Annotated in this window: 52 protein-coding genes, 1 tRNA gene and 1 pseudogene (1 of these 54 running past the window's edge); 25 read left to right on the top strand and 29 right to left on the bottom strand. The window is 68.6% G+C overall.

The annotated features are described in order from the left end of the window. The 6 genes from ABFT43_RS20345 to ABFT43_RS20320 form a co-directional block, all read right to left on the bottom strand. Positions 1-1,051, bottom strand: partial view of a protein kinase domain-containing protein gene (locus tag ABFT43_RS20345; RefSeq protein WP_347962093.1) — the 5' portion only. 320 nt of this gene lie to the left of the window's left edge; the window shows 1,051 of its 1,371 coding nt (coding positions 1-1,051); the start codon lies at positions 1,049-1,051; the stop codon falls past the left edge of the window. Beyond that, positions 1,048-2,547, bottom strand: coding sequence for a peptidoglycan D,D-transpeptidase FtsI family protein (locus ABFT43_RS20340; RefSeq protein WP_347962092.1), 1,500 nt, complete (start codon positions 2,545-2,547; stop codon positions 1,048-1,050). Before ABFT43_RS20340 ends, ABFT43_RS20345 begins: the two co-directional genes overlap by 4 nt. Beyond that, positions 2,544-3,974, bottom strand: a complete 1,431-nt coding sequence (locus tag ABFT43_RS20335; RefSeq protein ID WP_347962091.1) for an FtsW/RodA/SpoVE family cell cycle protein — start codon at positions 3,972-3,974, stop codon at positions 2,544-2,546. The genes ABFT43_RS20340 and ABFT43_RS20335 overlap by 4 nt, the downstream gene beginning before the upstream one ends. Further along, positions 3,971-5,464, bottom strand: a complete 1,494-nt coding sequence (locus ABFT43_RS20330; RefSeq protein WP_347962090.1) for a PP2C family protein-serine/threonine phosphatase — start codon at positions 5,462-5,464, stop codon at positions 3,971-3,973. Before ABFT43_RS20330 ends, ABFT43_RS20335 begins: the two co-directional genes overlap by 4 nt. Next, the gene (locus ABFT43_RS20325) at positions 5,461-5,922 is read right to left on the bottom strand and encodes an FHA domain-containing protein FhaB/FipA (RefSeq protein WP_347962089.1); all 462 of its coding nucleotides are present in this window, start codon (positions 5,920-5,922) and stop codon (positions 5,461-5,463) included. The genes ABFT43_RS20330 and ABFT43_RS20325 overlap by 4 nt, the downstream gene beginning before the upstream one ends. A gap of 265 nt (positions 5,923-6,187) precedes the next feature. Further along, on the bottom strand, positions 6,188-7,453 hold the full coding sequence (locus ABFT43_RS20320; RefSeq protein WP_347962088.1) for a DUF3662 and FHA domain-containing protein: 1,266 nt from the start codon (positions 7,451-7,453) through the stop codon (positions 6,188-6,190). Between the two features lie 284 nt (positions 7,454-7,737). Here ABFT43_RS20320 and ABFT43_RS20315 point away from each other — a divergent pair. Next, positions 7,738-7,820, top strand: a tRNA-Leu gene (locus ABFT43_RS20315). A 182-nt stretch (positions 7,821-8,002) separates the two neighbouring features. On the opposite strand, the gene ABFT43_RS20310 is transcribed toward ABFT43_RS20315, so the two are convergent. After that, a complete protein-coding gene (locus tag ABFT43_RS20310) occupies positions 8,003-8,491 on the bottom strand; it encodes an FBP domain-containing protein (RefSeq protein ID WP_347962087.1) in 489 nt (162 codons plus the stop codon). A gap of 230 nt (positions 8,492-8,721) precedes the next feature. Between ABFT43_RS20310 and ABFT43_RS20305 the strand changes: the two are divergent. From ABFT43_RS20305 to ABFT43_RS20290, 4 genes and pseudogenes are all read left to right on the top strand, one after another. Continuing rightward, positions 8,722-9,475: pseudogene (locus ABFT43_RS20305) on the top strand (DUF72 domain-containing protein). Positions 9,476-9,513: 38 nt separating this feature from the next. Beyond that, positions 9,514-10,017, top strand: a complete 504-nt coding sequence (locus tag ABFT43_RS20300) for an RrF2 family transcriptional regulator (protein WP_347962125.1) — start codon at positions 9,514-9,516, stop codon at positions 10,015-10,017. Positions 10,018-10,080: 63 nt separating this feature from the next. Next, a complete protein-coding gene (locus ABFT43_RS20295; RefSeq protein WP_347962086.1) occupies positions 10,081-11,262 on the top strand; it encodes an FAD-binding oxidoreductase in 1,182 nt (393 codons plus the stop codon). After that, positions 11,259-11,693 (top strand): hypothetical protein, encoded by a 435-nt coding sequence (locus ABFT43_RS20290; RefSeq protein WP_347962085.1) that lies wholly within the window; start codon positions 11,259-11,261, stop codon positions 11,691-11,693. Before ABFT43_RS20295 ends, ABFT43_RS20290 begins: the two co-directional genes overlap by 4 nt. Before the next feature lie 33 nt (positions 11,694-11,726). Here ABFT43_RS20290 and ABFT43_RS20285 read toward each other — a convergent pair whose 3' ends face one another. Next, positions 11,727-13,100 carry an FAD/NAD(P)-binding protein gene (locus ABFT43_RS20285; protein ID WP_347962084.1) on the bottom strand — a complete coding sequence of 458 codons (1,374 nt, stop codon included), beginning with the start codon at positions 13,098-13,100 and terminating at the stop codon, positions 11,727-11,729. Between the two features lie 253 nt (positions 13,101-13,353). Between ABFT43_RS20285 and ABFT43_RS20280 the strand changes: the two genes are divergently transcribed. The 4 genes from ABFT43_RS20280 to ABFT43_RS20265 all read left to right on the top strand — a co-directional run bounded on the left by ABFT43_RS20280 (position 13,354) and on the right by ABFT43_RS20265 (position 18,143). After that, positions 13,354-14,925 carry a hypothetical protein gene (locus ABFT43_RS20280; RefSeq protein ID WP_347962083.1) on the top strand — a complete coding sequence of 524 codons (1,572 nt, stop codon included), beginning with the start codon at positions 13,354-13,356 and terminating at the stop codon, positions 14,923-14,925. 29 nt (positions 14,926-14,954) lie between these two features. After that, on the top strand, positions 14,955-15,953 hold the full coding sequence (locus tag ABFT43_RS20275; protein WP_457590197.1) for an alpha/beta hydrolase family protein: 999 nt from the start codon (positions 14,955-14,957) through the stop codon (positions 15,951-15,953). Between the two features lie 148 nt (positions 15,954-16,101). Continuing rightward, complete coding sequence (locus ABFT43_RS20270) at positions 16,102-16,794, top strand: response regulator transcription factor (RefSeq protein ID WP_347962082.1); 693 nt, start codon at positions 16,102-16,104, stop codon at positions 16,792-16,794. After that, complete coding sequence (locus tag ABFT43_RS20265) at positions 16,791-18,143, top strand: sensor histidine kinase (protein ID WP_347962081.1); 1,353 nt, start codon at positions 16,791-16,793, stop codon at positions 18,141-18,143. Before ABFT43_RS20270 ends, ABFT43_RS20265 begins: the two co-directional genes overlap by 4 nt. Positions 18,144-18,198: 55 nt before the next feature. Here the strand turns inward: ABFT43_RS20265 and ABFT43_RS20260 are convergent, their stop codons facing one another. After that, entirely contained in the window at positions 18,199-18,525 is a 327-nt protein-coding gene (locus ABFT43_RS20260; RefSeq protein ID WP_347962080.1) for a hypothetical protein, read from the bottom strand. Positions 18,526-18,725: 200 nt separating this feature from the next. After that, a complete protein-coding gene (locus ABFT43_RS20255; protein ID WP_347962079.1) occupies positions 18,726-19,760 on the bottom strand; it encodes a cupin domain-containing protein in 1,035 nt (344 codons plus the stop codon). 274 nt (positions 19,761-20,034) lie between these two features. Between ABFT43_RS20255 and ABFT43_RS20250 the strand changes: the two genes are divergently transcribed. Beyond that, a complete protein-coding gene (locus ABFT43_RS20250) occupies positions 20,035-21,489 on the top strand; it encodes a purine-cytosine permease family protein (RefSeq protein ID WP_347962078.1) in 1,455 nt (484 codons plus the stop codon). Between the two features lie 81 nt (positions 21,490-21,570). Then, positions 21,571-22,371, top strand: coding sequence for an SDR family oxidoreductase (locus ABFT43_RS20245; RefSeq protein WP_347962077.1), 801 nt, complete (start codon positions 21,571-21,573; stop codon positions 22,369-22,371). Positions 22,372-22,384: 13 nt separating this feature from the next. Here the strand turns inward: ABFT43_RS20245 and ABFT43_RS20240 are convergent, their stop codons facing one another. Further along, entirely contained in the window at positions 22,385-23,344 is a 960-nt protein-coding gene (locus tag ABFT43_RS20240) for a phosphotriesterase family protein (RefSeq protein ID WP_347962076.1), read from the bottom strand. Between the two features lie 177 nt (positions 23,345-23,521). On the opposite strand from ABFT43_RS20240, the gene ABFT43_RS20235 reads away from it, so the two are divergent. Beyond that, entirely contained in the window at positions 23,522-24,064 is a 543-nt protein-coding gene (locus ABFT43_RS20235) for a dihydrofolate reductase family protein (RefSeq protein ID WP_347962075.1), read from the top strand. Between the two features lie 21 nt (positions 24,065-24,085). On the opposite strand, the gene ABFT43_RS20230 is transcribed toward ABFT43_RS20235, so the two are convergent. From ABFT43_RS20230 to ABFT43_RS20195, 8 genes are all read right to left on the bottom strand, one after another. Further along, the gene (locus tag ABFT43_RS20230; RefSeq protein WP_347962074.1) at positions 24,086-25,378 is read right to left on the bottom strand and encodes a TY-Chap domain-containing protein; all 1,293 of its coding nucleotides are present in this window, start codon (positions 25,376-25,378) and stop codon (positions 24,086-24,088) included. Between the two features lie 141 nt (positions 25,379-25,519). Beyond that, the gene (locus ABFT43_RS20225; RefSeq protein WP_347962073.1) at positions 25,520-26,317 is read right to left on the bottom strand and encodes a hypothetical protein; all 798 of its coding nucleotides are present in this window, start codon (positions 26,315-26,317) and stop codon (positions 25,520-25,522) included. Between the two features lie 125 nt (positions 26,318-26,442). Next, positions 26,443-27,612 (bottom strand): TY-Chap domain-containing protein, encoded by a 1,170-nt coding sequence (locus ABFT43_RS20220; RefSeq protein ID WP_347962072.1) that lies wholly within the window; start codon positions 27,610-27,612, stop codon positions 26,443-26,445. 744 nt (positions 27,613-28,356) lie between these two features. After that, positions 28,357-28,524, bottom strand: a complete 168-nt coding sequence (locus tag ABFT43_RS20215; protein ID WP_347962071.1) for a DUF6777 domain-containing protein — start codon at positions 28,522-28,524, stop codon at positions 28,357-28,359. After that, entirely contained in the window at positions 28,521-28,643 is a 123-nt protein-coding gene (locus ABFT43_RS20210) for a hypothetical protein (protein WP_347962070.1), read from the bottom strand. The genes ABFT43_RS20215 and ABFT43_RS20210 overlap by 4 nt, the downstream gene beginning before the upstream one ends. Further along, complete coding sequence (locus tag ABFT43_RS20205; RefSeq protein ID WP_457590196.1) at positions 28,643-30,166, bottom strand: flavin-containing monooxygenase; 1,524 nt, start codon at positions 30,164-30,166, stop codon at positions 28,643-28,645. Before ABFT43_RS20205 ends, ABFT43_RS20210 begins: the two co-directional genes overlap by 1 nt. Before the next feature lie 314 nt (positions 30,167-30,480). Further along, the gene (locus tag ABFT43_RS20200; protein WP_347962069.1) at positions 30,481-31,134 is read right to left on the bottom strand and encodes a fasciclin domain-containing protein; all 654 of its coding nucleotides are present in this window, start codon (positions 31,132-31,134) and stop codon (positions 30,481-30,483) included. A gap of 107 nt (positions 31,135-31,241) precedes the next feature. Further along, positions 31,242-31,817 (bottom strand): DinB family protein, encoded by a 576-nt coding sequence (locus tag ABFT43_RS20195; RefSeq protein ID WP_347962068.1) that lies wholly within the window; start codon positions 31,815-31,817, stop codon positions 31,242-31,244. Between the two features lie 388 nt (positions 31,818-32,205). Here ABFT43_RS20195 and ABFT43_RS20190 point away from each other — a divergent pair, with 388 nt between their 5' ends. Continuing rightward, a complete protein-coding gene (locus ABFT43_RS20190; RefSeq protein WP_347962067.1) occupies positions 32,206-32,835 on the top strand; it encodes a pyridoxamine 5'-phosphate oxidase family protein in 630 nt (209 codons plus the stop codon). A gap of 260 nt (positions 32,836-33,095) precedes the next feature. Here the strand turns inward: ABFT43_RS20190 and ABFT43_RS20185 are convergent, their stop codons facing one another. Then, positions 33,096-34,709, bottom strand: a complete 1,614-nt coding sequence (locus ABFT43_RS20185) for an AMP-binding protein (protein ID WP_347962066.1) — start codon at positions 34,707-34,709, stop codon at positions 33,096-33,098. Between the two features lie 96 nt (positions 34,710-34,805). Between ABFT43_RS20185 and ABFT43_RS20180 the strand changes: the two genes are divergently transcribed. Beyond that, a complete protein-coding gene (locus tag ABFT43_RS20180) occupies positions 34,806-35,609 on the top strand; it encodes a helix-turn-helix transcriptional regulator (RefSeq protein WP_347962065.1) in 804 nt (267 codons plus the stop codon). Positions 35,610-35,909: 300 nt separating this feature from the next. On the opposite strand, the gene ABFT43_RS20175 is transcribed toward ABFT43_RS20180, so the two are convergent. Further along, a complete protein-coding gene (locus tag ABFT43_RS20175) occupies positions 35,910-36,185 on the bottom strand; it encodes a DUF7218 family protein (RefSeq protein WP_347962064.1) in 276 nt (91 codons plus the stop codon). 322 nt (positions 36,186-36,507) lie between these two features. On the opposite strand from ABFT43_RS20175, the gene ABFT43_RS20170 reads away from it, so the two are divergent. The 4 genes from ABFT43_RS20170 to ABFT43_RS20155 all read left to right on the top strand — a co-directional run bounded on the left by ABFT43_RS20170 (position 36,508) and on the right by ABFT43_RS20155 (position 41,464). Continuing rightward, a complete protein-coding gene (locus tag ABFT43_RS20170) occupies positions 36,508-37,596 on the top strand; it encodes an S-(hydroxymethyl)mycothiol dehydrogenase (protein ID WP_347962063.1) in 1,089 nt (362 codons plus the stop codon). Continuing rightward, entirely contained in the window at positions 37,596-38,222 is a 627-nt protein-coding gene (locus tag ABFT43_RS20165; protein WP_347962062.1) for an MBL fold metallo-hydrolase, read from the top strand. Before ABFT43_RS20170 ends, ABFT43_RS20165 begins: the two co-directional genes overlap by 1 nt. A gap of 263 nt (positions 38,223-38,485) precedes the next feature. After that, positions 38,486-39,853 carry an MFS transporter gene (locus ABFT43_RS20160; RefSeq protein WP_347962061.1) on the top strand — a complete coding sequence of 456 codons (1,368 nt, stop codon included), beginning with the start codon at positions 38,486-38,488 and terminating at the stop codon, positions 39,851-39,853. 93 nt (positions 39,854-39,946) lie between these two features. After that, positions 39,947-41,464, top strand: a complete 1,518-nt coding sequence (locus tag ABFT43_RS20155) for an ATP-dependent DNA ligase (RefSeq protein ID WP_347962060.1) — start codon at positions 39,947-39,949, stop codon at positions 41,462-41,464. Here the strand turns inward: ABFT43_RS20155 and ABFT43_RS20150 are convergent. After that, complete coding sequence (locus ABFT43_RS20150; RefSeq protein ID WP_347962059.1) at positions 41,453-42,148, bottom strand: response regulator transcription factor; 696 nt, start codon at positions 42,146-42,148, stop codon at positions 41,453-41,455. The genes ABFT43_RS20155 and ABFT43_RS20150 overlap by 12 nt on opposite strands. A gap of 418 nt (positions 42,149-42,566) precedes the next feature. Between ABFT43_RS20150 and ABFT43_RS20145 the strand changes: the two genes are divergently transcribed. Continuing rightward, positions 42,567-43,181, top strand: coding sequence for an MspA family porin (locus tag ABFT43_RS20145; RefSeq protein ID WP_347962058.1), 615 nt, complete (start codon positions 42,567-42,569; stop codon positions 43,179-43,181). A gap of 192 nt (positions 43,182-43,373) precedes the next feature. Here the strand turns inward: ABFT43_RS20145 and ABFT43_RS20140 are convergent, their stop codons facing one another. Together ABFT43_RS20140 and ABFT43_RS20135 are read right to left on the bottom strand one after the other, a co-directional pair. Continuing rightward, a complete protein-coding gene (locus ABFT43_RS20140) occupies positions 43,374-44,240 on the bottom strand; it encodes an anti-sigma factor (RefSeq protein WP_347962057.1) in 867 nt (288 codons plus the stop codon). 172 nt (positions 44,241-44,412) lie between these two features. Next, positions 44,413-44,820 carry a YccF domain-containing protein gene (locus tag ABFT43_RS20135; protein WP_347962056.1) on the bottom strand — a complete coding sequence of 136 codons (408 nt, stop codon included), beginning with the start codon at positions 44,818-44,820 and terminating at the stop codon, positions 44,413-44,415. A 118-nt stretch (positions 44,821-44,938) separates the two neighbouring features. Between ABFT43_RS20135 and ABFT43_RS20130 the strand changes: the two genes are divergently transcribed. Beyond that, on the top strand, positions 44,939-45,193 hold the full coding sequence (locus tag ABFT43_RS20130) for a hypothetical protein (RefSeq protein WP_347962055.1): 255 nt from the start codon (positions 44,939-44,941) through the stop codon (positions 45,191-45,193). 7 nt (positions 45,194-45,200) lie between these two features. Here the strand turns inward: ABFT43_RS20130 and ABFT43_RS20125 are convergent, their stop codons facing one another. Then, entirely contained in the window at positions 45,201-45,761 is a 561-nt protein-coding gene (locus ABFT43_RS20125; RefSeq protein WP_347962054.1) for a maleylpyruvate isomerase family mycothiol-dependent enzyme, read from the bottom strand. Between the two features lie 38 nt (positions 45,762-45,799). Here ABFT43_RS20125 and ABFT43_RS20120 point away from each other — a divergent pair, with 38 nt between their 5' ends. The 5 genes from ABFT43_RS20120 to ABFT43_RS20100 all read left to right on the top strand — a co-directional run bounded on the left by ABFT43_RS20120 (position 45,800) and on the right by ABFT43_RS20100 (position 50,927). Beyond that, positions 45,800-46,633: a helix-turn-helix domain-containing protein gene (locus ABFT43_RS20120; protein ID WP_347962053.1), complete on the top strand. Its 834-nt coding sequence runs from the start codon at positions 45,800-45,802 to the stop codon at positions 46,631-46,633. A 102-nt stretch (positions 46,634-46,735) separates the two neighbouring features. Further along, a complete protein-coding gene (locus tag ABFT43_RS20115; RefSeq protein WP_347962052.1) occupies positions 46,736-48,043 on the top strand; it encodes a GAF domain-containing protein in 1,308 nt (435 codons plus the stop codon). A gap of 145 nt (positions 48,044-48,188) precedes the next feature. After that, positions 48,189-49,712 carry an aldehyde dehydrogenase gene (gene adh, locus ABFT43_RS20110; RefSeq protein ID WP_347962051.1) on the top strand — a complete coding sequence of 508 codons (1,524 nt, stop codon included), beginning with the start codon at positions 48,189-48,191 and terminating at the stop codon, positions 49,710-49,712. A gap of 32 nt (positions 49,713-49,744) precedes the next feature. Continuing rightward, positions 49,745-50,167 (top strand): DUF779 domain-containing protein, encoded by a 423-nt coding sequence (locus ABFT43_RS20105; RefSeq protein WP_006901906.1) that lies wholly within the window; start codon positions 49,745-49,747, stop codon positions 50,165-50,167. 187 nt (positions 50,168-50,354) lie between these two features. Next, positions 50,355-50,927 carry a hypothetical protein gene (locus ABFT43_RS20100; protein ID WP_347962050.1) on the top strand — a complete coding sequence of 191 codons (573 nt, stop codon included), beginning with the start codon at positions 50,355-50,357 and terminating at the stop codon, positions 50,925-50,927. Here the strand turns inward: ABFT43_RS20100 and ABFT43_RS20095 are convergent. The 4 genes from ABFT43_RS20095 to ABFT43_RS20080 form a co-directional block, all read right to left on the bottom strand. Then, the gene (locus tag ABFT43_RS20095) at positions 50,890-51,243 is read right to left on the bottom strand and encodes a hypothetical protein (protein ID WP_347962049.1); all 354 of its coding nucleotides are present in this window, start codon (positions 51,241-51,243) and stop codon (positions 50,890-50,892) included. The genes ABFT43_RS20100 and ABFT43_RS20095 overlap by 38 nt on opposite strands. 569 nt (positions 51,244-51,812) lie before the next feature. Then, positions 51,813-52,172 (bottom strand): hypothetical protein, encoded by a 360-nt coding sequence (locus ABFT43_RS20090; protein ID WP_347962048.1) that lies wholly within the window; start codon positions 52,170-52,172, stop codon positions 51,813-51,815. A gap of 81 nt (positions 52,173-52,253) precedes the next feature. Further along, positions 52,254-53,846: a ParB/Srx family N-terminal domain-containing protein gene (locus tag ABFT43_RS20085; RefSeq protein WP_347962047.1), complete on the bottom strand. Its 1,593-nt coding sequence runs from the start codon at positions 53,844-53,846 to the stop codon at positions 52,254-52,256. 1,679 nt (positions 53,847-55,525) lie between these two features. Further along, complete coding sequence (locus tag ABFT43_RS20080) at positions 55,526-55,801, bottom strand: hypothetical protein (RefSeq protein ID WP_347962046.1); 276 nt, start codon at positions 55,799-55,801, stop codon at positions 55,526-55,528. Positions 55,802-55,934: the final 133 nt, after the last annotated feature.

Here is a 55,934-nt window from a genome sequence, read left to right as displayed (position 1 = left end):
GTGCGGCGGCGACACCGGCGAGCACCTTCTGACCCGTCGTCCAGCTGTCGTCGGGCGGTGGCGGGAGCGGGGTGCGGCCGGTCGGGCGCGGGGTGACCGGCCGGGAGGCGCTCGCGGGCGCGGTCGCCGGACGTGTGGCGACACCCGCGCCGAGCGCAGCCCCGCCCGCGGCGCCCGCGACGGCGGCACCGGCCGCGCCGGGACGCGGCGGACGGCGTCCGGCACGGACCGCGGCCACGGCGTCGGCGAACTCGCCGCCGTTGGCGTACCGGTGCCGCGGGTCCTTTGCCATCGTGATCTCGATGAGCTCACGCACGTTGGCCGGCAGATTCGACGGCAGCGGCGGCGGGGCCTCGCGGATGTGTTTCATCGCCACGGTGATCGCGCCGTCGCCGAGGAACGGGCGGCGCCCGGTGAGCGCCTCGTAGCCGACGACGCCGAGCGAGTACACGTCCGACGCGGCGGTCGCCTCGTCGCCGGTGGCCTGCTCGGGCGAGATGTACTGGGCGGTGCCCATCACCATGCCGGTCTTGGTGACCGGTGCCGAGTCGACCGCCTTGGCGATGCCGAAGTCGGTGATCTTCACCTGGCCGGTCGGTGTGATCAGGATGTTGCCCGGCTTGACGTCGCGGTGGACCAGGCCCTGGCTGTGGGCGGCCTGCAGCGCGCGACCGGTCTGCTCGAGCATGTCGAGCGTGTTGGTCAGCGAGAGGCGGCCGAGGCGGGCGATCACCGAGTTCAGCGGCTCGCCGTCGACCAACTCCATCACCAGGTAGGCGAGCGGGTCGCCGCCGTTGTAGTCCGGGGTCTCGCCGTAGTCGAAGACATTGGCGATGCCGGGGTTGTTCAGCTTCGCGGTGGTCTGCGCCTCGGCGCGGAACCGCGCGATGAACTCCGGGTCGTTGGTGTATTCGGCCTTGAGCACCTTGACCGCGACCCGGCGGTTCAGCCGGGTGTCGAGCGCCTCCCACACCTGACCCATGCCGCCGGTCGCGATCAGGCGGATGAGCCGGTACCGATCACCGATGGTGGTGCCGTTCTGCAGGGTCATCGACTGCCACCTCCCACCAGTGAGTTGATCACTTCACGCCCGATCGGGGCGGCCACGGTGCCGCCGACGGAATCCGCACCGAACTGCCCATTCTCCACCACCACGGCGACCGCGATCTGCGCGTTCGACGACGGACCGAACGCGATGTACCAGGCGTACGGGGTATCCGTGCTCGAACCGCTCTCGGCGGTGCCGGTCTTCGACGCGATGGACACGGGTCCGCCGGCGCCGGCGGTGGCGCGTTCGGACTCGATCATCATCTGGGTCAGCTCGGCCGCCTGTTCCGGGGTGATCGGTTTGTTGGCCGTGGTCGGCGGGGTGGTCTGCAACGTGCGCAGATCCGCCGACTGAAGCTTATCCACCAGGTACGGCTGCATACGCACACCTCCGTTGGCGACCGTCGCCGCGATCATCGCGTTCTGCAACGGGGTGACGCGCACGTCACGCTGTCCGATCGACGCCTGCGCCAGGACATCGAGCGACGGGATGGGACCCACGGTCGAGTCGGCGACGGGTATCGGGATGTCGGGACCGGGCTGGTCGAGTCCGAACAGGCTCGCGGTCTCGGTGAACTTGGCGATCGAGTCGGACATCTTCTCGGTCACCAGCTCGGCGAAGGCGGTGTTGCACGAGTACTTGAACGCGGTCTCGAGCGACACGGTTCCGCCGGACGATCCAGGGCAGGTCTCGCCGCCGTAGTTCGGCAGCGACACGTTGGTGCCGGGAAGCGGGAACGACGGCGCGGCGGTGAGCCGGATGCCGGGGGTGATGTTGTCGCGCAGCGCCGCCGCCGAGGTGACCACCTTGAACGTCGATCCCGGGGGGTACAGCTGGTTGATGGCGCGGTTGAGCATCGGCTGGGCGGTGTCACCCGGTCGGTTCCACGCCTCCCAGGCGTTCTCCCGGACCTCCTGGTCGTGGCTGGCCAGCTTGTTCGGGTCGTAGCTCGGCGTCGACACCATTGCCAGGATCTTGCCGGTGTTGGGCTGCAGGGCGACGACGGCGCCACGGCAGGGTCCGTCGCACGGACCGTTCATCATCGCCCGGTAGGCGGCCATCTGCACCTTCGGGTTGATCGTGGTGACGACGTTGCCGCCGCGCGGGTCGCGGCCGGAGAACATGTCCATGAACCGCTGACCGAACAGCCGGTCGTCGGATCCGTTGAGGATGGCGTTCTCGTAGTGCTCGAGCTGGCTCGCCAGGTACTGGAACGAGTAGAAGCCGGTCACCGGCGCGAAGGCCTCGGCACCCTCGGCCGGGTACTGCCGCAGGAATTTCAGCCGGGTGTCGGTCGGCACCGACAGCGCGATCACCGTGCCGTCGGAGGTGGTGATCAGGCCGCGCTGGCGCGAGTACTCGTCGAGCAGCACCCTGTTGTTGCGCGGGTCGGTCTTGAGTGCGTCGGCCTTGAAGACCTGCACGTAGGTGGCGTTGGCCAGCAGCGCGACGATCATGATGATCACCGCCACCGACACGTTGCGGATCGGCTTGTTCATCGGCGCCTCACCACCTGGGTGGGCATCGCGTCGACCGGTTTGGCGGCCGGACGCTTCTTCACCGCATCGGGCTCGCGCGCGGCGTTGGAGATCCGGATCAGCAGTGCGACGAGGATGTAGTTCGCCAGCAGGGACGAACCGCCGTACGACAGGAACGGCGTGGTCAGGCCGGTCAGCGGGATCAGCTTGGTGACACCGCCGACGACGACGAAGACCTGCATCGCGATGGTGAACGCCAGCCCGGTGGCCAGCAGCTTGCCGAAGCTGTCACGGACCGCGATGCCGGTGCGCAGGCCGCGGTGGATGAACACCAGGTAGAGCAGCAGGATCGCGGTCAGCCCGGCGAGGCCGAGCTCCTCACCGATGGTCGAGATGATGAAGTCGGTGTTGGCGAACGGCACGATGTTGGGCCGGCCCGAACCGAGTCCGGTGCCGAACAGGCCGCCCGTGGCCAGCCCGAACAGGCTCTGCCCGATCTGGTAGCCCGAGCCGTCGAAGTCCTTGAACGGGTCGACCCACACCGACACGCGGGTCTGCAGGTGGGAGAAGATCGACCACGCGAGGACCGCGCCGATCGCGAACAGGCCGATGCCGAGCACCAGCCACTCCACGCGCGAGGTCGCGACGTACAGCATCGTCAGGATGGTCGCGAAGATCAGCAGCGAGGTGCCGAGGTCCTTCTGCACGATCATCACCAGGATCGCGATGCCCCACGCGGCCAGCAGCGGGCCGAGGTCGCGGGCGCGCGGCAGGTCGACACCCAGTACGTGCGGACCGGCGGTGATGAACAGGTCGCGCTTCGACACCAGGATCGCCGCGGCGAAGATGATGATCAGGATCTTCGAGAACTCGCTCGGCTGGATCGAGAAGATCGGCGTGATGATCCAGTTCTTCGAGCCGTTGATCTCCGAGAACCGGCCCGGCAGGATCGCCGGGATCGCGAGGAAGACCAGGCCGCCCAGGCCGAGGGTGTAGGCGTAGCGCGACAGGGTGCGGTGGTCGCGGATGAGGATCAGCACCGCAGAGAACGCGAAGATTCCGAGCGCCGCCCACAGCAGTTGCTGGTCGGCGTTGCGCGTGGCGTCGGTGGGCGTGATCGACTCACCGGTGTTGCCCGAGCCGAGGTCGAGGCGGTGGATCAGCACCAGGCCGAGTCCGTTGAGGACCGCCACGACGGGGAGCAGGATCGGGTCGGCGTGCGGCGCGTAGCGGCGGACCACCACATGGGCGACGCCGAACAGCGCGGAGTACGCGACCACGTACTTGAGGATGTCCCAGGACACGCTCTGATCCTGGGCGGCCTGCACGACGAGTAGCGCGACGGTGACCAGCCCGATGGCGAAACCCAGCAGGAGCAGCTCGGCGTTGCGGCCGGTACTCGTGGGCTGGCGTGGCTGGGCGTGTGGGGTGGGCGCTGCTTGGGTCATCTCACCTGCTGCCGGCAGCTGGTGCCGGAGTCCTCTGGCGGAGCGGGCTTGGCGGTGGGTCCGGCGCCAGGCGGGGCCACCGACTCGGAAGCGCCGCGCTGCGGGATGCCGGACGGGGAGGCGGGTGCCCGCGGGGCGGGCGTGGGGCTCGGGGCCGGGGGCGTCGGGCTCGCGGTGGCCGTCGGGGCGGGCGGTGTCGACGACGGGGAGTTGTCGCACTTGAAGGTGAGCTCCCGGGTGACGACACCCTCGATCTCCTCCGCGCTGCGGTCGCGGATCATCACGTCCTTCACCGACTGCGCCGGACCCGACACCAGGTCGTCGAGGTTGAGCGGGAACTCGCATTCCTCGCCGTATGGGATGAACGTGTAGGTCGGCTTCTCCTTGTCGAGATTCTCGACGCAGACCCGGGTGACGGGTTCGGACAGCGACAGCGAGAGCACCTCGGCCGGGGAGCCGCGGTAGATCAGGACGTCCCCGCCGGAGTCGGCGGCGACGTAGTAGTTGCTGCGCACGATCGCGCGCACCACGAACACGCCCGCGACGAGCGCGGCGATGACGGCCACGACCACGCCGGCGATCAGCCAGGGGCGCACCGGCGAACGGTGCTGCGGCACCGCCTCGGCGTCGCCGAGCACGGTCGGGTGTTGCGGCTCGACCGGTGGCGGACGCAGGGCGGCGGCCCGGCCGGCCGCGGTCGCGGGATCGGGGGTGTAGTGCTCCTCGTTGCCCCCGGCGGCTCCGCCGACGATCGGACGGGAGTCGCCGAACTCGGTGTCGACGACGTCGGCGAGCACGACGGTCACGTTGTCGGGGCCGCCGCCGCGGAGCGCGAGTTCGATGAGGCGGTCGGCGCATTCCTTCGGATCCGCGATCGATCCGAGGGTCTCGGCGATGGTCTCCTCGCTCACCACGTCGGACAGGCCGTCGCTGCACAGCAGGTATCGGTCGCCGGCGCGGGCCTCGCGCATGGTGAGGGTCGGCTCGACCTCGGTGCCGGTCAGGGCCCGCATGATCAACGACCGCTGTGGGTGCGTGTGTGCCTGTTCGGGGGTGATGCGTCCCTCGTCGACGAGGGTCTGGACGAAGGTGTCGTCGCGGGTGATCTGCGTGAGGACGCCGTCGCGGTACAGATATCCGCGTGAATCGCCGATGTGGCACAAGCCGATTCGGCTGCCGGCGAAGAGGATGGCGGTGAGCGTCGTGCCCATGCCGTCGAGCTCCGGCGATTCGGCCACCTGCGCGGCGATGGCCTCGTTGCCCGCGCGGGTGGCGCGGTCGAGTTGGCTGAGCAGGTCGCCACCCGGCTCGTCCTCGTCGAGTTCGGAGAGCGCGCGGATGACGAGCTGACTGGCGACCTCGCCCGCGGCGTGGCCACCCATCCCGTCGGCGAGCGCGAGCAGGCGCGGACCGGCGTAGAAGGAGTCCTCGTTGTTGGACCGGACGAGACCGCGGTCGCTGCGCGCGATATAGCGCAACACAAGTGTCACGGGCGCAACTCGATCACGGTCTTGCCGATTCGGATCGGCGTGTTCAACGGGACCTTGACCGCGGTCGTCACCTTGGACCTGTCGAGGTAGGTGCCGTTGGTGGAACCGAGGTCTTCGACGTACCAATCGTCACCGCGGCGCGACAGCCGCGCGTGCCGTTCGGAGGCGTAGTCGTCGGTGAGGACCAGGGTCGAGTCGTCGGCGCGCCCGATGAGGACGGGCTGTTGTCCGAGACTGATCCGGGTGTTGGCCAGTGCGCCGTGCGTGACCACCAGATACCGGGCCGTGCCGCGACCGGAGCCGCGGCGACGCTTGTCCGAACCTCCCGGGTACCGCGGTATGCGCAGCCCGCCGGCTGTCGCGATGTCGGCGCGCAACGTCCGGATGACGGCGAAGACGAACAGCCACAGCAACAGCAGGAACCCGATGCGGGTCAGTTGCAGAACCAAGCCCTGCATGTCGTGCGTTCACCTCCAGCTCCGTCACATCTCGGTCCGGTCCTCGGCCATCCGCCGGGCACCACGGCCGGTGCCGATCGAACCGGCGGACCCGAGTGCATCTTATGGGCAGTTCCGCCGAAGCCGGTCATTCACATATGACAGTTCAGTATCAACCGTCCGCCGACCCGACATCCGGACCAAGCGGACGGCGACCCGGCATCCGGGATGTTCTCGGCCACCGCCCGCGCCGGGGGAGCGGGCGTCACCTCGGTGGGGGTGGAGCCTACGAGAACCGGACGGTGATGTCCGAGTGACCGATGCGGATCCGGTCGCCGTCGGCGAGCTCCCAGGTGTTGACCTGGAGGTCGTTGACGGTGGTGCCGTTGGTCGAGTTCAGGTCGGTGAGCAGGGCGGTGGTGCCGTCCCAGCGGATCTCGACGTGGCGGCGCGAGACACCGGTGTCGGGCAGGCGGAACTGCGCGTCCTGGCCGCGGCCGATCACGTTCGACCCCTCGTGCAGCTGGAATGTGCGGTTGCTGCCGTCCTCGAGGTACAGGGTGATGGTCGTCGGCGCGTAGCCGGCGGCCGGGCGTCCGGCGCCGTAGCCCTGGTCGTAGCCGCCCTGGTAGTCGTAGCCGGCCGGCTGCTGACCGTAGCCCTGCTGGCCGTAGCCCTGGTCGTACCCGGGCTGGGGTGCGTAACCCTGGTCATAGCCCTGCTGGCCGTAACCCTGCTGGTAGTCGTAGCCCTGGTCGTAGCCGGGCTGCTGGCCGTAGCCCTGCTGCTCGTAGCCGGGCTGGGGTGCGTATCCCTGGCCGTAGCCCTGCTGGCCGTAGCCGGGCTGCTGGCCGTAGCCCTGGTCGTAGCCGCCCTGGTCGTAGCCGGGCTGCTGACCGTACTGGTCGTACCCCTGCTGGCCATAGCCCTGACCGTACTGGTCATATCCCTGCTGGTCATAGGCCTGCTGGTCGTAAGCCTGCTGATCGTAAGCCTGCTGATCGTAAGCGGGATCGGCGCCCCTGCGCTGGTCGTATCCGGGGTTCTGAGTCATGTTCGGGGCTCCTTGGTCTGGGTTGGCCTGGAGAGGTCTCGGGGCCGGTGGTCCGGCTGGATGGTGCGGGGCCTTCGGAGGCGGCGCGCCGTGTCCCGACGGCGCCGGCACCGGTCGGGGCCGCGCATCGGGGTTGACCGCGCCGCGGACGCGGAAGATCCCGGTGTGCAGGGATGGCGATTGTTCGAACTCTACGACCACCTGGCCGTAGGTCTGCCACCCGTTGTCCTTGATGAAGTGTTCCAGATGCTTGGAAAAGGTCTTGCGGTTCAGTTCGTATTCCGCGGCGATGTGCTCGTGATCGGTCGGACTCAACAGCAGGGTGTAGCTGTTGGCCGCGAGGATCGCGCCGTCGCCGAGGTTCTCCAGCGACTCCTCCGCCTCACGCTGCAGTCCTTGTTCGATCTCCTGTGGGGCGACCTGACCACCGAAGACTCGCGCGAAACCGTCGTCGACGGCTCCTTCGAGCTTGCGTTCGATCCGTTGCAGTATCCCCACCGAGACCTCCTTTCGCGGGCTGTTCGAGCGTGTCGCCGTGCATCTGGCCTTGTTTGATGATAGCGACAAGAACGGACAACTGTGCCACCGCGACAACTGGTTCACCGTGTGTAACACCTGCCCCAGGGTCGTGGCCAGTCACCGGCCGATCGACGGCACGGTTCGCGGTGGCCGAACCCCAGGTGGGGACCCTGGTTTTGAAGTCGTGGGGGAGTGCTGTTATCGTCGTCCAGGCGTTGGAGGAAAGCCTCCGACGAGATGCCCGCCGGGCGACCGGTGGCCACGGGCGAGTGGCGGAATGGCAGACGCGCTGGCTTCAGGTGCCAGTGTCCTTCGGGACGTGGGGGTTCAAGTCCCCCTTCGCCCACAGTCGAGCGCAAGCTCACAGAAGACCGGATCGCAGTCGCGATCCGGTTTTCTGCGTTCGATCCGGTCTGCGCTCGGCCGGTTCCGGCCGGGTGTGCGCTGTCATGGCATTCGGACACCAGCACGGGACCCGGTTGCTCGCACGCCCGCTCCCGGGCGCAAGCAACCGGATCGCGGCCGTCGCTACCGATCCAGCACCCGCCGCGCGAACCCGTCGAGGTGCAGTTGCAGTGACCGGATCCGTTGCTGCCGAACGGCCTCGGGGTCCGATCCGGCCATCTGGGCGGGCGGCTTCATCCGCACATTCGCCGAGCACGCGAAGTCCGAGCACACGAGGGTGCCCACGGTGTCGCCCTTGCGTCCGGCGGGCCCGGCGAGCTTGGCGCTGAAGAACGCGACGTCACTCGGCAGGAGCACGTCCTCGCAGAAGGAACACAGCTGGCGGTTGCGCGGCTGGCGACCGCCGAGCCGCAGCATGATGCCGACGAGGTCGTCGTCGACGGGGATCACCAGGTGGCCCGTCCGGGGCTGCTTGGGGTCGCGCCATCCGAGGAAATCGAGACGCTCCCAGTTCAATTCGTCGAAACCGACGGGGAGGGTCAGCGACTTGCGTTCGCGGAGTGTGGCGTTGACGAAGGACGCACGGATCTGCGCATCGGTCAGGGCATGCATGGGTGAGTACACCTCTGGTGTCGTAGGGGAGGAAGAGAGGGTGCGCGTCGACCGGCGCGGTCCGCGATGCGGTCACCCGCGCCTGTCGGGGCAGGGCACTCAAGCGTCGGCGCGCACGGCGCCGGCGACCTCCTCACGCCCGGTGGGCGACGACATATCCAGCGGCACGTCGACGATGGTCACCGAAGGCGTTGCGTCTGTCAACGACATATCTGCGTAGCATCGGCGAGGTGCTCCATATCGGCACCTCCGGCTGGCAGTACAAGGACTGGCGCGGCGCGTTCTATCCCGAGAAGCTGCCGCAGAAACAGTGGCTGCCCTTCTACGCCCGCCACTTCACCACGGCCGAGGTGAACAGCACCTTCTACCGCCTGCCCGACAAGTCGGTGTTCGAGACCTGGGCGGAGACCGTGCCGGCCGGCTTCCGGATGGCGGTGAAGATGAGCCGCCACCTCACCCACGTCAAGCGCCTGCGCGACCCGGCGGAACCGGTCGAGCGATTCCTGACCCGCGCCACCGGCCTGGGTGATCGTCTCGGCCCGGTCCTGATCCAGCTCCCGCCCGATCTGCCTGCGCGGACCGAGGACCTCGACGCGACACTCGGACTCTTCCCACCCCACGTTCGCGTCGCCGTCGAGCCCCGTCACGAGTCCTGGTGGACCGACGAGGTTCGGGAGGTCATGGCCCGGCACGACGCCGCGCTGTGCTGGGCCGACCGCCGCAGCCGCATCCTCACCCCGCTGTGGCGGACCGCCGACTTCGGCTACCTCCGCCTCCACGAGGGCACCGCGCGGCGACCGATGAGCTATGGCGCGCGCCCTCGAAACCTGGCTCGAACGGCTCACGGAGACCTTCGACGAGGACGCCGACGTCTACGTCTACTTCAACAACGATCCCGGGTGCGCCGCGGTCGACAACGCGACGACGATGATCGCCCGTGCCCGGGCCACCGGTATCACAGTGAGCCAGAACACGTCTCATTAATTGGTATCAGCGGTACCAATTTGTGTTTTACTTGCGGCATGCAGCTGACGCGCTTCACCGACATCGGCCTCCGCGTCGTGATGCGGCTCGCCGTGGCTGCCGAACAGACCTCTGCCCCGGTCGCTCTCACCACCAAGGACCTCGCGGCCGAACTGTCCGTCCCGTACACGCATGTCGCCAAGGTCGTCGGCAGGCTGTCGGAGATGGGCGTCGTGCACGCGCGTCGAGGACGGGCGGGCGGGCTCACGATCACCGACCTCGGACGCGAGGCGCGCGTGGGCTGGCTCGCCCGTTCCCTCGAAGGTGACGGCGAGGTCGTCGACTGTGAGGGACCACAACCGTGTCCGCTCCGGGCCGGGTGCCGGCTGCGCAGAGCGCTCGCCCGCGCGGTCCGGGCGTTCTACGACAGTCTCGACGGCCTCACGGTGGCCGAACTGGCGAAGGAGCCGACCTCGGCGGTGTTGCTGTCGCTGTCACCGAGGGTTCCCGACCCGTCGGCCGGGGGCCCCGTGGCCGACGTGGTGCCGGCAGCCGACTCGTAGCCACCCAAAGACCACCGGCAACCGCCGGTTCATCACCCATGAGCAGTGAACAAAGGAGTTCTCATGCTGTCCGACACCCAACGCGCCACCATCGCGGCCACCCTGCCCGCCGTCGAGGGCGCACTCGGCGAGATCACGCCCCGCTTCTACCGGGGGCTGTTCACCGCGCATCCGGACCTGCTCGACAACCTCTTCAACCGTAGCCACCAGAAGTCGGGTGAGCAGCCGCAGGCCCTGGCCGGATCGATCGCCGCATTCGCCCGCCTGCAGCTCGAACCCGACGTGAGGCGGCAGCGGTTCATCCTCGACCGCATCGCCCACAAGCACGCCTCCCTGGGCGTCACCGCGGCCCAGTACGACGTCGTGCACGAGCACCTGTTCGCCGCCATCGTCGACGTCCTCGGTGAGGCCGTCACCCCGGAGGTCGCCGATGCCTGGGACCAGTTGTACTGGGACATGGCCGATCTGCTGATCACGAAGGAATCCCGGCTCTACGACGACGCGGGTGTCCCGGGCGGGAACGTCTGGCGGCGGGCGCGGGTCGTCGAGCGCACCCAGGTCTCGCCGGACACCATCGCCCTCACCCTCGCCGCGGTCGACGGCGAGCTACCGGGTTTCCGTCCCGGACAGTACATCTCGGTCCAGGTCCCGCTGTCCGACGGCGCCCGCCAGATCCGGCAGTACAGCCTCACCGGTTCGCCGGCCGAACCCACCTGGCGCTTCAGCGTGAAGCTCGCCGGCGAGGTGTCGGAGCACTTGCACGAGCACGTCTTCGAGGGTGATGTACTCGACGTCAGCACCCCGTTCGGCGACCTGGTCCTGCCCGACGACGACGCGCCGCTGCTGCTGGCCTCGGCCGGGATCGGCTGCACCCCGGTCATCGGCCTGCTGACCGCGCTGTCGGAGAAGCGCGACGACCGCCCGGTCACCGTGCTGCACGCCGACCGGTCGCGCAACCGGCAGCCGCACCGCGGAATGCTTGCCGCACTGGTGGACTCGCTGCCCTCGGGCACGTTGATCCAGTGGTACGAGAACACCTCGCCCCATGTCGTGTCGGACACCGTCCGCGTCGGCCAGATGTCGCTCGACAACGTGGAGATCCATCCCGACTCCCACGTCATGCTCTGCGGCCCCGGCGGATTCCTGTCGTCGATGCGGGACGCCTTCCTCGACCGTGACATCGACGAGAGCCGCATCCATTACGAGACCTTCGGTCCCGAACTGCTGCGGACGGGTGCGCGATGAGCACCGCCGGAGCGGTCGTCACCGCGGCCACGTTCGTCTGGCTCGGTATGGTTCTCGCCATCTCGTTCCTGGAGGCGCCGCTGAAGTTCCGGGCTCCCGGCATCACCTTGCCGCTCGGCCTGGGCATCGGCCGGATCGTCTTCCGCGCGCTGAACGCGGCCGAATCCGTATGGGCAGTGGTCATCCTGGTCGCGGTCATCCTCGGAAGCCGGGCCGGGGTGGCCGTGCCCATCGCCGCCGGGATCGCCATCGGGACGCTCGTCGTCCAGCTCGTCGCGGTCCGGCCCGTGCTCACCAAACGGTCCGACGCGGTGCTCGCCGGTCACGACGGCCCGCGCAGCTCGGCACATCTCGTCTACGTGGCGATCGAGGTGATCAAGGTGGCCGTCCTGATCTGGCTCGGCGTCGCGGTGCTGGTCAGCGCGACCTGACCCGGACCCGAGCACGCGACGGAGCGGAGTCCCTCACCGGCGCACGGCGTCGAGGAGGGACTTCGCCACGTCGCGCGCCTGCTCCCGGATCTCCGGGATCGCGGTGGTCTCCCACAGCTCGCCGCGCCGGAGCGAGCCCAACGCCCAGATCGGACCCGGCCGACCGTCGGCGTCGAGCACGCGGCCGTCGTCGGTGAGCAGTCCGAGCCCGAGCGAGTCGGTGCGGGCCAGCCCGCCGGCGAAGAGCGAGTCCAGCACGGGATTGCCCAAGCGCCGCAGATCCGTCCGGGGCCCGGTGCAATTGACGACGTAGGCGTAAGTGCGTTCGTAGGTGCGTTCGTCGTCTCCGATGCGCACGGTGATCGCGTCGGTCGTGGCGTCGACGTCGGTGACCCGTCCGGACCGCACCGCCAGGCGCCCGGCCGCGCGGGCCTCGTCGACGAACACACCGCTCGACGGCGGCATCCGGTGCCGGTGAACACCCCAGTGTCCGGCCAGTTCCCGCGCGAACGTCGCGCGGTCGTCGTCGTTCAGACGGCGCCACAGCTCGGCCACCCGATAGCGCACACCGTCGACGCCGGGCCGCCAGTTGCCGAGGAGCCGTTCGGCTCTCGCGACATGCGTGGCGACCGCGGCCCGGATCTCGTCGAGACTGTCACCCCAGGTCGAGATGTCCGGGACGACCTCACCGAGGTAGCGGTCCGCGTGGCGACGCGGGAGCCGGCCGCCCCGCGAGATCGCCTCGACCCGACGATCCGCGCCGGAGCCCAGCAGGCTGATCGCCACGTCGATCATGGTCAGCCCGGTGCCGACGACCAACACGTCACCGTCGTCGGCGAGGACCTCATCCAGTGCGCCCGGCTGCCACGGATCCCCGATGTAGCGGCGGACGCCGGTCAGGTCGCAGGGCGCCCAGTCGTCCCCGACGCCGGACAGCCCGGTCGCCAGCACCAACCGATCCGCGTCGACCGCGGATCCGTCCGCGGTGTCCACCCGCACTCCGTCGCGGGCCGCCTCGACGCCGGTCGCGGTGGACCGTATCCGCGAAAGCCGGAGGCGGTCACCGGCGTCGGCGAGTGCCGCGTCGAGCCGGGCCCGCAGGTACCGCGCCCACTGCATGCGCGGCGCGAAGAAGTAGGTGGCGCCGTCGCGCGGCGTCAGGCCCTCGGCGACGCACCATTCCACGAAGTCGAACCGCTCCTCCGGGACCACCGACATCCCCGACGCCGGCACGTTCAGCAGGTGCGCCTCGTCCGTCGTCCCGAACGCCGGACCGGTCACCGCGTCGAGCGGATCCACCACGACGATGTCGAGCGGCTCCGAGGCAGGTCGGTCCGCGGCGAGTCGAGCGAGGTGTAAGACAACGAGCGAGCCGGCAGCGCCCGCCCCGATCACGGCGACGCGCATCAGATCCACCCCCGGACAACGTGGCGAGGTGCGTCGGCGGCGATTCGTTCGGACACCGGTACTTCATATCGGAAACACCGGCCCGGTCCGCGGATCAGGGAGCCACCGATGTGGCAGCGGCGACACCCCACTCGGACGACCGGCACGACCGTCGCGCAGCCCCACCGCCAATTCCGGGCCGTCGACCCCAAGGCGCATGCCATGTCCCCACCGGACGGCGGGGATTGCACCTTTTGTCGGTTAATGTTTTGCAATGCGAATCGGGAAGCGGTGTACTCGCAGGTCAGCACGTCTTTCTGCGATCGGTCTCGCACTGGCCGCGACGGCAACGCTCACCGTCGGCGGAACGGAGCGGGCCGCGGCGGTCCCCCTCGTCGACCCGACCGACGGCAAGGTCGTCGCACATTCCGCGTTCGACGTGAAGCGCGACGGCTTCTCCTTCGAGAACTGGGGTCCGGATGACGGTCTCCACCGTCGCGGCGTCACCGTCGAAGGTCTTCGCGCGGTCTTCGGAGACGAGGTGTGCGCCCGCATCGTGGCCGGCATCTGCTCGCCGACGACCGTTGCCGAACTCATGCAGGAGGAGTTCAACGCCTCGATGAGCGGCGGGCACTGCTTCGGCATGGCGGCCCTGGCCGGTCTGTACTCCACCCGCCGACTCGAGAAGTTCCCGCTGGCCATGCCGTGGCAGACCGTCTACGACATGCAACCGTCGGGTCCGCTGGACGAGCTGATCTCCCGCCTCTTCATCACGCAGGCCTTCGCGCCTACGACCGCGGCCATGTCGGAATCCTCGGTGGCCGAGACGGTGTCGAGATTGCGTGCGGCGTGGGCGCGCGGGGACAACCACATTCTCGCGATCTTCACCGACGACGCGCAGGAGGAGGGCCACGCGGTCACCCCGATCGCGCTCCGCGACCTCGGTGACGGCAAGTACGGCATCGTCATCTACGACAACAACTTCCCGGGTGTGGAGAAGATGATCGTCGCCGACGCCGAGGCCGACACCTGGTACTACTCGACGGCCACCAAGCCGTCCGACCCGATCATGCTGTTCCAGGGATCTCCGAAGAACAGGATGGTCCTGGTACCGCTGTCGACGATCCTGAAGCGTCACGTCGACCCCGATCTCGGGTCCGAGGACACCTTCGTCGTCGTCTCCGACACCAACGGCGGCGCGCGGGGCCGCGGCGACGTCGACTGGAAGGTCCGCGTCACCGACCTGTCCGGCAACCCCATCCCCGGCGTCGACCGGGACGTCCTGTTCAACAACGACAACACCGCACGATTCGCCGTCCCCGCCGGCAAGCGTTTCCGCATCGTGATCGACGGTGTCTCCGCCGGGCAGACCGCCGACATCCGCGCTGCGGCGTTCAGCGCCGGCGGCGCCGTGGGCGTCAACGATCTCGAGGTCCCGTCCGGGGCCGCCGCAACGATCGACGTCGACCCCGTGCGCCACGCGATGGGCGTGACCTCGTCGGCGCCGACGACCACCGGTTTCCAGATCGTGACCGAGGATTCGCTGCGGTCGGTGAGCGTCGAGACGTCCCAGCTTGCGGTCGGTCCCGACTCATCCGCGTCGGTCGGCGCGACCTCGGCGGCGGGGGTGTCCGTGCAGACCACCGGCCGCGCGCAGAAGGTCCGGCTCGCGGTCGAGCGCAGCGACACCTTCGCCGACCGCTACGCGGCCACCGGCACGCCGGTCACCCTTCGGCCGGGTGCGAGCGTCGATGTGCCGGTTAACATCTGGACCGGATGGACGCCGCTCGAAGCGACCGTCCACGCGGGTGCGGCCACCACGCGCGTACCGCTGACCGTCAAGTGAGGGGGCACAGGGTGATTGCGTCATCGACGGTGAATCGACCCCGACGATCGGGTGCGGTCGTCGGGCTGCGGCTGCTCGGCGTCGTGTCCGTGGCGGTCCTCGGGCTGACCGCGTGCGGCGGATCGGGTTCCGACCCGGCGTCACAGGGTGGTGCGAATCAGGCTGCTGCACAACAGCCGACGCCGTCGGAACCGGTCGAGGTCCTCGACGAGATCACGGTCCACCGCCTGCAGTACCCGACCGAGAACGCCGACCCGAAGCAGAATTGGGCCGAGCTCTACCTGCCGGCCGGCGAGCAGCGCGTCGACTCGATCCCGCTCGTGGTCCTGATCCACGGCGGCGCGTGGCAGAGCCGGCTCGGCGCCGACGTGTTCGAGCCGCTCGCCCGGGATCTCGCCGAACGCGGCATGGCCGTCTACAACATCGAGTACCGCCGCGTCGGTTCCGGCGGAGGGTGGCCGACGACCTTCCGTGACGTCGCCAACGCCCTCGACCACGTCACCGTGGTCGACCGGCGGTTCCCGCAGCTGACCACCGACGACGAGCTCGTGGTCGGGCACAGCGCGGGCGCCCAGCTCGCGGTGTGGGGCGGTACCCGCCACAAGCTCGACGACGACGAGGTCGGCTCGCGGCCCGAGTTCCGGCCGACCCGCGTGGTGTCCCTCGCCGGTCCGCTCGACATGGTCTACGCCGCCACCCACGGCGACGACCGCATCGTCAAGGTCCTCGGCGGCAGCCCGAGCCAGGTGCCCGACCGCTACACGTCGGTGGATCCGATCCAGAACATCGACCCGGACACCCCGGTCGTCGCGATCCACGGCACCGCCGACCGGATGGTGTCGCCGGAGAACTCACGACGCTACGTCGACGCCGTGTTGAAGCAGGGCGGTGAGGCGAAGGCCGTGCTCATCCCGAACGGCAACCACGGGTCGATCGTCACGGCCACCGCCCCCGAGTACCCGAAGGTCCTCGACATCATCACCGACGCGTCGGCGGCGGACATCGACGACGTCGACGACGTGAAGTAGTAGAACCCGCCGGGAGTTCCCTCGTCGGCCGGATCTGCGACCGAATTGCGACACGGTTGGTTCGCGATCGGTGACAAGATCGTGCCGTGGTGGTGATCGGCCCGCCTAGCGTGGCGGCGGCTCATGATCTGCGAACGGAGGGAACCCGGTGGCCACTCTACTGCTCATCGAGGACGACGAGAGGATCGTGGAGGGGTTGTCCCTCGCGCTCGAACTGCTCGGCCACTCGGTGTCGCACCTCCCCGGTGCCTGCGCCGATCTCGAGGATCGCGTCGCGGCAGCCGATGCGGTGCTGCTCGACCTGGGCCTCCCCGGCGACGACGGCTTCGCGATCTGCCGCCGGATCCGCACCACGAGTCCGGTGCCCGTCATCATCCTCACGGCCCGTTCCGACGACGTGGACACGGTCGCGGGCCTCGAGGCGGGCGCCGACGACTACGTGGTCAAGCCGGTGAGTCCCCGGGTACTCGATGCCCGCATCAAGGCCGCGATGCGGCGCGTGGTCCACGCCGAGACGCCGGGAGCGACCGTCGTCGAGGCGCCCTCGCGTGACACCGGCATCGTCGTCGACCCGGTCGTCGCGGAGGTCTTCCGGGACGGGGAGCCCCTGCCGCTCACCCCGATCGAGAAGCGACTGATGTTCGCCTTCGACGATCACGTCGGCCAGGTCCTCAGTCGTGAGCAGCTGCTGGCCATGGTGTGGAACCAGGACTTCCTCGGTGATTCACGTCTGGTGGACAACGCCATCCTCCGGCTGCGCGGAAAGCTCGACCGTCCCGGCGAGGAGACCCGCATCGAGACCGTCCGGGGGTTCGGCTACCGGTACCGGGGAGATCGGTGAGCCTCCGCCTGCGGGTCATCCTCGGGACGATTCTGAGTGTCTGCGCGGCGGTGCTGGTCACCGGTGGTGCATCGGCACTCCTGGTGCGGGACTGGGTGTATCAGGATGCGCAGGAGTCGGCGCTGGCGGTGTTCCGGCAGGAGATGTCGGCCTTCGACGACGATCGGCCCCTGAACGAACTGAACCCCGACTGGGCGCTGCTCGTCGACGGCCGGGTGGTCCGGTCCGGCGACGGGGTGGCCGCCGCGGTGTCGGCCGAGATGGACGAATCGCTGCGGGACGTGCACATCGGCTACCGGTTCACCAGGCTCCCCGGGCGCAGGGTGCTGATCGGTCACTCGTTGCCGGCGAGGGTGCTGCCCGAGGGCGTCGACGCGGCCACGGTGTACACGATCTCGCCACTCGCCGACGTCTCGGACCGGTTGCAGAAACTGGGACTGCTCATCGCGCTGTTCTCGGTGGGCGGCATCGTCTTCGGCGGCATCGTCGGTCTCGTCCTCGCACGTCTGCTCACGCGGCCGCTGGCGCGATTGCGGGAGTCCGCCGCCGCGGTCGTCGCCGGCGCCGACGACGCGCGTCTGCCCTCGACGTCGGTGTCCGAGCTGCGGGACGTGACCGACACGTTCAACGCGATGCTCGACCGCAAGGCCGAGGTGATCGCCATGTTGAGCCGCGAGGAGGAGCGGTCCCGCCGGTTCGTCAGCGACGTCTCCCACGAACTGCGCAGCCCGCTCGCGGCGCTCGTCCCGGCGGCGGAGGTACTGCGCGAGCACGGTCCGCACGACGGCGCGACCGGGCGCGCTGCCCGCCTGGTGGGCCAGGAGATCGACGCACTGGCCGCGCTCGTCGAGGATCTCCTCGAGATGACGCGCCGCGACGCCGGGATCGCCGAGATCCGGCCCGAGACGGTCGACCTGACCGCGCTGGTCCGCCAGGCGCTCGATCGTCGCGGGTGGTCGTCGGTCGTCGTCGACGGCCCGCAGGTGTCGCTCCGGACCGATCCACGACGTGTGGTCGCGGTGGTGACGAACCTCGTGGGAAATGCGTTGCGCCACGGCGAGGGACCGGTCACGGTGTCGGTCGGGACGGTGTCGGCCGGGACCCCCGGGCGCGGCGCCGAGGTGCGGGTGACCGATCACGGCCCGGGGGTTCCGCCCGGCCACGAGGAGCCGATCTTCCGGCGGCTCCACAAGGTTGCCGAGGCGCGTACCCGCAGTGGCGGCGTGGGTCTCGGGCTGGCGATCGCGCGGGAGAACGCCCAGCTGCTCGGCGGGGACGTGCGGTACTCCCGCGAGGGCGATCTGACGGTCTTCACCGCGCACTTCGCCGAACTCCCCGAGGAGGCCTGAGCACCGGCGCGGGGTCACGTGCGCAGACCCCGCGCCGGTGAGTGGCGCGCCGGGGTCACTCGGGGTACTTGGCCTTCAGGTCCGCGACGATCGCGTCGTACCGCGGCGATTCCGGGTTCACGAACGCGATCCGTTGCGCGAGCGTGAGCCCCGGCGCGTAGATGTCGACCGGCGCGCACGCCTCCACACCGGGCGGCATCGGCTTGCTCGTGCCGTCGGGGTTGACGAACTCGAGGCAGCTGGGCACGTTGTCGGGGCCGTTCGCCGGCTGGCCGGATGCGGTGCCGGCGGCCACGAACACCCCCGTCAGTGCGCCGGCGGCGACCGCCGTGCCGGCGAGGGCGGACAGGATCTGCTTGGTGTACGGGACAGTCATCTGCATGGTTGTCTCCTTGTTGGTCGGCCGCCCGGTGTTGAGCGGCACCGACGAGGGTGGTCGGACCATGTCTCCGCCCTGTCCCGACGAGGGAGCAAATCGCCACCGACTCCGTACCGGCGAGATGCCGACCATGCCCGGCGTGCCGGCGACGTTTGGTCGCCACCGGTTCGTTGTCCGTTGTGCCGCCTGTCCGTTGTGCCCTCCTACCGGTTCCGCCGGCGCACGATCAGCGGATCGATCGGGGTGAACGGGAACGCGGGCAGTTCGCTCTCCGGGATGTCGAACGTGGCGGCGAGCACCTCCCGCGAGAACGCACTCGCGGTGGCGCGGTAGCCGATGTCGTCGGGCGTCGGCTGGTCGAAGAAGATGACGAAGTGAAAACCCTCGTCGCCGAGGACCTCGATGTGATGCGGGTAGGCGCGCGGGACGAAATACAAGTCGCCGGTGCGCAACTCGTACTCGTCGCAGGTCAGGTCGGGGTCGAGGACCCGCATCCGGGCGGCACCGCTGACGACGTATCCCATCTCGGCGGTGACCGGGTGCCAGTGGGGTTCGCGCATCCCGTCGTCGGCGACACGCAACGAGTACATCGAGATGTCGTCGAGCGCCGCCCAGAACTGTCTGCGCGCGAGGTGCGCCGAGCCGTAGGCGTAGGAGAGGGGGGCGACCTGACCCTCGACGTCGAAGAGGTGGGCGTTGGGGAGCCGGTCGGTCACCGTGGGTGTGGTCCCGTTGCGCCGAGACACGATCTGCTCCGCCGGCGGACGACGGAATCCCGCGAAGGCCGACGCGGCGAGGTCGTAGGTATTGCCGAGCACTTCGTCGGTCATCGCGGACATGCTGTCGCGCAGCGAGAAGTGCCGCGGCCGTGCGCTTCGCAGGGCGAGGACGATCTCCGCGGTGTCGTCGCCGACGTTCTCGATGTGGTAGACCGCGCCCGACGGCACGTGGTACATCTGGCCGGCGTCGACGACGAACGAGCTGAACTCGTCGGCGTTCCCGAGCATCGCGACGAGGACCTGCCCTCGCACCACGTACGCCAACTGGTTGGCGTCGACGTTCCACTGCGGTTCCCGCATCGCGCCGGGGTGCAACACGATCCGCTTCGCCGAGAGACGGTGGAGGATCGGCAGTGCGTCGGCATCGACCGCCTGCACGCTGCCCAGGTCGTTCTCGAAGACCGGGCCCGCGCCGCCCAGCGACGTCATGTGCGGTGAGGTCGGTGCGGGACCCGTCATCGGCCCAGTGTGACACCGCGCGTGCGGTCCGGGGAGGCAACGGCGGAATGCCGTCTGATCAGGGGAAAGGAGTCGAGGACCCGGTGACCGGGCGTTGTCGTGCGAACCGGCCGACCACCAGACAGAATGTCCATCATCGATGCTGACGGCCGAGCAATCTGTATGTGTCGCCGGGTGGCAGCGACCGACCACGATGAGTGTTCAGCGCACCGGCGCGCGAGCACGTATCAACCATGACCCGAACTTCGGGCCAACAGACCCCTGGACGGATCCCATGACCGCACTCGACGCCGCGACCTCTTCGGCTTCCGGCCCGAACCCGCTCGAGCGGTTCGAATCCGAGCTCGAACCCATCCCCGAGTCCGCCAAGACCCACGATCTGCGCGGACAGTTCTGGATCTGGGCGGGCGCCAACATCGCCCCGATCAACTGGGTGCTCGGCGCCCTCGGCGTGCAGATGGGTCTCGGCCTGTGGGAGACGGTCGCGGTGCTCGTCGTGGGCAACCTCATCGGCATGTCGATCTTCGGGACCTTCGTCATCATCGGCCAGAAGACCGGCGTCACCGGGATGGTGCTGTCGCGCGCGGTGTTCGGACGCCGCGGCGCCTACGTGCCGGCCGCGGTGCAGGCGCTGGTCTGCATGGGGTGGTGCGCGGTCAACACCTGGATCGTGCTCGATCTGGTGATGGCCCTGCTCGGCGAACTCGGCGTCGTCGACCCCGATCTGGACAACAACGCCGCCAAGATCCTCGTCGCGGCGATCATCATGGTCGTCCAGGTGACGATCGCGTGGTTCGGCTACCGGGCCATCTCCGCTTTCGAACGCTGGACCGTACCGCCGACCGTCGCGATCCTGTTGCTGATGACCCTGGTCGCCTCGATCGGCCTGGACGTCAACTGGGGTCAGGGCACCGCACCCGATCTGACCGGCTCCGCCCACTTCGGCGCGATCACCGCGGTGATGACCGCGATCGGGATCGGCTGGGGGCTCACCTGGCTGGGCTACGCCGGTGACTACTCCCGTTTCGTGTCACGAGAAGTGCCGTCCCGCAGGCTGTTCCTGGCCAGCGCCCTCGGCCAGTTCATCCCGGTCATCTGGCTCGGCGTCCTCGGTGCCTCCTTGGCCACGCTGAGCGACTCGACCGACCCGGGACGGATCATCGTCGACGCGTACGGTGCTCTCGCGCTGCCGGTCCTGCTCCTCGTGGTGCACGGTCCGCTGGCGACCAACATCCTCAACGTCTACACCTGCGCAGTGTCGACGCAAGCGCTCGACATCCACGTCCACCGTCGCGTCCTCAACGCGATCATCGGCGTCGTGTCCATGGCGATCGTCGTCTACTTCGTGCTCAACAGCGACTTCGCGACCACCATCGACAGCTGGCTCGTCGGCATCGTCGGGTGGCTTTCCCCCTGGGGCGCCGTCGTTCTCGTGCACTGGTTCGCCGTCGCGCGTCGAGAGATCGACGCCCCGTCGTTGTTCGCGAAGCCGGCGGACAGCCCGTTGCCGATGGTCCGGCCGACCGCGCTCGTCGCACTCGCGCTCGGCATCGTCATGACCTGGATGTTCATGTACGGCATGCTCGAGGTCATGCAGGGACCCGCGGCGGTCGCCCTGGGCGGCGTCGACCTGTCGTGGCTGGCCGGTGGCCTCACCGCGGGCCTCGGCTACTGGCTGATGGAGACGGCTCGGGCGAAAAAGACCGGCGACCAGGCGATTTCGTTGTGACCTCGCGGCCGACCCGCTGAGACCTGCCCCACACCGCTCTGGTAGGACTCTTAGCGAAGGTGAACGATCGAAGGAGATCGAATGGACGTCGCGGGCAAGGTTGCCATCGTCACCGGTGGTGGAGGCGGGATCGGCGGTGCGCTCGCGCACGCCCTGGTCGAGGCGGGGGCCAAGGTCGTCGTCACCGACCTCGACGACGCGTCGGCGCAGCAGGTCGCGGCCGCACTCGGTGACTCCGCGGTCGCCATCGCAGGTGACGCGTCGGACGAGGGCCACATCGACGCGACGGTCCGCCTCGCGGTGAAGGAGTTCGGACCCGTCGATCTCTACTTCGCGAACGCCGGCATCGGCCGCGGCGGAGGGCTCGACACCGAGGAGTCGATGTGGGATCTGGCCCTCGACGTCAACCTGCGCGCGCACATCCGGGCGGCGCGGCGAATGGTCCCCGAGTGGATCGAGCGCGGCGGCGGTTACTTCGTCAGCACCGCGTCGGCGGCGGGGTTGCTCACCCAGATCGGCAACGCCCCGTACTCGGTCTCCAAGCACGCCGCGGTCGGGTTCGCCGAATGGCTCAACATCACCCACGGCGACGACGGGGTGCGGGTCAGCTGCCTGTGCCCGATGGGCGTCGACACCAAACTGCTGCGCCCCGAGGATGATTCGGTCACCGCCGATCAGCAGCTGATGCGCAAGGCCGTCGAGACCGCCGGTGCGGTGCTCACCCCCGGCGAGGTGGCCGCGATGGTGCTGGGCGCCGTCGCCGAAGAACGGTTCCTCATCCTGCCGCACCCCGAGGTGCTCGACATGTACCGGCAGAAGGGCGCCGACTACGACCGCTGGCTGCGCGGCATGCGGCGCTACCAGCGGTCGCTGAAGGGCTGAGAACCCGTCCGACCTACTCGAAGTACCGTCGGGGAACGTCGACGAGCATCGTGGTGATGTCGTCCTCGCTCACCCCGCGCTCGCGCAGCGCGGGCAGTACGTCCTCGCTGATGTGGCGGTAGTTCCACTTCGGCAGGGTCTGGACCTTGGCGTCGTGGTCGAACCAGTCGATGAAGCACGACGCGTCGTGGGAGAGCGCCATCCGGTCGGCGTAGCCGCGCCTGCAGAGTTCGGCGACGGTGTCGACGCGATTCTCGAAGGGCAACAACAGATCCAGGCCGAAACGATCCATGCCCAGGATCGACCCGGCGTCGGCGAGCTGCATCAGGTAGTCGAGGTCGACGCTGTCGCCGGAGTGCCCGATGACCACCTTGGTGAGATCGGCACCCTCTTCGGCGAGGATCTTCTGCGCGACGAGCCCGGACTGCGTGTGCGGGTTGGTGTGGACGGTGATCGGGGCGCCGGTCTCGGCACTGGTGCGCCCGACCGCCCGCATCACCCGCTCGACCCCGGGTGTCAGGCCCGGCTCCTCGATGGCGCACTTGAGGAACGCCGCGCGCACTCCGGTGTCGGCGATGCCCTCGGTCAGGTCCTTGGTGAACAGCGTGACCAGCGGCTCCGGGACGTCGAACAACAGTCCGGGGCCGGCGTAGTGGAACTGGAACGGGATGTCGTTGTACGTGTACAACCCGGTCGCGACGACGATGTTGAGGCCGACCTGTTCGGCGATCCGCCTGATCCGCGGGATGTAGCGGCCCAGGCCCAGCACCGTCGGGTCCAGGATGGTGTCGATCCCCAGCTGCTTCAGCTCGGTCAGTGCGGCGACGGCCTCGGCGACCTTGGCGTCCTCGTCCCAGTCGTCCTGGTAGTTCTGCCGGTACTCCTCACCGACGATGAAGATGTGCTCGTGGACGAGCACTCTGCCGAGATCCCCGGAGTCGACGGAACCGTTGACGGTGTGGACGGTGGCCATGACGAACCTCCTGAACCGGGTCGCTGCGCTGCGCCTGTTGCGCCGAACGATAACCGAACGGCCCCGTGGCGCGGGCTGTTTCGGCGCAGACGGTGCATCGCTCCGATGAGTTCCGGCGTTGTGTCGGGTCTGTCACCGTGAGCCACGATCAATAATGCGAGCGTGAGGAGACCACTCATGGGCAAGATCCACGTCCACGAATTCATCACCGTCGACGGAAGCTACGAGGATCCCGGGTTCACGATGCCGTACGGATTCACCGAGCGGATGGGTGAGGTCGTGGGCGGGATCACCGACGCGTGCGACGCAATCCTGCTCGGCCGCAACACCTTCGACATGTTCGCTCCGGCCTGGTCCGCGCGCACCGTCGACGACGACCCCGGTGCGCCGTTCTTCAACGACACCCCGAAGTATGTGGTCTCCTCGACACTCACCCGGGCCGAGGGCTGGCAGAACTCGGAGGTCCTCGGTCCGTATGACGCGGCCCGGATCGCCGAGCTCAAGAACTCACACGACCTCTACGTCAGCGGTAGCGGCACGCTCGTCCGGGCGTTGCTGCGGGACGAGCTCGTCGACGAGCTGCACCTGCTCGTCTACCCGGTGGTCCTCGGGACAGGTGCTCGCCTCTTCGACGGGCTCGCCGGCGTCCCGCTGACGCTGGTCGGTTCCGAGGCCTTCGACAACGGGGTGGTCCACCTCTCCTACGCGTCCACCACGTGAGCCCCCGGGTGCGGCACGCGATCAGGTGAGTTCCATCGCGCTGAGGAGCAGCTGCGCGATCTCGGCGTAGGCGCGGTGCTCGGCCATGCAGAACGCGATCTCCTCCTCGCCCAGCTCGGCCTTGCGGGCGGACTCCAGGTTGTTCATCCACTCGCGCATCTCGGTGGCGCAGATGTCGAAGTACTCGTGTACCCGTGCCGGATCGCGCTGGCAGGCGACCAGCACCGTGTTCGGCGACAGCGTCGACCCCGGACGCTTCTGCTTGGCCCGCACCAGCGCCCGCAGCACCGCGGGCAGGCGCTCCCCGCGACACCGCAGCGGCGAATGCCGGCCCTCGAGCCGGGCGATCATCTCGCCGCGCGCGGTGCGGGTGAACTCGTCCCAACGGCGTAGTGCGACCTCGAGATTCGCGGGGCTGAACACCGCGACGTCGATTCGGCGCTGCGCATAGACGAGCCCGTTCTTCACCACCACAGAGATCTCCGGCCAGCGCGGCGAGAACTCGGTGACGAGGAGTCCGAGCACCGACGGTGGCGGCACCGTCGAACTCAGGATCGTCACGATCTCCAGCGCCTTCGCGTCGCGCGCCGGGCGCATCAGCGTCGTGACCGAGGAGCGCAGGAAGATCGCGTTGCGGGGACTGATCACGATCGGCCGGCCCGCCGCGGCCATCGCCGCCCGGACCAGCTCGACGAGATGCTCCACCGACCGCGGCGCCACCCCGTCGTCGACCGGTGCATCGAGCGGCCTCGGCAGGGGAGCGAAGCGGATCGTGTCGGCATTGGTCTGCGCGTCGGGGTCGGTCCGGGGGTCGAGAGCGTGTGCGCCCGGCGAGCCCTCGTGCGCGACGGCACCGGTGTCGAGGGGGCCCGTCGTCTCCAGGTCGGCGTTCGGGATCAGCTGATGTCGGGCGTAGGACGGGTCGCCGATGCTCACGAACGACGGGTGGATGACACCCCACACCTCGCGCAGCGCCCGCACCGCCGCCCGCGCGAGGTCGACGTGCACGCGCGCATCGACCTCGTAACAGAACGAACTGCGTCCCTCCAGGCGGCACCAGCCGCGGTCGATGATGTGCGTCGCCTGACGCATCCAGCGGTCCTTGTCGGTCCACGTCAGGTCGCCCGCGGAGATGGTGCAGCGCAGTCGCCCGGGGCCGGCCACCGCGAACGTCATCCGGCGGCGCCAGCCGCCAGCCGCGGCCTCCATCACGGTGAGTGTCTGTCCCGGGGCGAGACGGAGTGCCCGCGCCGCCAGGGTGTCGGTGAAGTCCCGCCATGCCGCTTCGACGACGGCATCGAAATCGGGGGACATCCGTGCTCCTCGCTGTGTGCGGTCTGGACGATCTCGGGGGTTCCGGCGGGGTCGGACGCCGGTCGGCGCACCCGCGGGATCCGAATACTACGACGCCGTCAGGACACCTGCGTGAGATCTCACCGAGGGCGCCGGTCGCCCCTACAGGGGCGACGAGTGCACCGGGTTCTCACTGTAGGTCGGATACCACGGCAGCCGACGGTGGATGTAGTCCACCGAGGTCAACGGGCGTCGCCGGAGCGGGCCGCCGGTCAACGCCCGCCACATCACGGAGTTCACGATCCGCACCGCCCCCGACCGCGAGAGGGTGGGATGCCACGTGTCGGCCGATTCGAGCGGGCCGAGCACCCGCGTCGGCGCGGACCGCGGCGTCGCCCGCGCCCGTTCGGCCCGCGAGATGTCGCACAGCACGCAGTCCTGCGGACCCGAGGTGTGACGACGGCGTCGCGCCCAGGCGTCGGCGCGCATCGGGACGACGGTGAACTCCAGGAGCCGGCCGCGAGGGTCGGCGCGCGCGCAGGCGCGGGTCGACGGTGCGACGAACTGCCGATGGCCGCCGCTCGGTGTCCGGTACCAGGCGAGCGCCGGCTGCGTCGGCACCTCGATGTAGTCGTCGGCGGCGAAGTCGGGCCGCCCGGTGAACGTCGCGCCGGTGATCGCGTTGATCCCGTCGATCGCGACCATCACCAGGAACGGGTGCTGGTGCGGGGAGCTGAAGTCGATCCACAGCGCCTCCGACTGCCACATCGGGATGACGGCGTCGGCGTCGCCCGTAGGGGAGCCCTGCGCCAGGTCCAGCATCGTGTCGGAGGTCAGTTTCGGCAGGTCGCGGGCACCGGAGATGCGCGGGGCGCGCCGGAACGTCACGTGGAGTCGGGCGTCGGAACCGAGATCGGGGAATGCGAAGGTCAGCGTGCGACGGTCGGTGATGAGCGTCATCGGATGCTCCGATCGGTGTCGGGCCTGATCACCCGGGGATCCCCTACCGATATAGCGCACCTGCCGGGTCCTGACCCCCGAGACGGGACCAAATCGTCCGCGTGGACTACCTCACGACGCAGGCGTCACTTGGCGGTGGGACGCCGATCCGGGACGTCGTCGGAGAGCACCACGACGCGTAACGCCGCGCGCAGGTTGTGCGTGGTGGCCCGCCATGCGTCGGCCTCGTGGCGGCACGCATCGGCCTCCGCCGAGTCGGCGGCCGCGGCGGCGTCGACCGCGGAACGGCGCCAGGAGAGGTACTGCTCCTCGCAGGTGTGGATGTACGACAGGATGTCGGCCTGGCTGTAGCGGCAGATCTTGGCGACCTCGCGGGCGCTGAGGGACCGGCCGTCGGGGTCGAGTTCGAGCAGGGTCTGCAGCGCGTCGGGCAGGCGGTCGTCGGTCTCGGCGCGCACCGGCTCGCACTGCGTGATCTGGTCGATGACCTTGGGGGCGCAGTCGGCGAGGAAGCCGAACCACTCGGCGAGCGCGGCACTCAGGTTGTGCGGGTGGTAGACGGCGCACTCCAGGGTGAGGGTCGCGAACACCTCGTCCTGCAGCAGGTGCAGCCGCACCGCCGAACCCATGGTCGGTTGCGCGGCGACGACGTCGGCGGCGTGTCGCCGGTCGGCGATGTCGCCGGCGAGTCGGGCGAAGAACTCCAGTCGCGGCGAGTCGGTGCGAGGGCTCAGCCATGACGACACCGGTTTGGTCGGGAGCGCGATGTCGCCGTCGGCGTCGGTCTGGATCTCGCAGCCGGTGAGGTCCTCGAGCGAGCTGACCAGCAGCGCACGCAGGTGATCGGCGTCATGCGGCTGGACCGCGACCTCGATCTGCGGCTCGGTCCGCGGGGCCGGCGTGTGGTCGAGGAACGCGGGGTGCACGACCTCCCACACCGTCCGCAGGGTCGCCACGGCGGCCTGGGCGAGTTCGTCGACCCGACGGCGGCCGACCTCGTAGATGTGGGTGCCGTTGCGCAGCCGCCGCCAGCCGATCGCCCGGAGCATCTCGAGATGCTCCAGGAAGTACTCCTCGGTGGGATGCAGGTCGGAGTCGTCCAGCGTGCAGCGCAGGCGGTTGGCGCCGGTGACGGTGAAGACCAGCTTGCCGTGCGGTCCCTCGGGGATCTCGGGGTCCTGCTGGATGGTCAGTGTCGATCCGGGCCGGAGACCGGCGAGGCGGTCGCCGACGTGATGCTGGAAGCGGCGCCAGGAGTCGTCGATGTTCGAGTCCACGGTGAAGTCGGTCGTCATTCGACTTCCTTTCTCCTGCGCCGTACTTGCTGCGCACAGTGGTGCGGGGTGTGAGCGGGTGCCGCGGGGGAGGCGGCGGGGTTCGCCGCGCGGAGCGGCTGGTTGCCGGTCACGTCGATGCGTGTCCTGGGGTGGGGCGTACGCGTGGCGGACGGGCGAATCTGCCTCGGGTTCAGGTTATGTGACCGACACGACATTGTTGGTCGGTTGATCAGACCGATCCCACGATCGTCTGATCGAACGGTACCCCGAGAGGAGGGTTACGTCCGAGTCAGAAAACGGTTTTCCCACGGAGCCGGGGGCTCGGTGCGGCTCGAGTGCGGTCGCATCGCTCACCCTGCGGGCCCGGCCGGGGGTGTTTCCCCAGGATTCTGCGGCTCCGGTGGCGGCTCGTCCGTCGGTTCGGTGTACTCGGTCGTCTCACTGGTCTGCGGCGGCGTCTCCGAGTGGGTTTCCACCGGGGGCGGCGGACCCGGACTCGCCCGCGCCCGCCGGGTCCGACGAATCCGACGACCCGGCCGCCGGGGTGTGGCGGCGGGTGCGCCGATCGGCAGCCCGTTGTCGGGCCACCCGGTCGTCTCGGGACCGGCAGCCGGGTCACGAGGTCCAGGATCTGCAGAACCGGCGCGTTCTGATCGCCGGCGACCGGGACGCCGGCCGGGGTCCCGGTCGGCGGCGGTGACGTGCTGGTCGGCGTAGGCGAGCGGGCCATCGATCGGATCCGGTAGCCGGGCCACGGTTGTCCTACGAGCTCGTATCCGCCGAGGGGCGCGGCCGGGGGCGCGCGAGTGGGTTGCCGCACGAGCACATCGCCCGCGGCACGCCGTCCTCGTCGACGTACACCGCGGTCGCGCGTTGCAGGACCGATTGGAACGGCTCGGCGCGCCCCGTCGGGTAGCTGTGCTTGGTCACCCGGGTGTCGCGGTGAGCACCACCGGGGTGAGCGTGTCGAGGTGTTGCGGGATCGCCGCGGTGCCGACGCCGAACACGCTCGCCCACGCGGTCGCCGTGGCCGGATCCGGCCTCGACATCAGCTCTCGGGGCCGCCCCGGACGCGGCCGAAGACCAGTGAGTCCTCGATCTTCCCGATGCGGTGATCGAGGGCGTCGCGGTAGTAGTTGTGCCGCACCCTCCAGTGCCCGCGCGTCCCCGATTTGGGCAGCGCCTCCGGTGACCGTTCGACATATCCGGCCTTCAGATCCCACAGCGGTCGGGCTCGCATCGGTTCCGGCCCGAGGTGGGGGTAGGCGTGGGTGTGGCCATGGTCGCGCATGTACTTCACCAGGCTCGCCACCGATCGCGCGGTCATGTCCGCCCGCAGCGTCCACGACGCGTTCGTGTAGCCCACCGACCACGCCAGGTTGGGGACGTCCTCGAGCAGGTGGCTCTTGAACACGAACCGGTCGTGCGGCTTCACCTCGTCACCGTCGACACGCAGGCGCGTGCCGCCGAACCCGAGCAGCTGCAGGCCGGTGGCGGTGACGATGACGTCGGCGTCGAGGTGCCGGCCCGACACCAGCCTCACCCCGGTCTCGTCGAACCGGTCGATGTGGTCGGTGACCATCTCGATCCGGCCCTCGGTGATCCCGTTGAAGAGATCGGCGTCGGGCACCAGGCACATCCGCTGATCCCACGGGTTGTAGGTGGGGTTGAAGTGGATGTCGATCGGATAGTCGTCGGGGAGGTTGGCCGAGACATTCGCGCGCAACATCTTTCGGCCCAGCTTGGGGAACCTGTGGGTCAGGTGCACGATCGCGGCGGTCTGCGTGGCGTAGCGGAAGCGGATCGCCTGGTGGGCGGCCTTCGGGGGTAGTACGCGTTTCAGGAACGGTGCGAGGTACTGCTTCTGCTTCGACGAGAAGATGTACGAGGGTGACCGTTGCAGCATCGTCACGTGCGCAGCCTTCTCGGCGAGGCTGGGGATGAGGCTGACGGCGGTCGCGCCGCTGCCGATCACGACGATCCGCTTGCCGCGGTAGTCGAGGTCCTCCGGCCAGTGCTGCGGGTGCACGATCCGGCCGGTGAACTCGTCGGCACCGGTGAAACGCGGTGTGTAGGGTTTGTCGTAGTCGTAGTAGCCGGTCGCGAAGACGACGAAGCGGCTGCGGTGTGTCTCGTGGCGCGTGGTCTGACCGTCGGTCACCTCGACGTCGAACGTCCAGGTGTCGGTCGTCGAGTCCCAGTCCGCGGTCAGGACGTGCCGGGAGAACCGGATGTGGTCGGCGATGTCGTACTTCTGCGCGGTGTGCTCGATGTAGTCGCGGATGTCGGCGCCCTCGGCGAGCGCGGCCGTCTTCGGCCAGGGCTCGAAAGGGTAACTCAGCGAGTAGATGTCGCTGTCGGAGCGGACGCCCGGATAGCGGAAGAGGTCCCAGGTGCCGCCGATCCGTTCGCGGCGTTCCAGGATCAGGTAGTCGACGTCGGGATTCTGCTCGCGGAGCCGGTAGGCGCAGTCGATGCCGGACAGTCCGGCGCCGATGATGATGACGTCCCGCAACCCGGCGGCGGGTCGATCGTCGGATCGGGCGTCGTCGATGGCGTCGATCTCGGTCACACGGACCTCCTCGGTGGGGTGCCTCGATGCTTGCCATCATGCAACAAACGTTGCCGGGTGTGAACGGAATCACTGCGAAAGGTCTCGGCCATGGCGTCGGCCGGACGAGGTCAAGCCGGCCCCCCGAACCCGCGTCGTTGCGGGGTCGGGGAGCCGGCAAGTCTCGCCGATCAGGTGTACCGGCGGGGGTGCGTCGAAGGATCGTCCCGCCCTCGGAGATCGTGCTCGTCCGCTTTCGGGGCCTGCTCTGACGCCGCCGGTGGGTACCCGTCGGATCGCGGTTCAAACCCGTGTCGGACCACCCGTGTGGTGGGTCACTCCGCCGGCGGGGTGAGCACGGCGTCGATCAGGTACACCTGCGCGTTCTGGGTGGTGACGCCGCCGCAGACGATGCCGGCGTCGTTGGCCTTCAGGTCGTCGCCCGCGCCGCTGACGGTGACCTTCTGCCCCTCGAGGGTGGTGTGCTCGCCGATCGCCTTGTCCGGGGTCGTCTGGCCGTCGACCACGTGGTACGTGAGGATCTCGGTGAGCAGCTCCCTGTCGGTCTTCAGCCGCTCGACCGTCTCCGGCGGCAGCTTCGCGAACGCGTCGTCGGTGGGTGCGAAGACGGTGTACTCACCGGAGTTCAGCGTCTCGACCAGGTTCACGTCCGGGTTGAGCTTCCCGGACAGCGCCGCCGTCAGGGTGGTGAGCTCGGGGTTGTTCGACGCCGCGGTGGCGACCGGCACGGCCGCCATGCCGGCGATCGACGCCGGGGCGGAGGGATTCGCCTCGGCGTAGGCGGCGCATCCGGGCCCGACGAGGTTCGCGGCCGGGTCGACGGCGGCGCTCGAGCTGGTCATTCCGGTTGTGGCGGTGGTGGTCTGGTTCGCGGATTCGGAATCGTCACTCGAACATCCGGCGATCACGCCGACGGCGAGGACCAGTCCGGTCACCGCCCCGGCCACACGGGGAGCACGCTTGATCATCGTTGATCCTGTTCTCTTCGAGAGGGTTTCGGCCGGAGGAGGATCCCGGCCTCACAAGCGCATTCGGGACCGTGTGGGAAGCGGATGGGTGACCGAGGACCGGCAGGTCAGTTCTGCTCCCACCATTCGTCCTCGGCCCACGCCCGGCCCTCGGAGATCGCGGCCATCGTGGTCTGCCCGTCGAGTGCCTCGCGGATGATGTCGGCGTGCCCGCAGTGGTGCGAGGTCTCGCGCAGCAGGTGCAGGATCATGGTGCGGATGCTCACCCACTCGCGCTCCGGCTGCCACGGCGCGGTGGGTTGCGGGATCAGTTCGTCGAGGCTCGCCGCCCCGGCGATCACCCGGTCGAACCCGGCGGCCTGACGGTCGTAGGCCTCCAGCCATCCGGCGAGGGTCTCGCCGTCGGTGAGCCGGTACTCGTCCGCCGCCCGGCTCAGGTCGAATTCCGCGTTCTCGTCGCGCTCGACGATGACCTTCGCGGCGTTCTCCTCGCCGCGCGCGAGGTGCTTGATCAACGACCCGATGGTCAGGGTGCTCACGGTGGTCTGCTTGCGCGCCTGCTCGTCGGTCAGGTTTCGCGCGGTGATCTTCAGCATGTTGCGCTGGTCCTGCAGAAGGGTGAGGAGTTCGCGCTTCTCGCCGGTGACGTCGACGCTCGGTTCCGGGGTGGTGTACGTGCCCATGGTGTGCTCCCTGACTGGTTGCTGATGTGTTGTCGCTGGTGAAGCCCACGCTACGGACGATTGCGGTCAACTGCGGTCCTCGTTCGCGGGGCATCTTCGACGAAGGCGAACGGAGTGATCACGGGTGGCGGATCACCCGGGCCGGCCGCCGCGATCGCCGGGGCCGCAGATCAGTGGGCCGCAGATCAGTGGGCAGCAGCCCAGTGGGCAGCCGACCAGCGGGCATCAGACCGGGCGGCCGGGTCTTCGGACCGCATGGAAGGCCGGGACCTGTCGTGGGCGAGGTCGGCGCGATGACCCGAGCGGCGACCATTGGAGCCTGAAATGGGCGTGGATCCTGACGGAATTCCGTTTGCGCAACAAGTTTTTCGCGCCGATCATGAGTCCCATGACCTCAGTGCTGGACTCCCTGACCCGTAAACCAGATCGTGCCGGCGACCGCGCCATGTTGGACGAGTTGCTCGACGAGGTGATGGTCGGGACGTTGAGCACGGTCGTCGACGGTCTGCCCTGGTCGGTGCCTATGCTGTTCGGTCGCGACGGCGACGACATCCTGCTGCACGGGTCCACCGGCGCCGGTGCGCTGCGGCACGTCGCGGACGGGGCCCCGGTCACCTTCACGGTGTACTCGATGGACGGAATCGTGGTGGCGGACAACCTGTTCGACCACTCCGCCAACTACCGGTCGGCGGTGGTGCGGGGTGTGCCGGACCGGGTCGACGATGCCCGGTCAGTACTGGAACTGTTGTCGGACAAGCTGATTCCGGGCCGGGTTGCCGAGGTGCGGGACATGACGGCCAAGGAGGTGGCGGCCACCCTCGCGATGCGACTGCCGATCGTCGATGGGCAGTGGATCGTCAAGGCGCGCCGGGGTGGGCCGAGTTCGCCGTCGGACGCGTGGACAGGCGTGGTGCCGGTGCGGACCGTCTACGGCGCGCCGGTCACGTATACCGGTGAGACGCCGCCGGAATCGGTGCAGGCGCTGGCAGAATCGGGCGGCACACCGCTGGTGGGGTGAATCGGGGCCGGTAGGGGCCACCGGTCCGGCGGCACATGACCGCACATCGGGGGTCCCGGCCGGCGGGACCTCAGGGGGGCAGGGGCCCCGCCGGCCGAGAGGGTTCGCGTCGTCGCGAACCTCGATCGAGGTGCCCCGGCGAGCTGGTTTGCGACACGCCCGCCCGGGGTCTCGACGGTGACGCGGCCCGGGGGTGGGAGCTCACCCCGGGTCGCGCGCCGGTGCGCCGTGCCGTCGGGATCGCCGCGGCACGACGGGTCTCATCCCTTGCGCAACAGGAATCGCTGGATCTTGCCGCTGGGGGTCTTGGGCAGGGCGTCGACGAAGTGCACCGTCCGCGGGTAGGCGTGGGCGGCGAACTCGGTCTTCACCAGCTGCTGCAGCTCCTTCTCGAGTTCGTCGGTGCCCTCGACCCCCGGGGCGAGGACGACGAACGCCTCGATGACCTCCCCGCGCAGCTCGTCGGGACGTCCGACGACCGCGACGTCGATCACCGACGGGTGCGTGATCAGCACGCTCTCCACGTCGAACGGCCCGATGCGGTACCCGGCCATGATGATCACGTCGTCGTCGCGGGCGCTGAAGTAGTAGCGGCCCTCCTCGTCGGCGCGGCCGGTGTCACCGGTGAGGTACCAGCGGCCGTCCTCGGTGAAGCGGGCGGCGGTCTTGTCCGGGGCGTCGAGATAGCCGGTGAACCACATGAGCGGGCTGGCCGGCACGTCGATGGCGATCTGGCCGTCGACGATGCCGGTGGCGAATCCCGGCATCGGCTTGCCCATCGACCCCGGGACGAGCTCCTCGCGGATGTCGTCGTGCCAGTGGTTGTTGATGAACATGCCGTGTTCGGTCTGGCCGTAGTGGTCGCGCACCTCGGTGCCGAGGGCCTGCTTGGCCCAGCCGATCACGTCCGGGGTGAGCGGCTCGCCGGCCGACGACGCGCGCCGCAGCGTGAAGCCGGAGATGCGCGGGTCCTTGCTCAGCGAGCGGTAGACGGTGGGCGCCGCGGCGAAGTTGGTGACACCGAGATCGGTGAGCACCTGCGCGGTGAGCTCGGGGGAGAAGCCCGCGTGCAGCAGCAGGTTGCGCCGGCCGGTGGCCAGCGGTCCGATGATGCCGTAGTACAGGCCGTAGGCCCAGCCCGGGTCGGCGGCGTTCCAGAAGACGTCGTCCTCGCGCACGTCGAGGCCGTAGTGCATGTAGGCCGAGAAGGACGCGAGGGCCTTGAGTGGGACCGGGACACCCTTGGGGGCGCCGGTGGTGCCGCTGGTGAACAGCAGGATCAGCGCGCCGTCACCGCCGACGGCGACCGACTCGGTGATCGGCTCGTGCGACCGCACGAGGTCCTCGAACCGCAGTGCCGGATCAGGCCCGCTCGCCTCGCTCCCGTCGCCGGAACCGGCGACGATCTTCTCGATGCCGTCGATCCCGTCGAGCTTGGCCGCCTGGCTCGGCTCGGTGATGACGACCTTCGCGTCGCCCGAGCGCAGGCGCATCTCGATGGCCGGGGTGGCGAAGGCGGTGAAGAGCGGGATGTAGACCGCGCCGAGACGGGCGATCGCCAGGAGCGAGACGACCAGCTCCTCGCGCTTGCCCATCAGGACGCCGACGGTGTCGCCGCGACCCACGCCCAGCCCGGCCAGCGCGGCCGCGAAGCGCTTGGACCGCTCGGCGAGCTCGCCGTAGGTGATGTCGGTGGTGATCGGCTTCGGGGCCGAATCCGCGTCGGCGGAGCCCTCGACCTCGATCACCGTGAACGCGACCGCGTCGGGATCGTGGCGGTCGACGAGGAGTGCTGCGGCGTCGGCATCGGCCGCGCCGTAGATCCCCAACCAGCGCTCGATCATGTCGGTCGGGGACAGGGTGGCCTGTGTCATCGTGAACCTCGCTGTGTACTGGGTAAGCTGTGTCACAGTGTGATCAGGCCTGTGAGGCCGTACCACCCTCCGAAGAGGGGGGCGAGTGGAGGTGAGATGCCCGAGAAGGTGAACGGCATCGTCGCCGACGCCATTCGACGCGTCCGGACATCCAGCGGCGTCCCGCTGGCGTTCGCGGGAGTGGTGACCGGACCGACCACCCTTCGGCTGCAGCACTTCGTGGGCAACCACGTGGGCGCGCTGAACGGGCTGTCGGTCGACGTCGGGCATGGTCTCGGCGGCAAGGTCGTGGCCCTCAACAGGCTGCTCGCCGTGGACGACTACCTACGCACCCCGCAGATCACCCATCGCTACAACACCCTCATCGAGCGGGAGGGCCTCCGCGCGGTGATGGCCGCGCCCGTGATCGTCGACCGCACGCCGGTCGCGGTGATCTACGGGGCGATGCACACCCCCACGCCGATCGGCGGACGCATGCTCGACACCCTCGCCGCCGAGGCGCGGGCCGTCGAACAGGAGATCGTCGCCACCCGCGCCCGGCTGGAACACGCCGCCGAGGGCGAGAACGAGATGCGCGACCGGCTGACCGCGGCGTACGCCCGGCTGCGGGACCTGGCCGGCACCGTCGAGGACGCCCGACTCGCCCGGCAGCTCGAGGAGATCACGAACGTGCTGGTCTCGGGGGCCGGCGACGAGGCACCCGCGGTCGAGTTGACCGGTCGGGAGCAGGACGTGCTGTCGCTGGCGGCGCTCGGCTATCCGAACGCGCGCATCGCCGAGGCGCTCGGACTCACCGTCTACACCGTCAAGGGCTACATGAAGGACGCCATGCGCAAGCTCGGGGCATCGTCGAGGCTCGAGGCGGTGGTCACCGCACGCCGCGTGGGCCTGCTGCCCTGACGCCGGGGGATCATCCGTGGAGACATTGGGGGATCGCACCGGTCTTCGCCGTCTGGCGTGACCAGCGTCACGGCGGACGTTCCGGAATAGATCCGGGGTGGAACGCAGTTGAGGTGGCCGACGGTGGCGGATTCAAGCCCCGGGCCTCACCCCTTCGCCGCTTCGAGCGGCCACTCGCCGAGAGGCGCATTGACCGGCATCGTCCACACGTACCGAAGCCGCCGACCCCACAAGGGTCGGCGGCTTCGGGCGTTTTCGGGTGTCTGCGACGGGCAGCGGATGCGGGTCGGTGTTCCGACGTCAGTGGTTGCGCAGCTCCTCGATCAGCTCGTCCTTCTTCAGGTCCGAGTACCCGGTGATGCCGAGCTCCTTGGCCCGGTCCCTCAGCTCGTCGACGGTCCAGTCCTCGTACGAGCCGGACTTCCCGCCGCTGTGGCCCACGTCCGAACGGGAGCTGTTGGCAGCGGCGTTGGCGATGCGGGCGGACTTCTCCTTGGAGTTCCCCTCGTCGCGCAGCTTCTCGTAGAGCTCGTCGTCCTTGACCGAGGGTCCCGGGTCGCGCCTCTTCTCCGCCATGGCCGCCTCCTTGTGTGTTCGACGTCAACGGTTCACCGGGTGGGTGCCCGGTGATCGATGCTCCGAAACCCGCTCGCGCGCGGTCGACTCGTGCCTACGGTTGGCTCGGGTCCGTCGTGCCGGGTTACGCCGTGACCCTTGCTCGGCCGGGCTACGACCACCTGTGGTTGACATTGTTGACTACGAGTGGACCGCGGGTGGGACCAGAGATAAGGTTGTGGCGATGTGTCCGGCCCGACCGAATCGCCATGGGAGGGAGCGGCACCGGATCGGCCCACGCGAACAACGTGTCGCTACAACGCAGTTGCGGAAGGAACAACGCATGTCTCAGACGGTCAAGGGAGTCATCTCGCGCAGTAAGAAGGCGCCGACGGAGGTTGTCGACATCGTCATCCCCGACCCCGGACCCCGCGACGTGATCGTGGCGATCAAGGCCTGCGGCGTCTGCCACACCGACCTCGCCTACCGCGAGGGCGGCATCAACGACGAGTACCCCTTCCTGCTCGGTCACGAGGCCGCGGGCATCGTCGAGGCGGTCGGTTCCGATGTCACCCACGTGGAGGTCGGCGACTTCGTCATCCTCAACTGGCGCGCCGTCTGCGGCGAATGCCGCGCCTGTAAGCGTGGTCGTCCGTGGTACTGCTTCAACACCTTCAACGCGAGCGTCCCGATGACCCTCACCGACGGCACCGAGTTGACCCCGGCGCTGGGCATCGGCGCCTTCGCCGAGAAGACCCTCATCCACGAATTGCAGTGCACCAAGGTCAATCCCGAGACCGACCCGGCCGTCGCCGGCCTGCTCGGCTGTGGCGTGATGGCCGGTCTCGGCGCCGCCGTGAACACCGGCAACGTGAGCCGCGGTGACTCGGTCGCCGTCATCGGCTGCGGCGGCGTCGGCGACGCCGCGATCGCCGGTGCGAACCTGGCCGGCGCGACCAAGATCATCGCGATCGACCGTGACCCGGGCAAGCTCGAGTGGGCCAAGGACCTCGGCGCCACCCACACCATCAATGCCTCCGAGGTCGAGGACGTCGTCACCGCCGTCCAGGACCTCACCGACGGCAACGGCGCCGACGTCGTCATCGACGCGGTCGGTCGCCCGGAGACCTACAAGCAGGCCTTCTACGCCCGCGACCTCGCCGGCGTCGTCGTCCTCGTCGGTGTCCCGACCCCGGAGATGACCCTGGAGATGCCGCTCGTCGACTTCTTCTCGCGCGGCGGTGCCCTCAAGTCGTCCTGGTACGGCGACTGCCTGCCCGAACGCGACTTCCCGATGCTCATCGACCTCTACGAGCAGGGTCGCCTACCGCTCGACAAGTTCGTCACCGAACGCATCGGCATCAACGACGTGGAGGCCGCGTTCAAGGCGATGGAGGCCGGCAAGGTCCTGCGCTCGGTGGTGGTCCTCTGATGGCGGTACGCATCGACAACGTCGTCACCTCGGGCACCTTCAGCCTCGACGGCGGCACGTGGGACGTCGACAACAACGTCTGGCTGGTCGGTGACGACGACGAGGTCGTCATCATCGACGCCGCGCACTCGGCGAAGCCGATCCTCGAGGGCGTCGGCGACCGCACGGTGAAGGCGATCGTGCTGACCCACGGCCACAACGACCACGTCACCGTCGCGCCGGAGTTGTCGAAGGAGACCGGTGCGCCGATCTACCTGCACCCCGGCGACGACATGCTGTGGAACGACACCCACCCCGGCGTCGCGCACGAGGATCTCGAGGACGGACAGAAGATCGCCGTCGCCGGCACCGAACTGATTGTCATCAACACGCCCGGTCACTCGCCCGGGTCGTCGGTGATCCACCTGCCGGAGGCGGGCGTGCTGTTCTCCGGCGACACCCTGTTCCAGGGCGGCCCGGGTGCCACGGGACGCTCGTACTCGAGCTTCCCGACGATCATCGCCTCGATCAAGGAGAAGATCTTCACCCTCGATCCCGAGACCAAGGTCTACACCGGGCACGGCGACGGCACGACCATCGCGGCCGAGGCACCTCATCTCGAGGAGTGGATCAAGCGTGGCCACTGACCTTACGCGCTGACACCTCGGACAACCCGGCGCGGGCCGCCTCGGAGCGTCCGCGCCGGGTGGTCGGTTCCCCCGGGGCCGGCGGTGTCTCGCCTCTTCGGCGCGCGCGCCTGTCACGTTGTCCCGCAGATCATTTCCGGCACCGCGGGCACCGCCGTGCGTCGCGGTTCAATTCGCTTTGCGAACAAGCGTTTTCACAATCCGGTGACTTTCCTCGGGAATCGCTGTGATGTGACCTGCGACTCTGGCGTAACCTCGCACGAATGAGCGAGTCCGCGGTCCGCAACATCGACCACCCCGAGCAGCCACCGGTGCCCCGCAGCCGAATCGTCATCGCGTCGATGGTCGGTACGAGTATCGAGTTCTTCGATTTCTACATCTACGCGACCGCCGCTGTCCTGGTCTTCCCGACGCTGTTCTTCCCCAAGGGCGACGACACCGCCGCGCTGCTGTCGTCGTTCGCGACCTTCGGTCTCGCCTTCGTCGCTCGCCCGATCGGCTCGGTTCTGTTCGGGCACTTCGGAGATCGCATCGGACGCAAGGCGACGCTCGTCGGCTCACTGCTCACGATGGGTATCGCGACCTTCGTGATCGGCCTGCTCCCGACCTTCGACCAGGTCGGCTACCTGGCGCCCGCGCTGCTCGCGCTGATGCGGTTCTGCCAGGGCCTCGGACTCGGTGGAGAGTGGTCCGGCGCAGCACTTCTCGCGACCGAGACGGCCGAGAAGGGCAAACGCGCGTGGGCGGCGATGTGGCCGCAGCTCGGCGCCCCGATCGGATTCTTCTTCGCCAACGGCATGTTCCTGGCGCTGATCTACGCCCTGGACTTCGATGCCAAGACCTCGCCCGCCGATCACGCCTTCATGACCTGGGGATGGCGAATCCCGTTCCTGGCCAGCGCGATCATGGTCATCGTCGGTCTCTACGTGCGCCTGAAGCTCACCGAGACGCCGGTCTTCGCCAAGGCCGTGGAAGAGGGCAAGAAGGTCAAGGCCCCGCTCGCCGAGGTCGTCAGGTCCAGCTGGCGCATGCTGATCGCGGGCACGTTCATCATGGTCGCGACCTACACGCTCTTCTACATCGTGACCACCTGGATCGTCTCCTACGGCACCGGCAAGGTCACCGACGCGTCGGGTGAGAAGCTGTCGTTCAGCTACTCCGAGTTCCTGAAGCTGCAGATCGTCGCGGTTCTGTTCTTCGCGGTGTTCGTGGCGTTCTCGGGCCGCATGGCCGATCGCTACGGCCGCCGTTCGTTCCTCCTGGTGGTCACCGCGCTGATCATCGTCTTCGGCCTGTGTTTCTCGTGGATCCTCGCCCCGTCGTCGATGAACGACGGCGTCATGCTGCTCTTCCTGATCCTCGGCATGACCCTGATGGGCCTGACCTTCGGGCCGATGAGCGCGATCCTGCCCGAGCTGTTCCCGACCAACGTCCGTTACACCGGCTCGGGCATCGCCTACAACGTCTCGTCCATCATCGGTGCGGCGGTCGCCCCGTTCATCGCCACCTGGATCGTCGCCGACTACGGCGTCGGCTGGGTCGGTGTCTACCTCGCGATCGCCGCGTGCACGACGTTCATCGCACTGTTGAGCGTCCGCGAGACCAAGACGGTGGACCTCACCCGGATCTGACCGCCGACCCGTTCCCCGTGCGGCCCCCCGACACCACGCCGGTGTCGGGTCGGGGGCTGCTCGGTGTCGGGACCTGCGCGTACCGTCGGGTGCGTGAGACTGATCGACGTGGTCGCAACCTCGGCGGACGTGGCCCGCGACCGGTCGCGCACGCGCAAGACCGAGCTGCTCGCCGGTCTGCTGGCCGCGGCGGCCGACGACGAGCTCCCGATCATCGTCGCGTGGCTCTCGGGCGAGATCCCGCAGGGCCGGCTCGGCGTCGGATGGCGGTCGCTGTCGAAGCCGGTGTCACAACCGGCCGAGGCGCCCTCTCTGGAGGTGGCGGAGGTCGATGCCTCGTTCGGCGAGCTCGCCGCGGCGAGCGGACCCGGATCGACGAGGCGTCGCGCCGAGATCCTCGCCGCGACATTCGCCGCCGCCACCGAGCCAGAACAGCGGTTCCTGGTCGGTCTGCTCACCGGTGAGCTGCGGCAGGGCGCGCTGGCCGGGGTGATGGCCGACGCCATCGCGAAGGCCGCCAGGCAGCCGCTCACCGCCGTGCGGCGGGCGCACATGCTCACCGGATCGCTGCCCGTGACCGCCGCACTGGCCCGAGCGGGGGCCGACGCGCTCGGCGGAGTGGGACTCGAGGTCGGTCGCGCCGTCGAGCCGATGCTCGCGACACCCGCCGACAACCTCGACGCCGCGCTCGACCTCCTCGGCCCCGACCTCATCGTCGACTACAAACTCGACGGCGCCCGCATCCAGGTGCATCGCAATGGCGACGACATCGCGGTCTTCACCCGCACCTTGCGCGACGTCACCGCGAACGTGCCCGACCTCGTCGAGATCGTGGCGGGGCTTCCGTGCGATTCGGTCATCCTCGACGGCGAGACGCTCATGCTCGCCGACGACGGGCGGCCGCGTTCGTTCCAGGACACGATGAGCCGCTTCGGGTCCGGGCCCACCGCCGCCGGCGACGCCGAACGCCTGCTCAAACCGTTCTTCTTCGACTGCCTCCATCTCGACGGCGACGACCTCATCGACCGTCCGCTGAGCGACCGGCTCGCCGCGATCGACTCCATCGCCCCGCATCTTCGGATCCCCGCGATCACCCGGCCCACATCGGAGGAGGCGCGCCGGCACTTCGACGCCGCGCTCGCCGACGGCCACGAGGGCGTGATGGTCAAGTCGCTCGACGGCCACTACATCGCGGGTCGTCGTGGCAGGGCCTGGCAGAAGGTCAAACCGACGCACACCTTCGACCTCGTGGTGCTGGCCGCGGAGTGGGGGTCGGGCCGGCGTACCGGGTGGCTGTCGAATCTCCATCTGGGAGCACGGGATCCGCAGACCGGTGCGCCGATCATGGTCGGCAAGACGTTCAAGGGCCTCACCGACGAACTCCTGCAGTGGCAGACCGACGAGTTCCCGAAGCACGAGACCCATCGGGACCGCCACACCGTGTACCTCCGGCCCGAGATCGTCGTGGAGATCGAACTCGATGGCGCCCAACGCAGTTCGCGGTATCCCGGCGGTGTCGCGCTGCGGTTCGCCCGGGTGGTCCGGTACCGCCCCGACAAGACACCGGACCAGGCCGACACCATCGACGCGGTCCGCGCGCTACTGAAGTGACGCGTTGAGCCGGTAACCGTACCCGCGCACCGTCTCGATCAGGGACGGTCGCGACGGGTTGTTCTCGACCTTGTGCCTGAGCCGCTGGATCGTCGTGTCGACGACACGGGAGTCACACACGAAGTCCAAATTCCAGACGCGGCACAGCAGGTCTCTCCGTGAGATCGCCTGCCCCGGGCACGCGGCGAGCTCGAGGACGAGGCGCATCTCGGTGGGCGACAACGGCAGGACCCTGGCCCCCTTGCTGACCCGGTGCGCGGCACGGTCGATGACCAGGTCGCCGATGACCTGCACGAGGTCGGGCCCCGGCGACGTGTCGTCGCCGCGGCACCGCCGCACGACTGCCCGGATCCGGGCGTCGAGGATCTCCAGTGAGACGGGTTTGATGATGTAGTCGTCCGCGCCGGCCTCGAACCCGGCCACGACGGCGGCGTCGTCCACGCAACCGTTCACGATCATTATCGGGATCCCGCTGTGCCTGCGGATCGACCGACACATCGCCAAACCTTCTGGCGGGCACATCGGTTCGGCGTCGAGTAGCACCAGGTCGACTGCGGTCACCGCGGATCGCGGGTCATCGGAGACCTCGGTCTCGTGCCGGACGCGATGCCCCAGCTGTTCCAGCCCGTGTCGCAGAGTGTCGGCGGCCTCTCGGTCGCGGTTGATCGTCAGAATTCTTGCCACGCTGCATCACCCCATCCGAGGCGGCCTCCCCCCGAGACCGCCCAGACATGGTGGATGATCATATACGACCCTGCAGATCCTGCAGATCGGTGAACCGGAAGTGTGGGCAGCGACACGCGGCCGCGGCGCCGGAGGGCCCCGTATTCTGCGACAAACTTGTGACATTACGGCCCACACGGTCGCGTAGGGGCGTGAAACGTGCTGTTCGGCAAGGGTTTACGGGCTTGGCGGGGAACCGGACCCGGGCGGCGGAAGCTCCGCGGCGGGGTGGAAGCGAGCTGCTCGTTGTGGCACGCTCGGCGCGAACTCGAGTTCAGCTGACTGGATGCCGAATTCGTTGGGGGGAAATTTGAAGAAATCTGTTCGTGTCCGAACCGGTGCCGTGGTCACCGGTCTGACGGCCGCTGCCCTGATGGGTGTGACCGACGCATCGGCGCAGGTCACGCCACAGAATCCGGATGGCCCGGTGCGCGAGGTGCTGGGCACGTTGACCACGCCGGAGGGGGTGACGGCCACCGTCGGGTACTCGCGGGGCTGGGCCAAGCTGCAACCCTCACGTGCGGTCACGCCGTTCTCGAACCGGTTCACCGTGACCGGAAGCGGGTGGGCGCGCATCGCCGCGCTCGGTGCGGGTTCCGTGGACCGGGCGGAGGTGGAGACCGGGTACATCGTCGCGTGCCAGGTCGGCGTCGACGGTGCGAGCGTCGGGGCGGGAGCCCAGCTCGGTGCCATCGCCCTGGGCGCCTTCGGCGGACTCATCCCGGCGGGTGCCGCCGGACCCTTCGCCGTCGTCGGTGGTGACGTGTCGGTTCAGTTGTCGCCGGGCACGGCCAAGCGAATCCCGTTCGGCGTCAAGAGGATCGACAAGCCCAAGGTGGGGGAGACGTTCGGGGTGCGCTACCAGGGCGTGCAGATCGACGTCGACAAGTGCGGAGGGAACATCGACGCGGTCGCCTACACCCAGCTCACCACGGCCGACCGCAAGTTCGACGCGAGCAAGGCCATCTACGGGCAGGTCGTCCGGGTTCGCTGACCCGCCCGGCCCGCGGTGGCCGGTGCGTCGGGCGCCTCCCGGGTCCTCGTGTGAAGCCAGAGGATTCCGGGGGATCCGGGAGGGGCCTGCCGCACCCGCAGAATCGCGGGTCGAGACCGGATTCGCGAGTTACACGCATCCTGTCGGGCTTTGCGGGTGAACCCGCGACCCTGGAAGGGCCGGGGCTGAGGCTCAGCTGAGTGCCAGCTGGGCGACGGGTGCGCCGGTCGGCCGAGCCGAACCGCCCGGCGGCTCGACAGTGAACGCAAGGGCGTCAACGGAGTTGATCCCCGACAGCACGGCCGTGGTCACCGGTTCGACGTCCTCGGTCGACATCGTGCCCGCCGACCGTGCGCCACCGGGGCCGACGAGCCACATCTGGTACACCGTTCCGGGCTGGGGCGGCGGCACCGAGTTCATGACCAGCACAGCGGTGTCGGCCGACGCCGCGAGGTAGATCGTGGCGTTGCCGGTGGCGACGGGCACGCTCGTGGAGCGCAGGTCGTCGGCGGAGAAGACCCGCTCCGCCGGGGAGACCCTCGCGGTGGCCGCCGGGGGACCGGGCGCGTCGTCGGAGGCGGACAGTCCCGCCACCCACCCGAGGGAGCCGACCGCGAGCGCGGCGACCGCAGCTGCCGTGGCAAGCGCCATCCGCCGCGGCCGCGGTGCGCGCCGCACGGGACGAACCGGTGGATCGGCCGGCGTCGTCACCGATGTCGGCCGTGTGGGCTCGCCGGTCGACGCTCCGGCGTCCTGCCCGGCAACATCGGGGCGGGGGCCGCCGGGATCGGTGTCGTCCTGCCCTGCGTCCGCAGCGGCTGCCGCGAGCACCCGATCCCGCAGCGACGGCGGTGGCGATGTCGAGATCACCCCGCTGACCGCGGCCATCGCCTCCCGCGTGGCACGAACCTGTTCGGCGAACAGGTCGCGCACGTCCTCGTCGGCCGCCGCGACCCGGGTCCCGATGTCGCGGAGCTCGTCGGCCGACGCCGCGTCGAGTCCCACGATGGGGGCGAGTGCGAGCAGTTCGGCTGTTTCGGGATCGAGATGCTCAGCCATCACGTCCCTTCCGCCGTCGTCGTGCCGCGTTCACCTGGTGCCGCTGTCCTTCCTGCGGACAACCCGCGGCCGTGCCGGACGATGCCGGTGCTCTCACGCGCTGTCTCGATGCCGGTACTTCGGACCCGCGGCCCCGGTGGATGGCTCCCGGCGGGAACGCCGGGCCGACACGTCAGTACCGGACAGGAGCCGCGGCCGTCGCCGCCTGGTCGGTCGGCACGATCTCGGCGCCGAGGGGCAGCAACGAGATCGGGACCATCTTGAAGCTGGCGATGCCCAGCGGGATTCCGATGATCGTGATGCACAGGGCGATGCCCGTGGTGATGTGGCCGATCGCGAGCCACAGCCCGGCGACGACGATCCAGACGATGTTGCCGATCAGCGACGGCGTCCCGGCCGTCGGCCTGCGGACCACCGTGCGGCCGAACGGCCACAGCGCGTAGTTGGCCATCCGGAACGACGCGATGCCGAACGGGATGGTGATGATCAGGATGCAACAGATGATGCCCGCGACGACGTAACCGATCGCCATCCAGAGCCCGCACAGCAGCAGCCAGATGACGTTGAGGATGGTTTTCATCGATCCATTGTCGCGCGCCGGGACCGTGCTTGAGGGTGTGTGCGCAGTTACAGTGTGCGCACCTTTGTGACCAGCATCGACCTGGGAAACGTCCTGCTCACGCGCCTACGATGGTGTTGTGACGATTCAGTCGGAACGGACGCGAGAAGCAGTGTGGTCGGTGCTCACCACGCTGGTCCTCGTCGTGCGCGTGGTGGCGACGATCGCCCTCGTGCTCCTGGTCCTCGGATGGGCCGCCGCGGCCGTCCGCGACTCGATCTTCAACGACTACTTCTGGCCCGCCGTGGGCACCGGCGCGGGCCTGCTCGCGAGCACCTACGTCTACAGCCTGCTGCGCGTGCGATACCCACGGCGGAATGGGTGGATTCCCTGACTCGCGGTCAGGTGCGGCGCCCCAGCCGGGCCAGCACCGTCGTCTGCCGGTCGGCCCCCTCGGGGACCTCGATCCTCGTGCAGACCCCCTCGGCGTACAGCGCATCGCCGAATCCGTCTGCGCCGGCCGAGAGCTCGTCGAGCTCCTCGTCGCTGAAGCGGTGGACGACACCGGCCGCGGCCGCCACGTCCCAGCGGTGGGCGATCATGTCGAATCCGTAGAAGCGCACCAGCGTTTCGCCGATCGTCGTCGGACCGAAGTGTCCGTCGAAACGTCGTTCCCCGACCCCGGGATCGGCCAAGAGTGCGGCGACGGCCTCGCGGTGTGCCCGCCACGCGGCGACCGGATCGTCGCTCGACGGCGCGAGGCCGAGGTCGAGGTCATGGTGCGCGAAGAACTCGCGCTGGCTCTCGATGACATGGGTGACGACGTCGCGCGCGGTCCAGCCCTCGCACGGCGACGCGTTGTCCCAGGCATCGGCGGGGAAGGTCTCGAGCACCGCGGAGAAGCCGTCGGCGTAGGAGTCGTACCGGTCGAGCAGTGGTGTGTTGTCGGTTCTGGTGGTCATGATGAGAAGTCAACCGCCGCAACACGGGATGGGGATTGATGAAACCCGACAATCCGGGACACACGCGCGTCGACGACGTCGAACGCGCCCATCTCGTCGACCCGCGCGACGCCACCTACCGCATCGGCCGGTGGGGGCCGTCCCCCGACCTCGCAGAGCTGATCCGCCGGTTCTGGGTACCGGTCTGGTCGGTCCCGCCGGGCGCGGAGGCCCCGCAGCGGGTGCTGCAGTACCCGGTCTGCCTGATCGTCGTCACCGACGCCTACGCCCGCTTCTACGGTGTGGCCACCGGCCTGTCGGAGACCGTGCTCACCGGAGACGGATGGGGCGTCGGGGTCATGCTCACGCCGGGCACGGGCGGATTGCTGGTCGGTGACGTCAGTCGCTTCACGGACCGGTACGACGAGCTGTCGGACGTGTTCGGCGAGTCCGGCGCCGACGTCGTCGAGCGGGTCCGCGCGGAGATGGCGCGCAACCCCCATGAAGATCCGGCGCAGCGCGCGGCCACCGACGTCGTGGAGGACTGGCTGCGCGGTTACCTGCCGATGGACGACGAGGGACGTCTCGTCAACGACATCGTCGAGTGGGTCGAACACGAGTCGTCGGTCACTGCGGTCGCGCAGATCTGCGAGCGGTTCCACCTCACCGAACGCAGCCTGCAACGGCTCACCCGGCGTCGGCTCGGCCTGACCCCGAAATGGCTGATCCAGCGGCGCCGGCTCCATGAGGCGGCCGAACGGCTCCGGGAGCCCGGGGAAACGCTCGCGGTCCTCGCCGCGGAACTCGGCTACGCCGACGAGGCGCACTTCGTCCGCGACTTCAAAGCGGTCACCGGGATGACCCCGAGGGAGTTCTCCGCCCGCTTCGTCTAGGGACCTCGCTATCCTTCCCGCATCACCCTGATCCGGCGAATGTTGCCCGGATCACATCATGGCGGGCAGAATCGTCCCCATATGAAGAGCGACGGAGGGCGCATGACGGACGCGACGGCGGTGGCGACGCGCATCCGTCGTGCGTATGAGGAGTTCTTGTCGGGGAACATGCCTCCCGCCGACGCCGTCCGGTCGATCGTCCGCGAATCCTGGGCGAGGTCGCTCAAGCGCGGGGTGGACCCCACCGACGTGCACCAGGTCGACGAACTGCCGTCCGGCCTCACCGTCCCCGCGATGTCGGCCGAGGAGTTCGCCGAGTACCGGGCGGCGCATCCGATCACCGCGGTCCGGCCGCTGGTGCAGTCGCTGATGGTCGACGCGATCGCCGACACCGGCGTGGTCGTCGCCCTCACCGACCAGGTCGGGCGGCTGCTGTGGGTGGAGGGCGACTCCGCCGCGCGCGACAAGGCCGGCAACATCAACTTCGTCGAGGGCTCGGTCTGGGCCGAGGAGGTCGTCGGCACCAACGCGCCGGGCCTCGCGCTCGCCGTCGACCGCGGGGTGCAGGTCGTCGGACCCGAACACTTCGCCGGACCCGTGCAGGAGTGGTCGTGCGCGGCGGCCCCGGTGCACGACCCGTTCACCGGCCACGTCATCGGGGTCATCGACGTGACCGGCGGCCGTGAGGTGGCCGCGCCGTTCGCGCTCGCCGCCGTGCGATCTGTCGTCGCCGCCGTTGAACGTGAATTGCATTCGGGTGCGGTCGATCTCGCCGACCCGTCGGTCTTTGCGCCCGGTGGTTCGCGGACGAGCGCCGCGCATGTCACGGTTCTCGGCGACGGCCCGCACCGGTGGCGCCGCACCGCCGACCCGACGAGTGCACGCACACTCTCCCCGCGTCACGCCGAGATCCTGGTCCTGCTGCAGGCGTTCCCGGAGGGACTCAACACCGAACAGCTCGCGCTCAAGCTGGCCGAGGACGGGCTCGACCCGGTGAGCGTGCGGGCCGAGATCTCGCGGCTGCGGCGCGACCTCGGCGCCGACGTCCTCGCCAGCCGGCCCTATCGCCTCACCCTCGACGTGTCGTCGGACCTGGAGGACCTGCGGACACGCATCGAATCCGGCACCGACCTGGCGAGCGTGGTCGACGACCTGGGCCGCGGCGGGCTCCTGGCCGAGTCGACCGCCCCGGGCATCGTGGAGATCTTCGAGGAGCTGCGCGAGGACCTGCGGTCGCGGCTGATCGCCTCCGGTGATGTGGCGGCATTACGGAAGTGGACGTCGTCGGTGCATGGTCGCGACGACCTCGTCGCCTGGCGCCGGCTGGAGCATCGCCTCCCGGTCGGACACCCCGACCGCCCCCTCGCCGGAGGTCGCATCAGGTTGCTCGACAAGCGCTACGGGCTCTGAAAGGCCCAGGTCATCGCGCGTTGCATTCGTTGCAACCCTTGTGCAACGAATGCACTCCTACTGTGTGCAGCAGATCACATCGGAACGCCAGGGTGTCCGGTGTGACATGTACAGGCGGCCCCCGAGGCCCCACAGAGGAGTGACCATGACCGTCTACGCAAAGCCGGGTGCCGATGGCTCGGTGATGAGCTACGAGTCGCGCTACGACAACTGGATCGGCGGCCAGTGGACCCCGCCGGTGAAGGGTCAGTACTTCGAGAACACCTCGCCGGTCGACGGCAAGGTCTTCTGCGAGGTCGCGCGATCGACCGCAGAGGACATCGACCTCGCCCTCGACGCCGCCCACAAGGCCGCACCCGCCTGGGGCAAGACCTCCGTCGCCGAGCGCTCCCTCGCGCTGCTGCGCATCGCCGACCGCATGGAGGAGAACCTCGAGAAGCTCGCCGTCGCCGAGACCTGGGACAACGGCAAGGCCGTCCGCGAGACCCTCGCCGCCGACATCCCCCTCGCGATCGACCACTTCCGCTACTTCGCGGGTGCGCTGCGTGCGCAGGAGGGCTCGATCTCCGAGATCGACGAGGACACCGTCGCCTACCACTTCCACGAGCCGCTCGGCGTCGTCGGCCAGATCATCCCGTGGAACTTCCCGATCCTGATGGCCGTCTGGAAGCTGGCCCCGGCCCTCGCCGCCGGCAACGCGGTGGTCCTCAAGCCGGCCGAGCAGACCCCGGCGTCGATCCTCTACCTGGTCAGCCTGATCAGCGACCTGCTGCCCGCGGGTGTCCTCAACGTCGTCAACGGCTTCGGCGTCGAGGCGGGCAAGCCGCTCGCCTCGAGCAACCGCATCCGCAAGATCGCGTTCACCGGTGAGACCACCACCGGCCGCCTGATCATGCAGTACGCGTCGGAGAACCTCATCCCGGTCACCCTCGAGCTCGGCGGCAAGAGCCCGAACATCTTCTTCAACGACGTCATGGCGGCCGACGACGGCTTCCTCGACCGTGCGCTGGAGGGCTTCTCGATGTTCGCGCTCAACCAGGGCGAGGTGTGCACCTGTCCGAGCCGCGCGCTGATCCAGCAGGACATCTACGACGAGTTCATCGCCAAGGCCGTCGACCGCGTCTCGAAAATCAAGCAGGGCAACCCGCTCGACACCGACACCATGATGGGTGCCCAGGCGTCGAACGACCAGTTCGAGAAGATCTCGTCCTACCTGGCCATCGGGAAGGAGGAGGGCGCCGAGGTCCTCATCGGCGGCGAACCGGCCGATCTCGGCGGCGACCTGTCCGGCGGCTACTACATCAAGCCGACGGTGTTCCAGGGCAGCAACAAGATGCGCATCTTCCAGGAGGAGATCTTCGGCCCGGTCCTCGCGGTCACCACCTTCAAGGACTTCGCCGACGCGATGCACATCGCCAACGACACCCTATACGGCCTCGGTGCCGGCGTGTGGAGCCGCGACGGCTCGACCGCCTACCGCGCCGGTCGTGAGATCCAGGCCGGTCGTGTGTGGACCAACACCTACCACGACTACCCGGCTCACGCGGCCTTCGGCGGCTACAAGCAGTCCGGCATCGGCCGCGAGACCCACCTGATGATGCTCGAGCACTACCAGCAGACCAAGAACCTCCTGGTCGGCTACGCTCAGAACGCGAAGGGCTTCTTCTGAGCCACTCATCAAGTCACAGAAGGTGATTGAGAATGACCACCGAACGCAACGCCGTTGATCGGGTGGTCGCCACAGACGCCGCCGTGCAGCTCCTGACCAAATTGTCGGAGCTGCACGGCGGACTCATGATCCACCAGTCCGGTGGATGCTGTGACGGCTCGGCCCCCATGTGTTACCCCGTGGGGGACTACCGGGTCGGCCAACGCGACGTCCTCGTCGGCGAGATCGAGCTGCCGGAACCACTTCCGGCGGTCCGCGTCTGGATCAACGGCGACCAGTTCGAGCTGTGGAAGCACACGCAGTTGATCCTCGACGTCGTGAAGGGCCGGGGTGCCGGGTTCAGCCTCGAAGCGCCCGAGGGCGTGCGGTTCCTGTCCCGGTCCCGCGTGTTCGACGAGCAGGAAAATGCCTGGTTGGACGCTTGTCCGCCACGGCGGGGTGCGGATATAGAGTGATTAACCCCCCATTTCTGGGGACAGATCCATCACTTTACGAAGTGATGGATCTGTCCCTTTTTTGATGTGTTATTGCAGATAGTGCACGGTTGCTACTTGCGGCACGCGCGGGTGATACGAAGCTATTTCCTCTGTTACGTTCGCTGAAGCCCGACGAATTGAATACCAGACGACACCATCAGCCGAAATGAATGTGGAGGCAGGACTTCGTATGAATCGAAATACCATTCGCGTGACCACCGTTGGAGCCGCGCTGGGAGTGGCAGCGATCTTCGCACCGGCGGCCGCCTCTGCGGCACCGGGGGACTGGGTGTCGCCGACGAACTGCGCCAAGGTGGCGACCCCTTCGAACCCTGCCGGCTGGGGAAGTACCTTCCCGGATGAGGCGGGTCGGGCCGGCGAGATCGTCACGACCACTGTCGTGGACGACGACGGCTCGCTCGATTTCAACACGACCGAAGAGTTGAAGAGGAAGGCGTCTTATCACGAGGCAGGCGGACTCCCGCTCGCCGAACTGGTCGACAAGAAGGGGGCGACCGTCGGCTCACCTTCCAGAAGTCTGAAGGCCAGGCCAGGGATCTCGGTGGGCCAGTTCACGATTGCCGAGACGATCGCCTTGGCGGCGAGTTCGGGCTGTAGCTCGACGTTCGTGGAGTCGATGGGGTCGGTGGTGGCAAGGCTTTCGCGCATCGCCTCACGCGACTGGGCGACGGGCTGCCCGGTCAGTATCCGGTTGGCGCTGACGGGGCTCTCGCGGTAGTCGCCGCTGGTTCCGGTGTCGCCGGTGATGAGGTCACGGTAGGGGGCGGGCTGGTCGCAGAGTCTCCCCAGTTGGCCCAGTCGAAGTCGCGGTTGGTGTCGGGGTAGTCGGCGATGGTGACGTGGATGGCGAGGTCGACGGCGGCGAAGTAGATGGTGGTGGTGATGCGGCCGGCCTTGAGTGCGCCGTCGCCGATGCGGGAGAGCGGGTCGACCGGGGTTTCGGGTTCGCTGGCGAGGTAGTCGGCGGCTTCCCAGAGCAGGGCGGCGACGGTGCCGTCGATCAGGGCGCTGTGGGAGTGGGGGGTGTACTGCATGAGCGGGTCCTTTCGTCTGTGTCCGCTGGTTGCGGACGTCGAAGGACGTGGGGGACCGGTCGGGGTGGGCTGTCAACCCCGAAGAGTCCAGGCGCGCGCCGGACACCAATTTCGGTGCGAGCGAAGCGAGTACGGGTATCGAAATTGGTGGGAGCGCACGGGCGTAGCGCAGCGGAGAACGTGCGGTAGCCGCCTGGCGTGGGTTGACAGGTCGGGTCCCGGGCCGGTCAGGCTTGGTCGACGTGCGCGCGTATTAGGTGACCACCCACCCAACTGGGAACCTCCCGGTCCGGCGGCGTAGCGCAGCGGAGCCGACGGACCGGACAACAGAGCACGGCCCGCACCGGGCCGTTCCGATGCCCTGCCCGATACCGCCCGGCCTCCCTGGTACCGCCCGGCCTCCCTGGCGGGTGACCGGGCGGCCATCCTGAGGTGACCGGCGGGACCTGGTCCCAGCTCTCCTTCTCAACACCGGGGGCCACTCTTGCTGTCTGCGGGGCGACGATCAGGGCGGCGACCTACGGCTCGCCTCGTGCGGGTCTGTTGCGGCTATCGGGGGGGGGCGTTGGCTAGCTGATCTGCTGGCAGGTGCGGCATTCCCATCGGCCGGCGATCTTGGTGCAGGTGCGACGTTCTTCGCACAGCCAGCACATCTGGTTCGGCTTCGGTATCTCGCCCGCTTCTGAGGCTTGGTTGCGAGCGTAGCGGCGGCGCTCTGGGTCGGGATCGACCAGGAGTCGGGCTTTGTAGGCGGCGAGCGTGTCGGCGTCGCGCTCGTGCTGTTGGTGCGCGGTCAGGGGAGTTCCGCCAGGGCGGTGGTGCAGCATGTCGCCGAAGATGGTGCGGCATTCGCTGCAGGGATGGCCTTGGGTGGCGACGAGATTGATGCATCCAGGTAGAACGCAGCGGGGGAACAGTTCGAGAGTCATGGTTTGTCCGTCATGCAGGTGGTGGTCGGGTGAGTGGGGCAGTGGGAGGGGCCCCCGGGGTGGCCTCCCACACCGGGCTGGTCAGTCGAGCGGCAGGTCCTCGGCGTTCTTGTCGCCGGTGATGACTTCCTCGACGTCGGAGAGCGTGTAGTTCAGAACGTCGGCGAGGAAACGCAGGTAGTCGGCGCGGGCGCGGACGTAGCTGCCGTCGTAGTCGCGGTCCTGGGCATGTCGCCAGGCGTCCTTCCACATGTGCGCTTCGCGGGCTGCAAGCGCGATCCCGAGGCCGATGATCTGTGCCCGGTCGGCGGTGGCGGCCTGGTCGAGCAGTTCGGCGGGATCGCCGCCGAGGATGGTGGTCGCGATCCGCTTGGCGTCACCCTGCATGCTCATTGCTCCGAACATCTCGTGGTGGGCGTGCATCGACGTTGCGATGAACTTGGCGACCTTCGGGCCGCTGCCCTTGGGGAGGGTCTTGCGGGCGAGCCAGGCGGTCAGCTTCTCGATGCGGACCTCGCGGGCGGCAACACTGGCAGCGTTGAGGATTCGGACGCGGCGGCGTTCCTGCTTCTGCGCCTCCTTCTCGGCCTCGCTGACCTCGTCACTGCTCGCCGGGGTGCCAGGAGCGACACCGTAGACACCGTAAGGGCGCGGCTTGTATCCCAGTTCCTCGTAATCGGTCACCCACCACTGGGTTTCGACGGTGCGGGTGACGCGGTGGATGAGGGTGCGGGGGTCGAGGTATCCCTCTGCGGGCTGCACATCGGCGGGGCTGTCGTCGCCGTCCTCTATGAGTTCGAGGATCTCGAAGTCGATGAGGTTTTCGTCGACCTCGTTGCCGTCGGCGTCGACCCACGATTCGCCCTCGACGTCAGCGGAGACGTAGGCGATGCGATGGTCGACCGGGACGGCCGCGATGTCGACGGGATCACCGGATTCGGTCACCAGCAGCTCGAGGCGAGCCTGGCCGTTCTGGGCGGCGGGCCAGCGGGTGACGGCCTTGATGCCTTCGGCTTTGTAGGCGGCGACCTGGGCCAGCAGCTCAGCGCGCTCGTCGGCGCTGCGCTCTAGCTGCTTGGCCTGGTGGTCGAACCGACCCCGGTAGGCGGCTTCCAGCAGCCACCGCTGTGCTTCGGGGTCATGGTCGTAGGCGGCGATCACTGCCGACTGTTCCAGGGTCAGTTCGGCTCCCCGCTCGATCAGATTGAGAGTGGTGGCCGACTTCGCGACGGCAAGGGTCTGGTCTACCTCCTTCTTGCTGCTGCGGGTGGCCTTGGCGATCCGGGTCGCTGACATGCCGGCCAGCGCGAGCTGTTCGATCGCTGCAACCCGGTCGCGCTCACGCAGCTCTTCTCGCTGGAAGCTGGTCAGCTGGTCGAGGATTCGGTCGATGGTCATGGCCTTGTCGTCGGCGTCGGTGGCGACAGGAACGACGTAGACCGGGACGCTGGGCAGCTCGGTCTGTCGGGCGGCGAGAGTGCGGCGCTGGCCGTCGCGGACGCGAACCTCTCCGTCGATCTCGACCGCGAGGATCGGCTGGCGGACTCCGTCTCGAACTGACTCGAGGAACTCAGGCGTGAGGGTGGCTTCGGCCTCGGTGCGAATGTTGGCGTCGATGACCAGGCTTGCCGGGTCGAGGTGGCGCAACTCCCCGGCGACAATCGTGCGCTGCATGGTGGGTGCCTTCCTGGGTGGTCGGCCCTGGCGGGCCGGTGCTTTGCTTGACACCTGCCATCTCTTTGCCGGCGGGAGGTCGGTGCAAGGGTGTTTACAGCGAAAAAGTCATCCGGGCCGTAGGCCTGAAACCCGTAGGGCGGATTAGTTTTTCGCGGCCCTTGCGGCGTGCCGACCAGAGGTAAGAGAATGGAAGGGGTCAGCAAAGCAGGCCCTTGAATGCAGCGCGGGCGTAGCCCGCTTCCGATTAGGTGACAGCGCAGCTGGCAGTCGATGCCGGCGGCCGCCGGCACCGATCCGGTCGGCGCCTGTTCTCAGAGTGGTTCGTCGAGCGGAAGTGGAACCGGGAACCAGGGCCGATGAAGGAAGACGGTGCACCTGACGACCTGCAGATGGGCGTGGTCACCGGGTACTGCAAGACTGGCTCGGAAGCAGGCGAGGGTAAATGCGAGGACTGGACAACGGGTTGCCGTGAACGCTGGGAGTGGATGAGGTGGATCAACAGACTGGTGAGTCGAATGAGGCTGTGCTTGAGCTGGAGCGTTTCCTTCTCGCTGCCACCTCCGCACCGCCCGCGGTGCCTTCATCTGCCCCACCTGGCAAGCCAGGGTGGTATTCCGCGCCGCCTGGCGCGGGACACCCCTGGAGCAATATGCACGATGTCACCGTTACTGCGGTCCCGGGTGGAGTAGTCGTCACAACTCGATGGGATCAGGAATCGGAACTATTCGTGATCCCCCTGGGAAGCTCAAACATGATCGCCCAGTATGAACTCGACCGCTGGATCACGATGCTCGAACTCCATCTCGACCGCCCCAGTTGGCGTGACCGGGCCATTCGCATCGGCACAGACACGCGTCTTGTAGTCATCCCTAGCGGCTCCTCTTAGCCTCGATCCACTTCCGATTAGGTGACAGCGCAGCTGGCAGTCGATGCCGGCGGCCGCCGGCACCTCACACCCGGATCGACTGTCACTGTCCAGCGTGACCCGGCCACACCGGACGCAACCCAGCAGACCGGGGTGACTGTGCCGGGAACAAAGGGGGCCGTTTTCCCTTGGTTGCTGTCGGTCTAGTTGTCTACGGTCGATACAAGACCCGTTGCGATGGATCTTTTCTCAGCTGTTGCGACGAAGACTCGGCACCGATCCGGTCGGCGCCTGTTCTCAGAGTGGTTCGTCGAGCGGAAGTGGGGGAGTTGATGATTGAACCGAATCAGGCGATGCGGACTCTGGCGGCGCCAAAGTCGCTGTGCCCGCGGACGTTGCTGCGCAGGATGGTGCAGCGCCTGTTAGACGCTTCGCGCCTCGAGGGGCTGTCGCCGGAGACGGCCTTCGAGCTCGCTGAGGCGGCGCGGGTGGTTAATCTGGCTGACCCCCGGTTCCACGGAGGGACAGAGGGAATGGCGCCTGCAGAGGTTGCAGCGGACATCGCTGCAGCCCTGGGCGTCAGTTGCTACACGATCGGCACCGCTCAGATCAGAGCGTATGTGGAGTCGGTGCAGTCGGTGATGCAGCGACGGGCTGCTGTACTGCGGACGGTGGCTCGGACGGCCGACGTCAGGGGTGCGTAGCTATGAGCTCACGACTGCCGACCGCCCGGCGAGCACTACTGCTGATGTGACAATCGCTGTGTCCGACGATTGGCGTCGGACACAGCGATTGCAGTGGTCAGATACAGTCAGCGGCCCTTGGGCTGCTCTTTGAGAAGCATGGTGCCGATCGGCACACCGAAGTTGTACGTCGTGCCGACATAGCCGTTCTTGGTCCGGTGATACTCCGTCCGGTAGTACCACTCAACGGCCGGATGCGACGAGTAGCTGGCTACGCCACCGTCTTTCGTCGGCCGGATCGAATACTGGTAAACGTTCTTCGGCCCGATGCCGTAGTAGTCCTGCTGGTAGGTGTTTCCGATGACCCGAGCGTTGGACTCGGGTGTCGGCACGACGCCGTACATGAGGAGCTGGTGGGCGTGAGGAACGAACTGGTGACAGGTTCGGTTTAGGCCGCGAGTGTGAGCGGCTCGGCTAGCTTGGCTTCGAACTCGATGGGCGTCAAGCCGCCGAGGGTGTCCTGGGCGCGCTGGCGGT

The sequence above is a fragment of the Gordonia aurantiaca genome (genome assembly GCF_039939235.1).
Lineage (GTDB): Bacteria > Actinomycetota > Actinomycetes > Mycobacteriales > Mycobacteriaceae > Gordonia.
This window is presented reverse-complemented; position numbering and strand designations above follow the sequence as displayed.

Excerpts from the sequence above, each read along its gene's own strand:
- ABFT43_RS20225 (WP_347962073.1), bottom strand. The coding sequence starts at position 26,317 with ATGACGCTCATCACCGACCGTCGCACGCTGACCTTCGCATTCCCCGAT.
- adh (WP_347962051.1), top strand. The coding sequence starts at position 48,189 with ATGACCGTCTACGCAAAGCCGGGTGCCGATGGCTCGGTGATGAGCTAC.
- ABFT43_RS20295 (WP_347962086.1), top strand. The coding sequence starts at position 10,081 with ATGCTGTCCGACACCCAACGCGCCACCATCGCGGCCACCCTGCCCGCC.
- ABFT43_RS20195 (WP_347962068.1), bottom strand. The coding sequence starts at position 31,817 with ATGGGCACGTACACCACCCCGGAACCGAGCGTCGACGTCACCGGCGAG.
- ABFT43_RS20080 (WP_347962046.1), bottom strand. The coding sequence starts at position 55,801 with ATGTACGGCGTCGTGCCGACACCCGAGTCCAACGCTCGGGTCATCGGA.
- ABFT43_RS20235 (WP_347962075.1), top strand. The coding sequence starts at position 23,522 with ATGGGCAAGATCCACGTCCACGAATTCATCACCGTCGACGGAAGCTAC.
- ABFT43_RS20190 (WP_347962067.1), top strand. The coding sequence starts at position 32,206 with ATGACCTCAGTGCTGGACTCCCTGACCCGTAAACCAGATCGTGCCGGC.
- ABFT43_RS20180 (WP_347962065.1), top strand. The coding sequence starts at position 34,806 with ATGCCCGAGAAGGTGAACGGCATCGTCGCCGACGCCATTCGACGCGTC.
- ABFT43_RS20250 (WP_347962078.1), top strand. The coding sequence starts at position 20,035 with ATGACCGCACTCGACGCCGCGACCTCTTCGGCTTCCGGCCCGAACCCG.
- ABFT43_RS20125 (WP_347962054.1), bottom strand. The coding sequence starts at position 45,761 with ATGACCACCAGAACCGACAACACACCACTGCTCGACCGGTACGACTCC.
- ABFT43_RS20300 (WP_347962125.1), top strand. The coding sequence starts at position 9,514 with ATGCAGCTGACGCGCTTCACCGACATCGGCCTCCGCGTCGTGATGCGG.
- ABFT43_RS20135 (WP_347962056.1), bottom strand. The coding sequence starts at position 44,820 with ATGAAAACCATCCTCAACGTCATCTGGCTGCTGCTGTGCGGGCTCTGG.
- ABFT43_RS20200 (WP_347962069.1), bottom strand. The coding sequence starts at position 31,134 with ATGATCAAGCGTGCTCCCCGTGTGGCCGGGGCGGTGACCGGACTGGTC.
- ABFT43_RS20100 (WP_347962050.1), top strand. The coding sequence starts at position 50,355 with ATGAATGTGGAGGCAGGACTTCGTATGAATCGAAATACCATTCGCGTG.
- ABFT43_RS20165 (WP_347962062.1), top strand. The coding sequence starts at position 37,596 with ATGGCGGTACGCATCGACAACGTCGTCACCTCGGGCACCTTCAGCCTC.
- ABFT43_RS20115 (WP_347962052.1), top strand. The coding sequence starts at position 46,736 with ATGACGGACGCGACGGCGGTGGCGACGCGCATCCGTCGTGCGTATGAG.
- ABFT43_RS20260 (WP_347962080.1), bottom strand. The coding sequence starts at position 18,525 with ATGCAGATGACTGTCCCGTACACCAAGCAGATCCTGTCCGCCCTCGCC.
- ABFT43_RS20175 (WP_347962064.1), bottom strand. The coding sequence starts at position 36,185 with ATGGCGGAGAAGAGGCGCGACCCGGGACCCTCGGTCAAGGACGACGAG.
- ABFT43_RS20095 (WP_347962049.1), bottom strand. The coding sequence starts at position 51,243 with ATGCAGTACACCCCCCACTCCCACAGCGCCCTGATCGACGGCACCGTC.
- ABFT43_RS20340 (WP_347962092.1), bottom strand. The coding sequence starts at position 2,547 with ATGAACAAGCCGATCCGCAACGTGTCGGTGGCGGTGATCATCATGATC.
- ABFT43_RS20210 (WP_347962070.1), bottom strand. The coding sequence starts at position 28,643 with ATGTCGAGGCCGGATCCGGCCACGGCGACCGCGTGGGCGAGCGTGTTC.
- ABFT43_RS20120 (WP_347962053.1), top strand. The coding sequence starts at position 45,800 with ATGAAACCCGACAATCCGGGACACACGCGCGTCGACGACGTCGAACGC.
- ABFT43_RS20160 (WP_347962061.1), top strand. The coding sequence starts at position 38,486 with ATGAGCGAGTCCGCGGTCCGCAACATCGACCACCCCGAGCAGCCACCG.
- ABFT43_RS20290 (WP_347962085.1), top strand. The coding sequence starts at position 11,259 with ATGAGCACCGCCGGAGCGGTCGTCACCGCGGCCACGTTCGTCTGGCTC.
- ABFT43_RS20230 (WP_347962074.1), bottom strand. The coding sequence starts at position 25,378 with ATGTCCCCCGATTTCGATGCCGTCGTCGAAGCGGCATGGCGGGACTTC.
- ABFT43_RS20335 (WP_347962091.1), bottom strand. The coding sequence starts at position 3,974 with ATGACCCAAGCAGCGCCCACCCCACACGCCCAGCCACGCCAGCCCACG.
- ABFT43_RS20285 (WP_347962084.1), bottom strand. The coding sequence starts at position 13,100 with ATGCGCGTCGCCGTGATCGGGGCGGGCGCTGCCGGCTCGCTCGTTGTC.
- ABFT43_RS20240 (WP_347962076.1), bottom strand. The coding sequence starts at position 23,344 with ATGGCCACCGTCCACACCGTCAACGGTTCCGTCGACTCCGGGGATCTC.
- ABFT43_RS20245 (WP_347962077.1), top strand. The coding sequence starts at position 21,571 with ATGGACGTCGCGGGCAAGGTTGCCATCGTCACCGGTGGTGGAGGCGGG.
- ABFT43_RS20310 (WP_347962087.1), bottom strand. The coding sequence starts at position 8,491 with ATGCATGCCCTGACCGATGCGCAGATCCGTGCGTCCTTCGTCAACGCC.
- ABFT43_RS20220 (WP_347962072.1), bottom strand. The coding sequence starts at position 27,612 with ATGACGACCGACTTCACCGTGGACTCGAACATCGACGACTCCTGGCGC.
- ABFT43_RS20140 (WP_347962057.1), bottom strand. The coding sequence starts at position 44,240 with ATGGCTGAGCATCTCGATCCCGAAACAGCCGAACTGCTCGCACTCGCC.
- ABFT43_RS20105 (WP_006901906.1), top strand. The coding sequence starts at position 49,745 with ATGACCACCGAACGCAACGCCGTTGATCGGGTGGTCGCCACAGACGCC.
- ABFT43_RS20090 (WP_347962048.1), bottom strand. The coding sequence starts at position 52,172 with ATGACTCTCGAACTGTTCCCCCGCTGCGTTCTACCTGGATGCATCAAT.
- ABFT43_RS20325 (WP_347962089.1), bottom strand. The coding sequence starts at position 5,922 with ATGCAGGGCTTGGTTCTGCAACTGACCCGCATCGGGTTCCTGCTGTTG.
- ABFT43_RS20170 (WP_347962063.1), top strand. The coding sequence starts at position 36,508 with ATGTCTCAGACGGTCAAGGGAGTCATCTCGCGCAGTAAGAAGGCGCCG.
- ABFT43_RS20085 (WP_347962047.1), bottom strand. The coding sequence starts at position 53,846 with ATGCAGCGCACGATTGTCGCCGGGGAGTTGCGCCACCTCGACCCGGCA.
- ABFT43_RS20185 (WP_347962066.1), bottom strand. The coding sequence starts at position 34,709 with ATGACACAGGCCACCCTGTCCCCGACCGACATGATCGAGCGCTGGTTG.
- ABFT43_RS20255 (WP_347962079.1), bottom strand. The coding sequence starts at position 19,760 with ATGACGGGTCCCGCACCGACCTCACCGCACATGACGTCGCTGGGCGGC.
- ABFT43_RS20280 (WP_347962083.1), top strand. The coding sequence starts at position 13,354 with ATGCGAATCGGGAAGCGGTGTACTCGCAGGTCAGCACGTCTTTCTGCG.